This is a genomic window from Acidobacteriota bacterium (genome assembly GCA_016195325.1).
In the GTDB taxonomy this organism is placed as follows: domain Bacteria; phylum Acidobacteriota; class Polarisedimenticolia; order JACPZX01; family JACPZX01; genus JACPZX01.
In genome coordinates, this window is sequence record JACPZX010000008.1 from 1 (window position 1) to 41,442 (window position 41,442).

Here is a 41,442-nt window from a genome sequence, read left to right on the forward strand (position 1 = left end):
AACGGACAGATCGAGTGGGTCCTGAGGCGGGCTCTCCGAGACTCGGGCCGCATGAAGGAGCCGAACCACGACGCCGGCGCGGGGGGGAAGCGAAAGCCGGGATGAGGGGGCGGCTCGCCGACGCGCCGCGCATAGACTCTAGGATCGTCGGCTCGCGGCGCTTACTCTCTATGGGTTCGGGCGCCGTCCCTCCCCGACTCGCCGTCCCGCCAAGCCTCGCCACCTCAAGCGGTTCCCGAAGCGATCCCGACAGGCAAGAGCGCCATCTCCCGTGGTCCGCGGCTTGCTCCACCGGCGGCACCACCAACCACGTGGACCCGGAGGATTTCGCATGCCGTCGTTCAAGCTCGCGCACAGGGTGGCCGGAGGCGCGCTCGTCGCCCTCGCCGCGCTGATGCTCCAGGTAAGGCCCGCTTTCGCCCAGGGGTGAGTGGCCGCAAGACTCGACGCGCCCGTGCCCGGCGCGCCCGCGGAAACTGGAGGGGTCGACAAGTGGGAGGTCACCCTCTCATGGCGCAACCAGAGGTCCGATCGCCACTTCATCGGACATGAGGACCAGCTCAACCGGATCACGGAACACAGCCAGGTCATCAACCGGATCAACCAGCCCGACGTCAGCATCACCCGCGTGTACCCCAGCGGCTGGCGCTTCTCCTTCTCCATCCCCTACCTGATCGCCGAGAGATCGAGCCCGATCCGCGATCCGAACACGAACGCCGTCGTCGATCGCAGCGAGACGGCGGCCAAGGGGATCGGCGACGTCACCTTCGTCGCGCGCAAGTGGCTCTGGGATCAGACGAAGTCCCCGCGTGGGAACGTCTCCCTCGGCATCGGGATGAAGATCCCGACCGGCGCGAACAACGTCGTGGACACCCGCGCCAGCATCGCCGCCAACGGCACCACGACGCTCCTCACGCGGACCGTGGATCAGTCGATCCAGCCGGGGGACGGAGGGTTCGGGTTCATCCTCGACCTCCAGTCGTACCTGCGGTTCGACAAGAACCTGTTCGCCGCGTACGCGAGCGGGACGTACCTCCTGAACCCTCAGACCGACAGCGGAATCCGGACGTACCGGACCGCGCCGGGGGAAGAGGTCATGTCGATCGCCGACGTCTACATCGCCCGGACCGGGGTGGCGTGGTATCCAGGGAAGGGGTGGGGCGTCAGCCTCGGCGGGCGCGCCGAGGGGGTCCCCACGTACGACCTCATCGGGAAGAGCACCGGCTTCAGGCGGCCGGGGTACGCGATCTCCATCGAGCCCGGCGTGAGCTACACGCGCGGGCCGCACACCTTCGCGCTCCAGATCCCGTACGCCATCGACCGGGCTCGCCTCGTGAGCGTTCCCGATCGCGCCAACGGGACGCACGGCGACGCGGCGTTCGCGGATTACTTCTTCATCGGGGGTTACACCCGGCGGTTCTGAGCTCCCGAGAGCTCGATCCCACGGCGCCGTGCGTTCGGATAGACTCGACGCATGGCGCCGTGGGAAGAGACGCTGATCGCGCTCGCGCGCCGGATCGATCGGGCGGGAGTCCGGGTCCACCTCGTGGGCGGTGCGGTTCGCGATCTCGCGCTCGGGCGCACCCCGCGCGACCTGGATCTGGTGGTGGAATGCGCCCCCCGCGACGAGGAGGGCTGCCTGAAGGCCCTCGCCGCCCGCGCGAGCATGACGCCGGTGGTCTTCGACCGGCGTCCTCCGGCGACCTATCGGATCGTCGTCGACGACCTCGTCGTCGACACGGCCTTCTGCCTCCCCGGCGAGATCCGCGCCGCTCTCGCGCGCCGCGATTTCACGATCAACGCGATGGCGCTCCCCGCGTCGGCCGCAGCGGTTGACGCCGCATCGCCGATCCCGCCTGCGTCCATCGTCGACCCGTTCGCCGGGCTCGCGGATCTCGCCGCGCGGACGATCCGCGCCGTGAGCGACACGACTCTCGAGGACGATCCCCTTCGCATGCTCCGGGCGGTGCGCCTGGCGGCGACCCTCCCCGGCTTCGCCATCGACGGCGTCCTCGGGGAGCGCATCCGCGCGCGCGCGCCCACGATCACCCAGGTGGCCGCCGAGCGCGTCCAGGCGGAACTGGATCTCGTCCTCCGATCGCCCCGGGCGGGCGAGGCCGTGCGGCGCATGGACGCGTACGGGCTACTGACTCCTCTCCTCCCTGAGATCTCCCCGCTGCGCGGCCTGAAGCAGCCGGCGCGCCACCACGATCACGACGCGTTCGAGCACACTCTCCGCGCGGTGGAGGAGTCCGATCGGCTCGCGCGCGGTCACGAGCTGGGCCTACCGGCGCTGGGGCCCGACGACGAGTCGGCGCTCAAGTGGGCCGCGCTCCTCCACGACGTCGGCAAGGCCGCCACGGCGACGGTCGACGTGGACGGCGACGCGCACTTCTACGGGCACGAATCGGTCTCCGCCTCCCTCGCGGAGGACGCGCTGCGACGCCTCCGCGCGCCGGCGCGGACGATCGAGCCCGTCGTGAGGCTGGTCGATCTCCACCTGAGGCTCGGCGCGCTCGCGTCAGCGGGAGCCGCCGATCGGCCGATCCGGCGGCTCGTCCGCGCAGCCGGCGAGCTTCTACCCCTCCTCACCCTTCTCTCCCTCGCCGATCGTCGCGCGGCGGGGGGGCCCGACGCCGCCTCGCGCGAGGAGGCGCTCGTCGCGACGTGCCGCCGCGCGCTGGATCTTCGCGACGAAGTGGAGGCGATCTCGCGGGCGCCGGCGCTCCTCGACGGCCGCGAGATCATGGAGATCACGGGCCTCGCTCCGGGGCCTCGCGTCGGGTCCATCGCCCGCTGGATTGAGCGGCTTCGGACCGACGGACGGATTACGACCCGCGAGGAGGCCGTCGAGATTCTCCGCAAGCTTCCCGCGCCGAGGACCCCGGACTAGTTCGTTGACTCGTTCCAGATGACGCGCCATACTCCCGCCTCGTTCCATCCCGCGCGCGCCGCGCGCGCTTTCCATCGGGATTTTCCGGGCCGCGCGGCCGATCCTCCGCCGCGGCGCCGCGCCGAAAGGTACCCAGAGTGACGTACGCGCCCATCCCCAAACCCCCCCTCGCCTCCTTCAAGGTGCGCCCGCACCTCGACGACTACGAGCGGATGCGCCGCGAGTTCACGTGGGCGAACGCCGCGTCGGGGATTCAGGGCCTCCCCGACGGCGGCCTCAACATCGCGCACGAATGTCTCGACCGGCACCTCGGGACCGCGCGCCGCGGGAAACCGGCGCTTCTGTGGGAGGACGTGGACGGCCGGACCGAGCGGTACACGTTCGAGCAGCTCAAGGAGCACGTGGACCGGGCGTCGCAGGTCATGGTCAACCTCGGCGTCCAGAAAGGGGATCGGGTCTTCGTCTTCCTCGACCGGATCCCGGAGCTGTACTTCGCGGTCTTCGCGGGGCTGCAGGCCGGGGCCGTCGTGGGCCCCCTCTTCTCGGCCTTCGGCCCCGACGCGATCCGCGATCGGCTCCAGGATTCCGGGGCGAAGCTCCTCGTCACGAGCCCGTCGCTCCTGCCCCGGCTCACGTCGATCCGGCGCGAGCTCCCCGAGCTGCGGAGGATCCTCCTCGTGAACCGCGACGGGCACGACGTGCCCACGCTGAGCCACGACGTCATCTCGTGGGAGGCGGAGACGGCGCGCGTGAAGGGGGGGTTCGTGCCCGTGCCGACCGGCCCCGAGGACTTCGCGATCATGCACTACACCTCCGGGACGACCGGGAAGCCGAAGGGGGCGGCGCACGTCCACCAGGCGATCCACGGGCACTGGGCCACGGCGCGCTACGTGCTCGACCTCCACGACGACGACATCTACTGGTGCACCGCCGACCCGGGTTGGGTCACCGGCACGTCGTACGGCATGTTCGGCCCGTGGTCGAACGGGATTACGAGCGTCGTCTACCACGGCGGGTTCAACGCGGAGGCCTGGTACCGCGTCATCGAGAAGTACCGCGTCACCGTCTGGTACACCGCCCCCACCGCCGTGCGCATGCTGATGAAGGCCGGCGAGGCGCTCCCGAAGAAACACGATCTCTCCTCGCTCCGCTACATCGCTTCGGTCGGCGAGCCCCTCAACCCCGAGGCGATCGTCTGGGGGATGAAGGCCTTCGGGATGCCGATCCATGACAACTGGTGGCAGACGGAGACGGGGTGCATCCAGATCGCCAACTACGCGAGCATGGAGGTCCGCCCAGGCTCGATGGGACGCCCCTTCCCCGGCGTGACCGCCGCCTGCGTCGACGCCGGCGGACGCGAGATGCCCCCCGGCGAAGAGGGGGATCTCGTCCTCAAGCCCCGGTGGCCCTCGATGTTCCGCACCTACTGGAACAAGAGCGAGATGTACGCCTCGCGCTTCAGGGACGGCTGGTATCACACCGGGGACCGGGCCCGGAAGGACGCGGACGGCTACTTCTGGTTCGTCGGCCGCAGCGACGACGTCATCAACACGGCCGGCCACCTCGTCGGTCCCTTCGAGGTCGAGTCGGCGCTCGTCGAGCACCCCGCCGTCGCCGAGGCGGGGGTGATCGGGAAGCCGGACGAGGAGCGGATGGAGATCATCAAGGCCTTCGTCGCTCTCAAGGACGGCTACGAGGCGACCGACGCCCTCAAGCGGGAGATCCAGGAGTTCGTGAAGGTGCGCCTCGCCGCGCACGCGTACCCGCGCGAGATCGACTTCCTCGAGTCGCTCCCCAAGACGCGCAGCGGCAAGATCATGCGCCGCCTCCTGAAGGCGCGCGAGCTCGGCCTCCCCGAAGGGGACACTTCCACGCTGGAGGATTGACATGAAGCTCTTCATCCCGGGTCCCACGGACGTCCGGGAGGACGTTCTCGCCGCGATGTCGCGCCCCCCGATCAGCCACCGCGGTGAGGAGGCCATCAGCCTCTTCAAGACGATCACCGAGCGGGCGCAGAGGATATTCGGGACGTCGAACGCCGTCATCCTGTCGACCTCGTCGGCGACCGGACTGATGGAGGCGGGGGTCCGCTGCGGCTCGACGAAGAGAATCCTCAGCCTCGTGAACGGCGCCTTCGCCGACCGGTGGAACCAGATGGCCGCGCTGAACGGGCGCGCCGCCGATCGCCTCGAGGTCCCCTGGGGCGAGGCGGTGGACCCCACCGCCGTCGACCTCAAGCTGAAGACGGGCCTCTACGACGCCGTCACGGTGCCGCACAACGAGACCTCCACCGGGGTGAAGAACCCGATCGCGGAGATCGGCGAGGTCGTGAAGAAGTACCCCGATGTCGCGTACATGGTCGACACCGTCAGCTCGCTCGGCGGGATGCCGGTCAGGGTCGACGCGATGGGGATCGACCTCTGCCTCGCGAGCGTCCAGAAGTGCCTCGCCCTGCCGCCGGGGTTCGCCCTGGCCTCCGTCTCGAAGAAGCTCCTCGACAGGGCCCGGAAGATCCCGGATCGCGGGTGGTACTTCGATCTGGCGCGGATGGCCGATTCCGCCGCGAAGGGTCAGGCGACGATCACGCCGTCGCTCCCCCACCTCTTCGCGATGGAGAGGCAGTTCTCGATCATCCTCGAGGAGGGTCTCGGCGCCCGATGGGAGCGCCACCGCGCGATGGCGGCGATGACGCGCGGGTGGGCGAAGGAGCGATTCTCGCTCTACGCGCGCGAGGCGGTCGCGTCGGACACCGTGACGTGCATCCAGAACAGCCGCGGCGTCGACATCGGCGCGATGATCACCGAGGTGAAGCGTCGCGGGTACCTCCTGAGCAACGGCTACGGCGACCTCAAGGGGAAGGCGTTCCGGATCGCGCACATGGGCGAGCGGCGTCCCGCCGAGGTCGAGGAGCTCCTCGGCGTGATCGACGACGTTCTCTCAAAGATGTAGCGGAGGCGGACAGCGCCATGGCCGAAGAGACAAGGGTTCTCATCACGGACGAGGTCTCGGACCGCTGCGTCGATCGCTTCCGCGCGGAGAAGGGACTCGTCGTCGACTACCGCCCGGGGCTGTCGGCGGACGCCCTGCGCGAGATGATCGGCGGCTGCACCGCCCTCGTCGTGAGGAGCCAGACGAAAGTGACCGCGCCGATCCTCGCGGCCGGCAAGAAGCTCCGCGTCATCGGGCGCGCCGGCACAGGGGTCGACAACGTCGACGTCGAGGCGGCGACCCGCGCCGGGATCGTCGTCATGAACGTCCCGGGAGGCAACACCATCTCGGCCGCCGAGCACACGCTCTCCCTCCTCCTCGCCCTCGCCCGCCAGATCCCGCAGGCGGACGCGTCGGTGAAGGCGGGGCGGTGGGAGCGCGGCAAGTTCGTCGGCACGGAGCTGCACGGCAAGACGATCGGCATCGTCGGCGTCGGGAAAGTCGGGCGCGAGGTGGCGCGGCGCGCGCGCGCGTTCGGGATGGAGGTCCTCGGCTACGATCCGTTCCTTCCCGAGGAGCTGATGGAGAAGTCGCGCATCCGGTTCGTCCACCTCGACGAGATCTTCAAGCGCTCGGACTTCATCACCGTCCACACGCCGCTCACACCGCAGACGCGCTACCTCGTCGGCGCGAAGGAGCTGGCGACGTGCAAGCCCGGGATGCGTCTCGTGAACTGCGCCCGGGGCGGGATCGTCGACGAGAAGGCGGTCGCGGACGCTCTCCGCGAGGGGCGGATCGGCGGCGCCGCGTTCGACGTCTACGAGCAGGAGCCTCCCAAGGACCTGCCGTTCGCCGGGATGCCGAACGTGATCTGCACGCCGCACCTCGCCGCCTCCACCGAGGAGGCGCAGGAGCGCGTCGCCGTGGACATCGCCGAGCAGATCTGCGAGTACCTCAGGGACGGCGTGGCGCGGAACGCCGTGAACCTCACGACGCTCGACGCGAAGACACAGAAGCTCGCGGGGCCCTTCCTCTCGCTCGCCGCGAAGATGGGGCGGCTCCACGCGCAGCTCATGACCGGCAATCCCCGCGAGATCATCGTCGAGTACGGCGGGGAGATCCCGCAGGAGGCGACGGGGCCGCTCAGCGTCGCGATCCTCCGCGGGTTCCTCGAGTCGCATCTCTCCAACCCCGTGAACGCGGTCAACGCCTCCTTCATCGCGAAGGAGCGCGGCATCCGGCTGCGCGAGATCCGCACCCCCGAGGCCGTGGACTACACGAGCCTCGTCACGGTGACGGTGGAGTCGGCGGAGTCGAAGCTCACGATCAGCGGGACCCTCTTCGGCCGGAACCTCGCGCGGATCGTGCGGCTGGACGGCTATCACTTCGACGCCCTCCCGGAGGGGTCGCTGATCCTCGTCAGCAACGACGACCGCCCCGGCATCATCGGCCTCCTGGGCACGACGCTCGGCCGCAACAACATCAACATCGCGAACATGTCGGTCGGCCGCGATCGCACCGGCGGCCGGGCGATCGCCATCCTCAACATCGACTCCGAGGTCCCTCAGGTGGTCCTCGACGAGATCCGCGCAGCGCCGGGGATCGTCTGGGTGAAGACGGCGAACCTCTAGCGCGGCGGACGCGTGCAGAAACGCGGAGAGGCGAGGCGGCGCTGCCGTGAGGCCGTGGCCAGCGATGAATCGCCCCGGTGGACGATCATGGACGCTCGTAGCACGAAGTAACTCTCACCCAACCACTCCGAGATGATCGCCCAGACCTCCTTCGCTTCCGCGCCAGAATGAGGTACCCTAGCGAGGCCCGTTCGTGGAACAACTCCATGCGCCATTCCCTCACCGCTCGTCTCATCACCGTCTCGCTTGCATGTATTCCGATTCAAACGTGGGCCGCAATGGTTCCCGCCGGTCCCGAATTCCAAGCCAACACTTACGTCAGCTACGGGCAGACCATCCCGGTGGTGGCGATAAACACGGCCGGCGACTTCGTCGTGATATGGAACAGCCGCCACCAAGACGGATCGGGACTGGGCCTCTTCGGCAGGTGGTTCGACGATACCGGCTCGCCCCGCGGACCCGAATTCCCGGTCACTGGCCACACGTCGGGTGATCAGGCGAATGCATCAATCGCTCTGGATGCGGCGGGGTCCATGGTCGTCGCATGGGAGAGCTACGGAGAGGATGGCTCGATGGACGGGGTCTTCGGGCGCCGATTCGACGCCTCGGGAGATCCCCTGGATTCCGAGTTTCAAGTCAATGTCTTCACGACGGACCTGCAGAACAATCCGTCGATCGCGGTGAACCCGGGGGGTGACTTCGTCGTCGCCTGGCAGAGTGAAGGTCAGGACGGATCTGACTACGGTATCTTCGCCCGACGCTTCGACAGCACGGGCACACCCAGGGGCGCAGAGTTTCAAGTCAATACCTACACGACGAACCGCCAAAGGCAGCCCGCGGTCGCCCTTGATGCCGCGGGTAACTTCGTGATGGCCTGGGAGAGCGACGGCCAGGACGGCTCGGGATTCGGCGTCTTCGGACGAAGATTTGACAGCTCAGGAGTTCCGCTGGGCTCTGAGTTCCAGGTCAACTCCTACACGACGAACAATCAACGGTATCCCTCAATCGCGGCCGATTCGGCCGGTGATTTTGTCGTCGTGTGGCACAGTCTGAATCAGGACGGATCGATGTATGGCATTTTCGCGCAGAGGTTCGACAGCGATGGGAGCCCCCAGGGAGCGGAGTTCCAGTGTAATTCCTACACACCCTACTCCCAGGCCTTCGCGTCAATCAGCATGAACGAGACCGGGGATTTCATCGTCGTGTGGCATAGCCAGTACCAGGACGGATCAGACTTCGGCGTCTACGGAAGAAAGTTCGACCGAACGGGAAGTCCCGTCGGTTCGGATTTTCAAATTAACGGGTACACGACGGGATCACAATTCATTCCGTCCATCGCGGCCAATGACGCGGGCCATCGCGTCGTCGCGTGGCAGAGCTTTGGTCAGGACGGCGACGATTTTGGGGTGTTTGTCCAGCGGTTCGCTCGCAACCCCTCAGTGATCGCCCCGCGGCCGGGCGACCTGCTCGATTGCACCGACCCAAACCTTTACCGCCCCACGGTCAAGTGGGACGCCGACGGTTACGATCGATTCCGCGTCGTCCTTTCGCCCTACATGGGATTTTCCAAGCGCACAAGCATCACGAGCGGAGACACGCTTCTTCGGACGACCTCGTACACGCTACCGCCAAAGAAGTGGCGTAACGCGTGTGCGGGCGCGCGGGCGGCGAATCCGGTCGCACCGACACTTTTCATCCAGGTCCTGGGCGTTGACCAGGATCTGTCGCAGCGAGACGCTGCCCGAAGGAAGCTCAGTCCAATCGTGCAAGTGAGCGTGACTCCCGGGATCTGATCGACACCACCGGGGTCCCCGCTCGTTCGATGCAACGCGCAGCACTTTGAGCGAGACGGGCGGAAGACGGGTTGGATGAGCTCCGACGGCGCCCCCGTGGACAGCGGCTCAGCCTCTGGCCTAGGATCGGCTCCCCATCGCAACGATTCCAAGGAGAACCCTCGATGATCAGATCCACCCGACGCAGCGTGCGGTCGTTCGCGTCCTTCGTCATCTTCTTCGGCGTCCTCGGGATCTTCCTCGGCGCGGTGCTCGCCCAGAGCCAGACGCGCCCCGCCGCGAAGGCCGCCGCGATCCCGACGCCTCCCCCGGCGTTCGACGACATGCCGAACCCCGCGGACAACCCGCCGACGGCCGAGAAGATCGAGCTGGGGCGCCAGCTCTTCTTCGACAAGCGCCTCAGCGCCGACGCCACGCGCTCGTGCTACTCGTGCCACGTCTGCGAGAAGGGGCTCACCGACGGGCTGCCGACGGCCGTCGGAGCGCTCGGCAAGAAGCTGACGCGCAGCAGCCCGACCCTGTGGAACATCGGATATCACAAGGAGTACTACTGGGACGGCCGCGCCGCCTCCCTCGAGAAGCAGGGGCTCGCGGCGTGGACCGGCGGCAACATGGGGGCCGATCCGAACCAGATCGTCCCCGCCCTCAACGCGATCCCGGGTTACAAAGCGCAGTTCCAGAAGGTCTTCAGCACCGACGTGACCGCCGACGGCATGATGAAGGCGATCTCCTCGTTCGAGAGGACGCTCTTCTGCGGCACGACGCGCTTCGATCGCAGCCAGCAGGGGGACGCTAAGGCCCTGGGCGACGCCGCGAAGCGCGGCTGGGAGATCTTCCGGGGGAAGGGGGGGTGCGGCACCTGCCACGCGGGGATCCTCTTCACCGACATGCAGTACCACAACGCGGGCGTCGGCATGGACAAGCCGGAGCCGGACATCGGGCGTAAGAAGGTGACGAACGCCGACGCCGACCTGGGCGCGTTCAAGACGCCGACGCTGAGAGACATCTCGAAGTCGGCGCCGTACTTCCACGACGGGAGCGTTGCGACGCTCGCGGAGGCGGTCGACGTCATGGCCGCGGGGGGCAAGCCGAACCCGCATCTCGACACGAAGAACCTGCAGGATCGGAAGCTCACGGCCGACGAGAAGAAGGATCTGATCGCGTTCCTGGAGTCGCTCGACTGCGAGTGCACGCTGTCGGAGCCGAATCTCCCGTAGAGATCCGGAAAGCGTGTGAGGCCGGCGTCAGGCGGCGCCGGCCCACATGAACGCGATGAGGGCGAACGCCCCCACCGAGGCGACGAGGCCGAGCGCGCTGAGGACCGTCCAGAATCTCTCCCACCCCGACCCGCGGTGCACGTCGGCGTCGGGGACGACATAGGCCATTGCGGCGCCCGCGAGGAACCCTCCGATATGGGCGGCGTTGTCCGCGTGGAGCAGAAAACCCATCACGACGCCGTAGATGGCCCACGACATCAGTTGCGACCGCAGCATCTGGCCGAGCGCGTCCCCCCGGCGCAGCCCGTACACCACCCCCACTCCGATCAGCCCGAAAATCGCCCCCGAGGCGCCGACCTGCAGCAGCCTCAGCCCGTGCCACCAGAGGCTCGCGACGTTGCTCAGGACGCCTGTCGCGAGGTACAGGACGAACATCTTTCTCGGCCCGTAGAGGTTTTCGATGAGCGGCCCGATCGTCCGCAGCGCCCACGTGTTGAAGAGGATGTGCAGGATCCCCGCGTGGAGGAAGATCGCCGTGAGGAGCCGCCACGGCTCGCCCCTCGCGGAGAGAGGCCCGTAGTTCGCGCCCGTCATGATGAGAGCCCGGGAGTCGAGGTTCATCAGCGCGGCGAACGGCGTCGTCTCGGCGGTCCCCGGCTCGCTGCCGAGGCGCACCGAGACGAAGAACCCGACGAGGTAGAGCGCGAAGAACGCGGTGACGAGGAGCATGCTGACCGACGGCTCGAACGGGAGGAGGTGCGCGAGCGCGCGCCCCACCCCTCCCGATTGGATGTGGGCCGTCCTCGCGCCGCACTCGGGGCACGTCCCCGCCGACGCCGGGATGAGCGCGCGGCACTCGCGGCACATCTTGGAGGAGGCCCCGATGCTTCGCCTCACGTTCTCGGCCTCGGCCTCCACCTTCTCGGCCTGGATCCCGCGCCGGCGACGCCACCACGAGAGCCTCCACGCGACGTGCGCCCAACCCCGGCGCAGATCCCGGCCGAGGCTGGCCGTGTCTTCGAGAATCTGTCTGAAGAAGTTCAACGTTCCTCCGCGCGTGAAGGGCTGGGCTATACTACGCGCCCCGTTCGTGGGGCTCAACCGGAGATTGCCGCCAGGAGATCGCGCGCGCCATGTCGTCGATTTCGAAGAGCGCGAGGCGTTTCGTCGCCGCGATCATCCTCGCCGCCGCGTGCTCGCCGGTCGCCCTCGCCTCCCCGCTCGACCCGGCCCAGGTGAGGGTCATCTCCCTTCCCTCCTCCGAGGCGCCCACGGTCGACCTGCGGGTCGTCATCGCCTCCGGCTCGGCCGACGATCCGCCGGGGCGTGAGGGCGCCGCGTGGTTCACCGCCCATCTGATGGCTCGCGGGACCACTCCCGGGGGGCCTCTGTCCGTCTCCGTGGGAAAGGACTCGATCGCCTTCTCCGGGGAGGTCCCGCGCGCGGCCTTCGACGGCTGGTACGCGGCCGTGCGGGACGCTCTCCTGAAGCCGTCGCTCGACCCCGCGGACGCGCAGGGGGTGCGGGCCGAGCAGGTGCGGGCCCTCGAGACGCTGGGGTCGAGCGACGACGCCCTCGCCTCCGAGGCGCTCGATGCGCTCATGTACCGCAACCACCCGTACGGACATCCGATCGCCGGCTGGCTCCACTCGGCTTCGACTCTGACGAGGGAGGACTCGGCCGCCTTCCACGCGGCCCATCTCGTCAAGGGAAATGTCGTCGTGGGAATCGCGGGATCGGTGAGCGAGGCTCAGATCGACAGGCTCCGCTCCGACTTCGCGACGCTCCCGGACGGCCAGCCCACCCGCCCCGCGCGATCGTCCACCGCCCTCCCCTCCCATCGAATCCTGCTGCTTCAGAAGCCCGGCGCGGATCGCGTGACGCTCCGGATCGGCGAGCCCCTGACGCTCACCCGGTTTCACACCGACTTCCTCCCCCTCAGCATCGCGACGGCAGCCTTCGGCGCTCCCGGGATGGCGTGGGCGCGCCTCGGAGCCGACCTGCGTTTCCAGCGCGGCCTTTCGGAGGCGGCGGAGGCCTCGATCGAGGGGAGCGGCGACGCGGGGAATCCTCCCGCGTGGGAGTCGCGCCGCAGGGAGCGAGCGCTCTCGATCCGCCTCGCGCCGAAGCCGATCAACGCCAAGTTCGCGCTGAAGCTGGCGCTGGCCGACCTCGAGGATCTCGCGGCCAACGGCGTGGCGGCGGCGGATCTGGCCGAGCCGCGCGCCGCGGTGGTCCGGGCCCACGAGCAGGAGACCGCGGGGGCCGATCACGCGCTGGCGGCGGCGATCGATGAGGCCGTGGAGGGGGCGTCGGGGTTCGACGAGAGGTTCACGGCCACGGCCGAAGCGGTGACGGCGCCCCAGACCCAGTCCGCCGCCCAGCGCCAGCTCACCGCGCGGCGCGTCGCCATCGTCGCCGTGGTGCCGGACGCCGCGGCGTTCCTGGAGGGCCTGCTTTCATCGGAGACGATGATCGAGTACCCGGCGGGAATCGCGCGGGAGACCTACCGTGCGAGGGATCTCGACATCGTCGGGATGCCCGGACGGATGACCCGCGACGCGATCGAGATCGTCCGGAGCGAGGCGTTCTTCAACTGAAGGGGCTCAGGCGACGCGGATCGCGAGCTTCGCGAAGGAGAATTCCCGGACGGCCTTCGAGCCCCCCCGGCGCCTGAGGCACTCGAGGCCGGTCATCTGGAGAAGCTCCCTCATCTTGCCCGCGGCCCCCGCGACCGTCAGCGTCCTGCCCAGGGACTGCGCTCCCGCCCTCACCGCCACGAGAGACCCGAGCCCCGACGCATCGGCGTAGGGCACTCTCGAGAGATCGACGACGATGTCGCTGATTCCCTGGTGGAGGAGCGCTTTCACGGCGTGGTTCAGGTTTTCGACCGGGTTTCCGAGGGTGAGGGCCCCATTCAGCCTGATTTCCGCGGTGTTTCCTCGAGTGACCGTCTTGACCTTCATCGCCTGTCCTCCCGTGGGCTCGTCGCTCGTTGCGCCGGTTACAACGGGGGGGGTGGGAAAAGGTTTCGCGGGAGGCGGGGAAAAACGTCCGGGCCGGGTCAGTGCTGGCTGAAGAGCTTCAGAATCTCGAGGCGGTACTCCTTCTGTCCCTGGAACTCCGGCACCGTCGAGGCCAGGGCATACCCGACGTTGAGCTGGATGAGGGTCCCCCACGGACCGACGAACTGGCCGCCGATTCCCACCCCCGAGTAGTTCCTGAACTCCTCGCCGAGCTGCCGATCCCGGACGCGCGCCTGGTCGAAGCTCGCCTCGAACCGGATGATGTCCGCGAGGTTGAAGTTGTAGACGAGATGCCCGATCGTCCCGTCGGTGAAGCGGACGCCGGACCCCGAATAGCCCCGCAGGCTGCTCTCGAAGATTCCGAAGGCGTACTTGCTGAACCGATCGAGATCCCGGCCCCCCATCTCCTCCACCTGGACTCTGACCTTCTGGGACTTCGGGAGGTAGAACTCCTTGGTGATCGCCCCGCCGTAGCGGGTGTAGTTCCTCGCCCCTTCGAAGAAATCGGGGTGGGTTGCCGAGGAAGCGGGCCGAGGACAGGTCGAATCCGTGGATCGGTCGAGGCCCCAGGGCGCGAAGCTCTGCCTGTCCGACCACTGCGAGTTCAGGGCGACGGTCCAGGCGTTGCGGTGGAACTCCGGCCTGAGATACGCGGTCTGGATCGTCGTGTCCTGAGGCGTGATGAAGGCGCCGCACTTCGTGTCGGCCTGCGCGAAGGTGTCGTACGCGAGTTCCCCTTCGACCTTGACCTTGAAGAACTTCGCGAACGGGAAGCCGAATCCTCCCGTGAGGCTCTGCGTCTTCCGCGTGATCGCTTCCTTCTCCCGCTCCGAGACGTTGCCGCTCACGGAATCCTGGCGGAACATCTGGTCTTCGATCGAAATGGCCAGCGCCTCGAGATCGACGTTCCAGTCGACCTTGGACCCGAGGAACGACGGGTCGGAGAGGTTCGCGAAGAGAACGACGCCTGCGAAGAAGAGGTTGGTCTGCAGCCCCTTGCCGGCGAGGTTCGAGTCGAAGTAGTTGACGCCCGCGAGCGGGATTGGGTACTTGAGCTTCTGGTTCTCGATCGCGCCCCCGAGAAGAAACAGGTTTCGGTGCACGTTGACGTTCTTCACGGTGCGCGTCCCGTCCGCGTCGCGCTGCGTGTACCTGAGCCCGCTGTCGGTGTCGCGCAGGATCTGGTTGGACGAGGCGAGAGCTTCGCGACGCACCGCGTCGAAATCCGCGTCGTTGATCTCGAAACGGGAGAGGGTGACCCGCTTGTTGAGAACGAAGTTCTCGCCGGCGACGGAGATCAGCTGCTGCGCCTCTATCCTGGAGAGGACCCAGTACGTGAAGCCGTCGGGGCCCGTGACCGGAGCGTACGAGTCTTTCTGGTCGTTCGAGATGATCGGTGCGGCAAGGTTGGACTGGACCATCGCGATCCGGACGCGCGCCGACGTCTGCTCGTCGACCCACACGCGGCCGCTGGCGAGGTTACGCGTGGTGTCGACCGGCTTGAAGGTGACGACGTGACAGGGGCGCCCGTCCACCACCTCGCGACCCTCGTAGTCGTACGAATAATCCTTCGACAGCGTGATGCGGAGCGGAAGGCTCGTCACCTTTTCGGCGTTGACGAACGGCAGTTCCGGGATCGTCTTCAGCTTCCATCGAACACCGTTGACATAGGTCACCTTCCTCTCCCACTCGGCGCCGACATTCGGGTCGAGAAAGAACTCCTCGTCGAAGTCCACGTCGACCGAGGTCTGGGTTCCGAAGGTGAAGTGCCACGACTCGCGCGCATCCGCGCGGAGGCTCTTCTGGAGCGCGTCCTGGGCCGCCTGCACCGCCTGCATCTTCGCGATGATCTCCTCGGCCGTGGGAAGCCTCTCACCGGTCACCGCGACGTTTTCTCCTCCTGCGGCGTACTCCGGCGTCGTGAACCGCCGGTACTGGAGAACGATCGGGTAGTCGGCGAAGGGGAGCGCGACTCTCGCGACCCCTGCGTTGGGATCCTTCTGGAGGCTCACCGTCGAGCTCGACTCTCCGGAGGCCAGGTCGAACAACATCGGGTCCGCGACGTCGGCCGTGTCGAGCACGAAGACGCCGAAGCCCCCGCGGTGCGACCCCTCGCCGCCGTCGTACGGCATCAGCACGAGCTTGCGAGTCGGATCGAAGAACCGCGCGGTCGCCGCCCCCGCGAGCGGCTGGCCGTCGGGACCCAGCACGCGGACGCCCCGGCCCGATTCGACGAGCGGGCTGAAGCCCGGCGTGAAGAGGCGGCGCGCCCGATCCATCGTCGCGAGATGGTAGGGACGCCCGCGCCCGTCCGGAGGATCGTCGAAGGTCACGAGCGCCGCCTCCCGCCCGATCCCCTCGGCGTACGCGCGGAGCAGCGTGCCGAACCCCTCGTTTCCCAGGAGGAGCCGGACTCCGGTGAGCCAGAGCTTCGCGCCGGGATCGCGCGCGAGAAGCACGCCGGAGAGCGCCTTCAGGTCCTCCTTCGACTTTTCGCTCCCGTCGAACGACGCGGCGAGCGCGTCGGCGTAGGGGGCGACCCCCTCCTCGTACACGGCCGCGGCGTACTCCACCGAGCCGCTCGACATCGTTCCGAGCGCGATGAGCGCGCTGGGCGCCGCCGATTTCACCGCGACGGCGGACTTCTTGAAGATGAAGGCGTAGTCGACCGCCGTGCCGGCGCCGGGGCGATCAGGAGACCGGCCGATCTGGAAGAATCTGACCCGCGTCGCGTAGCGCGCCGCGATCTCGCGCAGGCACGCCGTCCAGGCGCCCAGCGCCTCGGTGTCCGCCGGCCCGATCCCGTTCCCTGAAGGGAGGTAGAGAGAGTTCGTCCCGTACGGGTTGAGGACGATCTCGTGCCCTCGGGACGCGGCCGCGTCGACCAGGGCGTCGAGCGCCTCCCATCGATAGGCGCCGCGCTCCGGTTCGACCGAGGACCACGGGATGCCGATGCGGACGACGAGCGGGGGGAGATTCGGATCGGGGGGCGTCGACGCCTCCGCGGGATCCGGGATCTCCGCCCCACTCCCCAGCTCGACGTCCCAGCCGATGCTGTTCGCGGGGAGCGGCCGGGGCTCGGCCGCGCGCGTCATCGCGACGGACGCAAGCGCCAGCCATGCGAGCGCGAGAGGAAGAACCGGTGAGCGACGGGCGGGGGCCGGTCCGGGTCGAATCACTCCGGGGGTGCTCCGTTCGACGTGTCGCGTGGGACGGCTCGCGCGGGAATCCGCGCCGTGCGGACGGCGAACCGTAGCAAAGCGCGGCGGGACGGTCAACGCGCCCCTTCTTGTGTTTGCCTGCGCCGGAACTAGAATGGGCCCTTCGACCTGGAGACGTCTCGCATGCCTGAATCGCGCGTTCCGGTCATCACGCTGACCACGGATTTCGGAACCACCGATCACTACGTGGCGTCGATCAAGGGCGCGCTCCTCTCCGCCATGACCCAGGTCCAGATCGTGGACGTGTCCCACGACGTGCCGCCGCACGACATCGCCGCCGCGGCGCAGATCGTGCGGGACGCGTTCCCTGCGTTCCCGCCGAGGACCGTGCACGTCGTCGTCGTCGATCCCGGCGTCGGCACGTCCCGCCGCCCCATCATCGTCTCGTCGGACAACCAGTACTTCGTGGGCCCCGACAACGGCGTCTTCACCCTCATCTACGAGTCCGAGCAGTTCACGGGCGCGGTCCACGTCACGGCGACGCACTACATGACCGCCGACCCGAGCCCCACGTTCCACGGGCGCGACGTCTTCGCCCCGGTCGCGGCGCAGCTCGCGCGCGGGCTGGGCATGGAGAACTTCGGCGAGCCGATCGAGGACGCCGTGCGGCTCGACCTCCCGAAGCCGCGCGTCACCCCGGAAGGGGTGGTGAAGGCGACCGTCGTCCAGATCGATCGCTTCGGCAACGTCATCACGAACCTCTCCCGCGCGTCGCTCGACGCCCTCATGACGAAGCTGGGGCGCACGGGCCTTCGGGGGGGCGTGGGCGGCACCGCGATCACGGAGACGCGGGGCACGTACGCCGACGGCGCGGCCGGCACCCCCTTCTTCCTCTTCAACTCCTCCAGCCGGCTGGAGATCGCGACGCACGAGGCGCGAGCCTGCGACATGCTCTCCCTGAAGACCGGCGATTCGGTGGACGTCCACATCGTCTGACGGCGGGGCGGCCGATGCATCGCGACATCGACATCGTCGTCGCCGGAGCGGTGAGGACTCCCATCGGGAAGTTCGGCGGCGCCCTCTCGGGCTGCTCGGCGGCCGAGCTGGGAGCGGCGGCCGCCTCGGCCGCGATCGCGCGCGCCGGCGTCCCCCCCGCCGATGTCGACGAGCTCATCTTCGGCAACGCCCGGCAGGCGGGCGGAGGCCCGAACGTCGCGCGGCAGATCGCGCGCCGCGCGGGGCTCCCGGTCGAGGTTCCCGCCTACACGGTCAATCGCGCGTGCGGCTCGGGGCTCCAGGCCATCGTCTCCGCGGCGCAGGCGATCCGCGCGGGGGACGCGCGGATCGTCGTGGCCGGGGGGACGGAGTCGATGAGCCGGCTCCCCCACTTCGTCGGCGCAGCCCGGTTCGGCGTTCCTGAGGGGGACATCGCGATCGAGGACGGGATGTACCGCGACGGATTCCTCTGCCCGCTCTGCGGCAAGCTCATGGGGGAGACGGCCGAGACGCTCGCCGATCGATACGGCATTCCGCGAGCCGAGCAGGACGCCTGGGCCGCCACCAGCCAGCAGCGGGCCGAGAGGGCGAAGCGGGAGGGAAGGTTCGAGGCCGAGATTGCGCCCGTGGAAGTGATCGCGCCCGGCGCGGAGGTGCGGCGCCACCGCGACGACGAGCACCCGCGGGGCGGCGTGACGGCCGAGTCCCTCGCGAAGCTCCCTCCCGTGTTCAGGAAGGACGGCACCGTGCACGCCGGCAACTCGTCGGGGATCACCGACGGCGCGGCCGCGGTGGTGGTGACGACGGCCGGGGAAGCGCGCCGGCGGGGCATCGGACCCGTCTTCCGCCTCCGGGGATACTCGGTCGCCGGCGTCGATCCCGGGATCATGGGAATCGGCCCCGTCCCCGCGCTCGCGCGCCTCGCGGAATCGACGGGGGTCCCCACGCGCGACGTGGAGCTCGTCGAGCTCAACGAGGCCTTCGCCGCCCAGGTGCTCGCCTGCCTGAAGGAGACCGGGATCGACCCGGCCCGCGTCAACGTGAACGGGGGGGCGATTGCGCTCGGCCACCCGATCGGGGCGAGCGGGGCCCGAATCGTCGTGACGCTCCTCCACGAGATGTGGCGGCGCAAGAGCCGCACCGGGATCGCGACGCTCTGCATCAGCGGCGGGATGGGGATGGCCGCGCTCTTCGATCAGGCCGCCGGCTGACGGCGGCACCGGAGGATTCATGGCAGTCTTCGCGGCACTCGACTACTACGACACCGACGCCCTCCTCACCGACGAGGAGCGCATGGTGAGGGACACCGTCCGCGCCTTCGTCACCGACGAGGTCATGCCGGTCATCGAGAGGCACAACCGGGAGGCGACCTTCCCGGCGCAGCTCGTCCCCCGCCTCGCCGCGCTCGGAATCCTCGGGGCCAACCTCTCCGAGATGGGTCTGCCCGGGCTCGGCGCGGTCGCGTACGGCGTCATCATGCGCGAGCTGGAGCGCGGCGACTCGGGGCTGAGGTCCTTCGCCTCGGTCCAGGGCTCTCTCGTGATGTACCCGATCGCCGCGTACGGCTCCGACGAGCAGAAGGAGCGCTGGCTCCTCCCGCTGCATCACGGCAAGGCGATCGGCTGCTTCGGCCTGACCGAGCCCGATCACGGATCCGACCCCGGAGGCATGACCACGCGGGCGATGCGGGACGGCCCGGGGTGGATCCTGAACGGCGCGAAAGCGTGGATCACGAACGGGACCCTCGCCGACGTCGCCGTCGTCTGGGCGAAGACCGACGACGGGGTCCGCGGCTTCCTCGTCGAGAAGGGGACCCCGGGGTACTCGGCGAGCGACATCAGGGGGAAGTTCGCGCTGCGCGCTTCCGTCACCTCGGATCTCGCGCTTCAGGACGTGCGCCTCCCCGCGAGCGCGATGCTCCCCGGCGCGCGCGGGCTGAAGGGGCCCTTGAGCTGCCTCAGCCAGGCGCGCTACGGCATCGCGTGGGGCGCCGTGGGGGCGGCGATGGCGGTCTTCGACGAGGCGCTGACGTACACGAAGAACCGCACGCAGTTCGGGAGGCCGCTCGCCTCCTTCCAGCTCGTGCAGAACAAGCTCGCGTGGATGGTGAACGAGATCACGAAGGCCCAGCTCCTGTCGCTCCGCCTCGGGCGGCTCAAGGAGGAGGGAAAGGCGCACCCCGAGCGCGTCTCCCTCGCCAAGATGAACAACGTCAACATCGCGCTCGAGATTGCGAGGCTCGGGCGCGACATGCTGGGCGCCAACGGGACTCACGACGAGTACCAGGTCGGCCGGCACATGTGCAATCTCGAGGCGGTGAAGACGTACGAGGGAACGCACGACATCCACAACCTGATCATCGGCGAGAGCGTGACGGGGATCGCGGCGTTCTCCTGAGCGCGGGCCGTCAGAGACGGCGCGTCAGAGCCAGGAGCGGGAGGCCGACGTCGGGGTCGAGCGCCCTGAGGACGCTCCCTTCGAATCGCGTGAGGGCGATCTCCACCGTCGCGGAGACGCGGGCGGAGACGAGGTGGCCTCCGAACGCCCCTTCCGTCTCGTGGAAGGCGGTCACGTGGACGTGGACGACGGGATCGCCGTCCTTCCATGCGATGTTGCCGTCGAGAGAGGTGATCTCGATGAGCCCCTCATGCCGGTAGTGCCGGTAGACACGCTCGACCGTGTCCCAGAAGGCCACCGTGACATCGTCCGCCGCGCCGATCCCTCGGACGGAGCCGCCGCCGATCGCCTCCGATTGGACGAACTGCCTCAGCGCCGAGGCAATCTCCTCCCCCTTCATCACCCGCAGGAGGTACTGGTCTCCGAACCGATCGAAGGTCATCCGTCTCCTCTTTCCGCATTATCGGCATCGTCGGCGCGAGGTCAACGCCGGGCCGCCCCGCCGCCGATTGAAACGCGCGGCTACGGACCCATATTCGGTTCACGCGTTTCGCATAGCCACACGTCCCACGCGAGGGTCCGTCACGTGAGCCTCACAGGCACGCTCGACACGATGTCCCTGACGGACCTGCTCCAGTGGATCCAGCAGTCGCGAAAGACCGGCGCGCTGGTGATCCACGGGGAGCGATACTCCAAGAAGATCCTGATCCGCGACGGGACGATCGTCTCGTCGTCGAGCGACGACCCGACCGAGCACCTCGGCCACTTCCTCCTCAGGCAGGACCGGATCACCGAGCCGGATCTCAGGAAAGCGCTCGAGACGCAGCAGAAAACGGGAGTGATGCTCGGGAAGATCCTCGTGACGGTGGGCCTCATCGAGGAGCCCGAGCTTCGCCGGCTCCTCGTGCAGAAGGCCGAGGAGACGATCTTCGGCCTCTTCCTGTGGACCGAGGCGCGGTTCGAGTTCGTCGACGCGCCGCTGCCCAGGGAGATCCTCGTCCCGCTGAACCTCCGCATCGAGGATGTCCTCCTCAAGGGGCTCGCGTGGTTCGACGAGCTTCAGCACGTCCGGCGCGAATTCGCGTCCGCGCTCTCGGTGCTGGCGCGCACGTCGAAGGAGATGCCGAAGGAGTTCCACGGTGCGCGCTCCCTCGCGCGGCGCATCCTCGACATGGTGGACGGCCGCCGGTGCATCGCGGACATCTGCATGGAGGTGCACGCCTCCGAGTTCACGGTCAGCAAGCTCCTCTACCTGATGTTCAAGCAGGGTTTCGTGAGGGTCGAGAAGAACGTGACCGTGGCCGTGGACGCGCCGCGCAAGACGCTCTCGGGGTTCCTCGAGGAGGCCCGGCAGCACGCCCGCGCCGGCCGCGCGGAAGAGGCCCTCAAGGTCCTCGACGAGGCGGCCCCCCTCTCGCCGCACGACATGTCGCTCCGGTCCCTGCGCGAGGAGTGCCGGGCGGTCGTCGTGGCCCAGATGACGAAGGACGGCGTCGAGCCGACGCGCATCCCGGTCCTCGTGAAGCCCCTCGAAGCGCTCACCGGCGAGAAGCTCTCCCCCGAGGAGGTCTTCATCCTGAGCCGCGTCAACGGCTCGTGGGACGTCCGCTCGATCGTGAACCTCTGCCCCTTCCTCGAGGCCGAGGCGCTGGTGCACATCAAGAAGCTGCGCGAGCGGGGGATCCTGAGCCTCGAAGCGCGCGGCTGAGGGCACCGCGGATCTCCAAAAGGCTGGCACGGTGCGCGATCCCGGTGTACGATTCCGGCACCTTGAGTCGGCCTTCGACTCCACCCCCTGAGGTAACGACGGGCCGGCCGGCGGAGCCGCACGATGCCTCGGAGAATCCCTCCCGCACTCTTCATCTTGATGGCCGGGTTCGTGAGCCTCCCCTCCTTCGCCGCCGCCTCCCGCGTCACCCTCGACGATGTCGTCGCACTGCTCAAGGCCCATGTCGCGGACTCCCTCATCCTCAGGGAAATCGGCAGCGATGGCCCCGCGTTCGAGCTCGGAGTCCCCGCAATCCTGAAGCTGAAGGAGGCGGGGGCGAGCGACGCTCTCCTCGATCGGCTGACGGCCGATCGCGCTCCCGCCGCTCCGGCTCCGGTCCCGGCCCCGGCCGCTTCACCGGATGCCGATCGGGCGGCCGGCTACCGGATCTTCCGCGAAAAGGGCGCGGACGGGAACGAGGTCCTGCACGTCACGAACATCGATCCCCAGGGGCACCGGATGGGGGGAGAGAGCACGGAGTCGCCCGAGACGCCGAACCGGTACGAGGCGCCGGCGCCGCAACCCCCGCGGAGCGATCAAGAGTACGTCGTGATCGGCGAGACGCAGCCGGCCCAGCCGGTCGTGGTGAACGTCTACCCTCAGGACGCCTACGGCGAGGGACCGTACCCCGCCGGATACGGATCCCCTTACATGTACCGCGATCCCTACGCCTACGCTTACCCTCGCGGCATCCTCCCGGGCTACCGGCCATACTTCGGCGGTTACCGACCCCCGGGAACGTTCGCTCCGCCCGGCTCGGTGACGCACTTCCAGCGCTACCACGCAGACGGCTTCGCGGCCCCCTGCAACCGGCCGGGGGTGACGTTCCCGCAGATCGGCCCCGCGATCGGGTACGACATGTACTACCGCAACACGCAGGCCGCCTTCCGCCGCTAGGCCGGCCACCCCTCGTCCGGAGTCAGTGGACCTCGCCGATCTCCCGGTAGGCCTCGGACTCGATCTGGATCGTGGTGTGGTGGATCTCGTACCGCTCCTTGAGCAGCGACTTGATCGTGTTCAGGATTCGATCGCAGTGCAAGAGCGTCGTCTCCTCGACCACGACGTGCCCCGAGAGCGCGTGCATCCCCGACGTGATGCTCCAGATGTGCAGATCGTGGACCTGCCGGACTCCGGGGATCTCCTGGATGTCGGCGCTCACCGACTTCAGCTCGATCCCGGCCGGCCCCGCCTCGAGGAGCACGTCGACCGCCTCCCGCACGAGGCGGAACGCCCCGATGATGATCACGGCGCCGATGAACGCGCTGAGCCCCGCGTCGATCCGCTTCCAGCCGGTCGCCATGATGAGGGCGCCGCAGATCACGACGGCGAGCGACGAGAGGGTGTCCCCCACCACGTGCATGAGCGCGCCGCGGACGTTGAGCGAGCGCCGGCTCGCGCCGCGGAGCAGGTACAGCCCTCCGAGGTTTCCCGCGAGCCCGAGCAGCGCGACGCCCATGACCGTCGATCCCGCGACCTCCGGCGGATCGGAGAAGCGGCGGTACGCCTCCCACATGATCCCGAGGGAGATGAGGACCAGGAGGACGCCGTTCGCGAGGGCGGAGAGGATCTCCACGCGGTAGTAGCCGAACGTGGCCCGGTCGGTCGCGGGGCGCGCGGCGACCGTGACGGCGAACATCGCGAGCCCGAGCGCGAGGACGTCGGTGAAGACGTGGCCGGCGTCGGCGAGGAGCGCGAGGCTGTTGGACAGCATGCCGCCGACGATCTCGACGACCATGACCGCCGCCGCCAGCCCCATGGCCCAGCCGAGGCGTCTGCGATCGGCCCCGCGCGCGTCGTGCGCGTGCCCGTGATCTCCCGGGGCATGAGGGGTCACGGGCGCCTCATACGAGAACGACGACCGCGACGGCGTGGGTCGTCGAGTGCGACATCGACAGCTGCCAGCCGGCCACGCCAAGGGAGGTCGCGCGATCGAGAGCGCGACCCGTCAGCCGGATCGACGGGGGGCCGCCGCCGCGCGTCACCTCGATGTCGCGCCACAGCCAGCCGAGCCCCGGTGGCACGCGCAGCGCCTTGATGACGGATTCCTTGGCGGCGAAGCGCGCCGCGAAGTGGCTCGCCGGCCGGCGCCGGCTTCGGGCGTACCGGATCTCGTCGTCCGAGAAGACGCGCCGCACGAACCGATCGCCTCCCCGCTCGATCGCCCGTTCGACGCGATCGATCTCGATGATGTCAATCCCGATCCCGATGACGCCTCCGGCCTCCGCGCGCATGCCCGAGAATCTTAACACCACCGGGATACCTTGACTTGCCGGGAGGGCATTGATACGGTCGCACGATGGCCGAGTTGATCAACGTCAACGGGACGATATCCAGCGCCGAGAAGGCGACCGTTCCCGTCCTGGATCACGGGTTCCTGTACGGCGACAGCATCTACGAGACGATCCGCACCTACCGCGGCAGGCCCTACCTCCTCGGGAGGCACCTCGACAGGCTGGCGCGCTCGTGCGCCGCCATCCGCCTCGCCCCTCCGTCGCGCACCGACATCGAGCGGGAGGTGCGCCGGACGGTCGCCGAGGGGGGGAACGACGAGTCGTACATCCGCATCATGGTGACGCGCGGCGTCGGAGCGATCGGCTACGAGCGCGATCTCTGCCCCCGGCCCGGCCTCTTCGTGATCGTGATGCCGCTCCGGCGCATCCCGCCCCTCTCTTACGAGGAGGGGATCGCCGTGACGGTGGGCCAGAGGCGGCGCAACCCGCGCGAATCGCTCGACCCCGCCGTGAAGTCGTGCAATCTCCTCAACAACGTCCTCGCCCACATGGAGGCGGAGGATGCCGGCGCGAAGGAGACGATCCTCCTCAACACGCGGGGGTTCGTCGCCGAGGGGACCCACACGAACGTCTTCTTCGTGAAGGGGGGCGTCCTCAGGACTCCGGCTCTCGGCTGCGGGATCCTCTCCGGCATCACCCGCGAGGTCGTGATGGAGGCCGCGCGCGACGCCGGCATTCCCTGCGAGGAGGGGGAGTACGAGTCCCCCGAGCTCTTCGGCGCGGAAGAGGTCTTCGTGACCAGCACCCTCCAGGAGGTGATGCCCGTCGCGCGCCTCAACGGGCGGCCTGTCGGCGCCGGCGCTCCCGGGCCGGTCACGCGGCGACTCCACGGGCTGTTCCGAGAGAGGGTCGAGTCTCCCGACCGCGGGAGGTAGCCTGGACCGCTCACGCCAGGCCCTCAAGGCGGAGCTGGCGCGCCTCGCCGAGGAGAACGCGCGCCTGCGCGAGAGGAGCCGCGTCCTCGCAGCCCGAGTGGAGCAGCTCGAGAGCGGCTCCGCGCGCCCCGCGCTCCCCGCCCGCCCCTCGGGCGACCCGCCGCGCGTCGGCCTCTTCGTGGACGTGCAGAACATGTACTACGCCGCGCGCCAGTTGAACTCCCGGCTGGACTTCGGCGCGCTCCTCGAGACGGTATGCCGCGATCGCCTCATGCTCCGGGCCATCGCCTACGTCGTCCAGAATCGCGACATCGATCAGACCGCCTTCCTCGCGATGCTGCAGCAGAGGAGCTACGAGGTGCGCCGCAAGGATCTCAGGGTGCGCGCGGACGGGTCGTCGAAGGGGGACTGGGACCTGGGGATGGCCCTCGACGTCCTGAGCCTCGCGGGGAGCCTCGACGTGGTCGTGCTCGCGACGGGCGACGGAGACTTCGTCCCGCTCGTCCACGAGGTCAGGTCGCGCGGGTCGCGCGTGGAGGTCTACTCCTTCGCCCGCTCCACGGCCCGGGAGCTCGTCGAGGCCGCCGACCGGCACGTCGAGATCGAGGGCGAGCTCCTCATCCATCCGGGCCCGGCGAGCTGACGCTCGCGCTTTCAGGCGCCGGGACCCTCGAACCTCGGCGGCCCGTCGCCATCCACCACCAGGCGCCTGTGGCCGAGCCGCCACGCGGGAAGGACATAGACGGCGCGCGGCGCGCCCCCCGCGTCACCGAGGTCGATCCTCCGCTCCTCGTGGAAGTGGCCCAGGACCAGCGCCTCGCTCCCCTCTCTGAAGAACCGGCCGGCGTAGGCGCGGCAATGCTCCTCCGGGAATCGGACCCTGTTCTTCAGGTTGGTGCCGGCCAGCTTCCTCTCGAGAGACTCTCCGAGAGCCATCCCCCAGGAGCCGGGGAGCATCGAGAAGACCCCGTACACCGGCGTCGACTTCGAGAAGGACTTCCACGCGCGGTACTGCCGATCCTGGACGTTGATCGCGTCGCCGTGCGCCGCGGCGATCTTCCGCCCGGCATGCTCCACCACGAGCGCGTCCTCCGCCACGTCGTCGAACGGCCTGCCGAGATGGTTCCGTCGCAGATGGAAGTCCCTGTTCCCCTCCACGTAGAGCAGGCGCACGCCGCGCCCCCGCAGATCCTCGAGCGCGCCGAGGACGCGGTCGTGGTGCGGCAGGGCGAAGCGCGGCGTGCCGAACCAGAGGTTGAAGAGGTCGCCCAGGATGCACAGCGTCGAGGCGCGGCGCGCCTCGCCCGAGAGGAACGAGACGAAGGCGTCCACCTCCGGGTCGTCCCTCGTGAGGTGCGCGTCGGCGACGAAGAGAAGCGGCCCCATCCCTCAGCGGAAGATCATCTCGACGAGCCCGTTCTCGAAGCAGAAGTTGCGGACCAGGTGGCCGCGCTTGACGTAGTCCATGAGGAGGTAGAAGAAGTCCTTCTCGGCCGCGACGCGCTCGGGTGACGGCGGCAGGAGAGGCGGCGGCGTGGTCGAGTGGAGGCCCATCTGCTCGAGGGCCGTGATCGGATCGACGGGCGGCGGCACGTAGTTCGGATCCGGCGGCGGCTCCGGCGCCAGCTTCGCCTTCCGGGCCTTGAGCGCGGCGATGCGGGCCTTCGCCTTCACCGGGTCTGCGGCCTCGGCCTGGCGATCCTTCTCCCAGGCGGCGCGCGCGTCATCCTGCGCCTTCGAGTCCCGCTCGCGCGCGGCGCGCAGCGGCTCGGCGGCCTTCAGGATCTTCTGAACCAGGGCGTCGTCGTCGAGCGTCGATCCCTTGGGCACGAGGGCCGAGGCGGTGGGCGACCCTGCGTCCACGAACTTGCGGACGATGGAGGCGAGGTACGTGAGCTCGGTGCGCATCTCGTCCTCCTTCGCCTGCCGCCACGTCGATTCGGCGTCGGCGTACTTTCCGGCGAGCAGATAGGAGAGCCCGAGCTGATGGCGATCGCGGTCCCGGGTGGGATCGAGCTTCAGGAGCCCGGCGTACGCCTCCGCGGCGCCGTCGTAGTTCTTCTCGTGGAACCGGGAGCTCGCGAGGCTCTCGAGCGCGATGCGCAGGGCGACGCGATCGACGACCGCCGCGCCGTCGGCGGCCTGGACCGAGCGGCCGTAGTAGTCGGCGGCCTGGGCGTCCTTTCCGAGAAACGTGTAGAGCCGCCCGGCCCGGAAGAGCGCCCCCTGCCCGGCCGGGGCCGGCGCCTTCGGCTTCTCGAGGAGCGCCACTCCCTTCTTCGCGGCGTCGGTCCCCTTCACGGGATCGGTGAGATCGTTGATGTAGATCGCGGAGAGGTAGTAGTAGCTGTCCACGGGGGCGCTCCCGGAGGCGATCTCCTTCTCGAGCACGGGCACGGCGCGCTTCTTCAGCTCGAGCTCCTTCTCCTTGCTCCCCATCGACTGCGCGTAGCAGCTCCCCGCCTCGTAGAGGATCGCGCCGGTCTCCTGGCCGGCCGCCAGGAGGGCGTCGAACTTCTTCAGAGCCTCGCTGTAGGCGCCGCTCGCGTACAGCGTCTCCGCCTCGAGGGTGAGGGCGCTCGCGTCGGCCTTGCCGGCGGCCGGGGGTTCCGGCGCGGCCGTGGCGGCTCCCGTCGCCAGGACGAGCAGAATGGACAGGGGCGTGAGCGCGAACAGCGGTCGATGTCTCATGGGCGGCCGTCTCCAACGGGTTCTTCGATCGGGAGGCGCATCATACCACCCGGCGGCGCGTCGCCGGGCCGCCTCCCCGACCTTTCGATCACGCGTCCGGATCCGCCGCGACGCTCTTGAGCCCCGGGAGGACGGAGGCCGCCCAGGCCGCGAAACGCCCCTCCACGATCGCCTGGCGCGCGCGCCGCATCAGCTCCTGGTAGAAGTGGACGTTGTGAATCGTGTTGAGGCGCATCGAGAGGATCTCCTTCGACTGGAAGAGGTGCCTCAGGTACGCCCTCGAGAAATTCCGGCACGCGTCGCAGCCGCACCGATCGTCGAGCGGCCGCGGATCCTCCGCGAACTCGCGCCGCTTGATGCTGACCGGCCCCGACCACGTGAAGAGGGTGCCGTTCCTCGCGTTGCGGGTCGGCATGACGCAGTCGAACATGTCGATGCCCGCCGCGATCCCCGCCAGCAGATCGCGCGGGGTCCCCACGCCCATCAGGTAGCGGGCCCTCGCCGCGGGAAGCCGGGGGGCGGTGAAGGCGACGATGCGGTCGATCTCCTCGCGCGGCTCGCCCACGCTGACCCCTCCGACGGCGAAGCCGTCGAAGGGAAGGGCCGCCGTCTCGCCCGCGGACATCTCCCTCAGATCCTCGTGGGTCCCTCCCTGGACGATGCCGAAGAGAGCCCGGGCCCCCGACCGGTGATCGAGGCAGCGCCGCGCCCACCGCAGCGTCCGCTCGACGGCCGAGGCGATCTCCTCCTTCGAGGACGGCAAGGCCGGGCAGACGTCGAGCGCCATCATCACGTCCGGGCCGAGGGCCTCCTGGATCCCGACGCTCAGCTCGGGGGTCAGGCGGTGCGTCGATCCGTCGAGGTGCGAGCGGAAGACGACCCCCTCCTCGCTCACGTCGCGGAACGAGGCGAGGCTGAAAATCTGGAACCCCCCGCTGTCGGTGAGGATCGCCCCGTCCCAGGAGGCGAAGCGGTGCAGGCCGCCGAGCGCGCGGACCGTCTCGTGGCCCGGGCGCAGGTAGAGATGGTACGTGTTCCCCAGGATCATCCGCGCGCCGCAGGCCTCGAGCTCCCGGGGGGTGAGCGCCTTCACGGCGCCGTACGTCCCGACCGGCATGAAGGCCGGCGTGTTCACGTCGCCGTGGGGGGTCCTCAACAGGCCCGCCCGCGCGAGCCCCCCGGGCTCCACGGCGTGCAGCTCGTACTCGATCACGTGGCGCTCCGTCCCATCAGAGGATCAGCATCGCGTCGCCGTACGAGTAGAACCGATACTCGCGGGCGACCGCCTCGGCGTAGGCCGCAAGGATACTCTCCCGCCCCGCGAAGGCCGCGACGAGGAGGAGGAGCGACGACTCCGGAAGATGGAAGTTCGTGATCAGCGCGTCGACGGCGCGGAAGGCGTGCCCGGGGCGGATGACGAGGTCGCACGCCCCGCTTCCCGGCGCGAGCCCCGCGGTCCCCGTCGCGCGGTGCTCGAGGGTCCGGGCGACCGTGGTGCCGACCGCGACGACGCGCCCTCCGCGCGCCCGCGTCTCGCGGAACGCCTCCGCCAGGCTCTCGCCGATCTCGAACGGCTCGGCGGCGACGCGATGGTCCTCGATCTCCTCCGCTCGAATCGGCTGAAAGGTCCCCCACCCGACGTGGAGCGTCAGGCTGGAGACGGCGACCCCCGAAGAGCGCAGCGCGTCGAGCAGCGCGGGGGTGAAGTGGAGCCCGGCCGTCGGCGCGGCGACCGCACCCGGCGCCGCCGCGAAGACCGTCTGGTATCTCTCGCGATCGCGCGCGAGCCTCGGGTCGGCGTCCGTCCGGCGGATGTAGGGGGGCGTCGGCGGGAGGCCGCACCCCTCGAGCGCGCGATCGACCCCCGCGCCGGCGCGGAGCGCGACGCGCGCGATCGCGCTCCCCTCCTCGCGCCCGGTCACGGTGACGACAAGTCCGCCCGGGTACTCGTGCCGCGACGCGGGCTCGCTCCGGCCGAATCCCCGGACGAGCGCCCGCCATTCCTGCGCGACGTCGGGGTCCCCTTCCGCTGCCGGGGCGTCGATCCGCTCGAGGAGGAGGACCTCGACCGAGCCGCCCGTGGGCTTCCTCGCGAGGAGGCGGGCGGGCCGGACCCGCGTGTCGTTGACGACGAGAAGATCTCCCCTCGCAAGGTACCCGGGGAGCTCTCGGAAGACGCGGTGCTCGAGGCGACCGCTCCTCCGGTCGAGGACCATGAGGCGCGAGAGGTCGCGCTCGCGGGCGGGCTCCTGCGCGATGAGCCGTTCGGGGAGATCGAATCGGAACTCGCGGAGCTTCATGCGTACGGGATCGGGTCGCGCGCCAAGGCCCCCGCGAACCCCCGGAGCCTGAGGGCGCACGAGTCGCACGCGCCGCACGCGCGCTCCTCGGATCCGTAGCACGACCAAGTCAGCTCGAAGGGGGCCCCGAGCTCGAGCCCGAGGCGCACGATCCCGGCCTTCGACATCCCGATCAGCGGCGTGACGACGCGGAGCGGGCTCCCGGGCCGCGTGCCGACCTCGATGAGCCGGTTGAACGCGTCGTAGTACACGCGGCGGCAGTCGGGATACCCCGACGAGTCCTCCTCCACCGCGCCGATGTAGATCGCGGTGGCGCCGATCACCTCGGCCCACGACACCGCCGCCGCCAGGAAGTGCGTGTTCCGGAAGGGGACGTAGGAGACCGGGATGTCGGCGCGGGTCAGATCCGCCGCCGGGATCGCGATCGACGGGTCGGTGAGGCACGACCCGCCGATGGCGTGCAGCAGATCGAGCCTCGCGGCAAGGCGGCGCCGGACCCGGTAGTGATCCGCGATCGCCTCGAACGATCGGCGCTCGCGCCCTTCCGTGCGCTGCCCGTACGACACGTGGAGGAAGGCCGGCTCGTGCTCGCGGGCCGCGATCGCCGCCGCGACGCACGAGTCCATGCCGCCGCTGACGAGGACGATGGCGATCGGGCGCTCCCCGCCGCCGTCAGACGCCCCGGGCATCGCTCCCCCAGATGTACTTGTGGATCTGGAGCTGGAGCCGGACCTGGAGATGGTCCTCGATCATCCAGCGCGCGAGATCCTTCGGATCGAGGGTGCCGTGGGCGGGGGACAGGAGGATGGGGGCCCCCGCGGGGATCCTCCCCTCGCGGATCACGCCTCGTGCGAACTCGTAATCGCGCCGGTCGACGAGGACGAACTTCACCTGATCGCCGCTGCGGACGCGCGCCACCGTCTCCCAGTCCGTCGACCCGGCCATCCCGCTGCCGGGGGTCTTGATGTCGAGGATGACGCGGGCGCGGGGGTCGACGTCGCGCGTGGAGAGGCTCCCGCCGGTCTCGATCTGGACCTCGTTCCCATCGTCGAGGAGGCGCCGGATGAGCGCGTGCACGCCGCTCTGCGCGAGAGGCTCGCCGCCCGTCACGGTCACGAAGCGGACGCCCCGGCGGGCGACCTCCTCGGCGACGTCTTCGACCGCCCGTTCTTCCCCTCCGTGGAAGGCGTAGGCGGTGTCGCAGTAGACGCAGCGGAGGTTGCACCCGGTCAGCCGCACGAAGGTGCACGGCCGCCCCGCCTCGGTGGTCTCTCCCTGCAGGCTCGTGAAGATCTCGTGGATCAGGAGCCGCGCGCTCATCGGCGCGGCTTCTTCTTCACCGCCGCCTTCTTCGGCGGCGCCTTCGTCTGGGCCGCGACGGCGATCCTCGTGGCCGGCTCGACGGGCTTCGGGCTCCCGATCTGGGCGCGCAGGAGCGTCAGGTTGGCCACGTCCTCGGCGAGATCGTCCCCCTTCGGCGTCTCGAGGACCATCGGGGCCCCGTCGAACCTCGGGTCGTTGAGGAGGCACCAGAAGGCGGTGACGCCCAGCGCCCCCTGGCCGATGTGCTCGTGCCGATCGAGCCGGCACCCCAGGCCCTTCTTCGAATCGTTGAGATGGAAGGCCCGGATCCACTGCACGCCGATCAGCCGATTGAACTCCTCCATCACGGCGTGATACCCCCGCTCGGTGCTGATGTCGTAGCCCGCCGCGAAGACGTGGCACGTGTCGAGGCAGACGCCGAGCCGCTGCGGCGGCTCGACGCGATCGAGGATCGCGCGCAGGTGCTCGAACCGGCTCCCGACGGCCGAGCCCATGCCGGCCGTCGTCTCGAGGAGCACCCGCACACGCGAGGCGGGGCGCGCCGCGAAGAGCCCCGAGAGCGCCCGGGCGATGCGGTCGATACCGGCCTCCTCCCCCGCCCCCATGTGCGCCCCCGGGTGCGCGATGAGGTACGGGAGGCCGAGGAGATCGCAGCGATCGATCTCCTCGCCGAACGCCGCCGCGGATCGCGCGTGGAGCGCCGGGTCGGGGGAGGCGAGGTTGATCAGGTACGAGTCGTGCGCGAAGGCGGGAGCGACCCCGAGCTCGAGCTGCTTCTCCCGGAAGATCGCCGCCTCCGGCTCCTCGAGGGGCTTCACCTTCCACTGGTTGCTCGAGCGGGTGAAGATCTGGAGGGCATCGCACTTCGCCGCCGCCGCGCGCTCGACCGCGAGGTGAAGCCCCCCCGCGATCGACATGTGAGCCCCGAGAAGCTTCACAACGCTCCCACGCTTCCCGCCGTCCGCAGGCCGAGGTTGAACAGAGCGAAATCGTAGCGGACCGGATCGTCCGGGTCGAGAGCCCGCAGCCCCTCCGTCACCTCGATCGCCATCCGCCAGTCGGCGCTCCTGCGGGCGCTGAGGCGGAGCTCGCGGCAGATCCTCGCCGTGTGGGTGTCGAGCGGCATGACCAGCTTCGAGGGGGGGACGCCGCTCCAGAGACCGAGGTCGACGTGGTCGCGGCGGACCATCCACCTCAGGAACATGTTCATCCGCTTGCACGCCGAGCCGTCCCCGGGCGACGAGAAGAAGAATCGCACGCCGGCCCTCGATCCGCTCCGCCTTCGGCCGGAGGTCTCCTCGCGATGGATCGCGAGCGCCCGCGCGCTGAATGCGGCGATCGCGTGCCCGACGTCGGGCTGCGCCGCGTCGAACCCCTGGAGGAACGCGGCCTCGAGGGATCCGTGGCGCTCGAGAAGGCGCTTCAGGATCACGAGCATGTCGGCCACGTCGCGCCCCGTGTTGAACCGGTGCGTGAACCCCCTGAAGGCGTTCGCCGTCGAGTCGGCGCGGAGCGCGAGGACCGCCGCGGCGGGGTGCGGGCCGAGCCGATCGAGGACCGTCGCGACGCTCTTCCGGATGTGGGCGACGCGGCCGTACGCGAGAGCGGCGGCGATGAAACCGGCAATCTCCCTGTCGGCGGCCCCGTCGTACGCGCGCGGGTACCGGATGGGATCGATCTCCAGCCGATCGGCGCCGCACGCGTCGTAAAGCCCGTCCAGTCTGGCTTTGAGCGCTCCACGCGGGGGCATGGAGGCGAACGTACCAGAGGGCTCCGGGGCCGTCAACGCGGCCCGCCGCGTTGACGGGGCGGAGGGCGGGATGTATACATCTCCCCCTTCCTCGAGCCTTCCCGATCTCAAACCACGACAGGGTGACCTTGAACGATTTCGACGTAGCCATCATCGGCGGCGGCCCCGCCGGACTGACCGCCGCCTTCGAGGCGGTAAAGGCCGGCCTCCGCCCCCTCGTCCTCGAGCGCAGCTCGTACATGGGGGGGATCGCGCGGACCGTGAACTACAAGGGGTACCGGTTCGACATCGGGGGCCACCGCTTCTTCACGAAGGTGAAGCGCGTCGACGACCTCTGGACGGAGATCCTCGGCGACCGCTTCCTCAGGCGGCCGAGGATGTCGCGGATCTACTACAACGAGAAGTTCTTCGCCTACCCGCTCAAGCCCCTCGACGCCTTCATGAAGCTCGGGCCCTTCGAGTCCCTCGCCTGCGTCGGCAGCCTCGCCCTGAGCAAGCTCCGCCCCAAGCCCGACGAGAGCCATTTCGACGCATGGGTCATCAACCGCTTCGGGCAGCGCCTCTTCGACACCTTCTTCCGCTCGTACACCGAGAAGGTGTGGGGGGTCCCCTGCGGCGAGATCAAGGCGGAGTGGGCGGCGCAGAGGATCAAGTCGCTCTCCCTGACCGGGGCGATCATGAACGCCTTCTTCAAGTCGGGGGATCACACGTCGCTGATCGAGGAGTTCAAGTACCCCGAGCTGGGACCCGGGCAGATGTGGGAGGCGTGCCGCGATCTGGTCATCGAGCGCGGCGGCGTCGTGATGAGCGGGATGGACGTGCGGCGCGTCACCCACGCCGGCGGCCGCGTCGAGACGGTCGTCGCCGCCGATTCCGAAGGGAAGGAGCAGGCCTTCCGCGCGAAGCACTTCGTCTCGTCGATGGCCCTCCGGGATCTCTTCGGCTGCCTCGCGCCGGCCGCGCCCCGCGGCGTCGCGGACGCCGCATCGCGCCTCCGGTACCGCGACTTCATCCTCGTCGCCCTCGTCATCGACAAGGCCGAGACCTTCCCGGACAACTGGATCTACATCCACTCGCCGAAGGTCAACGTCGGCCGCATCCAGAATTTCAAGAACTGGAGCCCCTCGCTGGTCCCCGACAGGACGAAGACGTGCCTCGGCCTCGAGTACTTCTGCTTCGAGAACGACGCGCTCTGGCGCACGCCCGACCGCGAGCTCATCGAGGCCGCCGGCCGGGAGCTGAAGGTGGTGGGGCTCCTCGCGAAGGGAGACGCCGTTCTCGACGGATGCGTCGTCCGCATGGAGAAGACCTACCCGATGTACGTCGGCGACACCTTCCGCGACGACCTCCACGCGATGAAGGGGTACCTCACCGGCCTGACGAACCTCCACTGCTGCGGCCGCAACGGTCAGCACCGGTACAACAACCAGGATCACTCGATGTACACCGCCTGCCTCGCCGTGGAGAACATGCTCGGCGCCCGCCACGACGTCTGGAACGTGAACGTCGAGCGCGTCTATCATGAGGAGGTGCAGCCCCTCGAGGACGAAAGCGGAAAGGAGATAGAAGCCTGACGCGTCCTTGGCCCGCCGCGGCCCTCCTGTCCGTCGCCGTGAGCCTCGCGGCCTCCGGCGCCGCCGAGAAACCCCGCATCGTCCCGATGCCCGCCCCCCCGCAGGGTCCGAAGATCCGCCGGGTCTCCCATGACGCCGTGAAGCCGGTCCTGCCCGGCGCCTCCGTCGTCGTCACCGTCAGCGCGGAGCCGGGAATGAACGCCACCGTCGCGATCGGCGCCCTCGTCACCGCGATCGCGTGCTCACCCCGGAGCGACGATCCTTCGACTTACCTCTGCCCCGCAACCGTCCCCTCCGGAGGAGACGGGCCGCAGCGCGTGCGGGCCACCGTGACGAACGCCCGCGGGGAATCGTCGGCGCTCTCCGCCAATCTCCCCCTCGTGGTGGAGCCCTTCGATCCGTGGAAGGAGCCGAACGCCCTCAATGTCCGCCTCGCCCCCGCGTATTTCGCGAGCGGCTCGGCCGATCTCGATCCCGCCGCGCGGGCCGCGCTCTCGAAGGACGCGGACGCCCTGAAAGCGCATGCCGCCCTCGCGATCGCCGTCGAAGGGCACGCCGACCCGGACGAGGGAGGGGATCTCGACGTTCTCTCGAGACGTCGCGCCGAAGCGGCGCGCGACCTCCTCGCCTCGCTCGGCGTCCCCGCCGCGCGCATGGCGGTGCGGCCCCTGGGTGCGACTCAGCCTCTGAGCGCCGCGTCCGTGGCCGAGACGCGGCCGCTGAACCGCCGCGTGATGGTCGTCTTCGAGCCCGCCCCCGCGAAGACCCCCTGATCCGCCGCGCGCTGAAGCCGCGTCGGCGCGTGCTATACTCCGCGTCCATCTTCAAGGTTCTATGAGACTTCCATCGTGTGGGCGCGCCGCCTCAGACCGCGGGGCGCTCATGCTGACGCCGTGCGCCCGCCGAGGTCCAGGGTCCATGTCCGCGACGGGAATGGGAACGGCCCGCCGGACCCCCACCGGACAAGGAGGCTGAATGAAAGTCTATGAGACTTCGGAGATCCGCAACGTCGCTGTCGTCGGGCACGGTGCATCCGGGAAGACCTCCCTCGTCTCGGCCCTTCTCTTCTCGTCAGGGGCCGTGAACCGGTTCGGCAAGGTGGACCAGGGGACGACGATCACCGACTACGACGAGGAGGCGATCGAGCGGAAGAAGACGGTCACGGCGTCGGTCTGCCACCTCGAGTGGAACAAGAACAAGCTCAATCTCATCGACACCCCCGGATACGGCGCGTTCATGCACGAGGCGCGCTCTTCCCTGCGCGTCGTCGAGGGGGCCCTCGTCGTGATCGACTCGAGCCACGGCGCCGAGGTGAACACCGAGAAGGTGTGGGGATACGCCGAGGAGTTCGGGGTGGCCCGCATCCTCGTCGTCAGCCGGATGGATCGCGAGCGGGCCTCCTTCACCCGCGCCCTCGAGTCGGTGAAGAAGTCGCTCTCGCGCTCCTGCGTCGCCGTCCAGATCCCGATCGGCGAGGAGAAGGAGTTCAAGGGGGTCGTGGACCTGGTCCACATGAAGGCGTATTTCTTCCAGGCGGACGAGAGCGGGAAGTTCACCGAGGGGCCGATCCCCGCGAACCTCGCCGACGCGGCGAAGTCGGCGCGCGAGAGCCTGATGGAGGCGGTGGCCGAGGGTGACGACACGCTGATGGAGCACTACTTCGAGAAGGGGGAGCTCCCCGAGGGAGAGCTCGAGTCGGGCCTCAAGAAGGGGGTCGCCGACGGGCGCCTCTTCCCCGTCCTCGCCGCCTCGGGGGTCCACAACATCGGCGCCCAGCCGATCCTCGACGCGATTTTCTCGTGGATCCCCTCCCCGGCCGCGACGGCCGAGGTGAAGGGGACGAACCCCGCAGACCATTCCGAGATCTCCCGCCAGCCCGCATCGTCGGGATCGCCGTCGGCCTTCGTCTTCAAGACGCTCATCGACCCGTTCGCCGGAAAGATCTCGTACTTCCGCGTCTATTCGGGGACGATCAAGGGCGAGTCCCACCTCCTGAACGTGGCGCGCGGCGAGATGGAGAAGCTCACCACGGTCGATACGGCGCAGGGGAAGACCCTCGCCCCCATCCCGGAGATCCGCGCCGGCGACATCGGCGCTGTGACGAAGCTCAAGGTCACGGCGACCGGCGACACGCTCGCCGACAAGGCGCACCCGATCCGCTACGAGCCGGTCCATTTCCCCGAGCCCGCGATCTCGTGGGCCATCGAGCCGAAGACGCGCGCCGACGAGGACAAGATCTCGGCGGCGCTCCACAAGCTCCTCGACGCGGACCCGATGCTCCGGACGAGCCGCGACGCGCAGACCCACGAGATGCTGATCTCGGGGGCCGGCCAGGAGCACGTCGAGGTGATGCTCTCGAGGCTGAGGAGGCAGGGGGTCGAGGCGAAGCTGAAGATCCCGAAGATCCCCTACCGCGAGACGATCACGCGCTCCGTGAAGTACGTCGAGTACACGCACAAGAAGCAGACCGGCGGCGCCGGACAGTTCGCGAAGGTGGCGATCGACGTCGAGCCACTTCCCCGCGGCGGCGGGTACGAGTTCGTCGACCGGATCGTCGGCGGCGTCATCGATCAGTCCTTCCGGCCGAGCGTGGACAAGGGGGTCCAGTCGAAGATGGTCGGCGGGGTCGTCGCCGGGTACCCGGTCGTGGACGTCCGGGTCAGCCTCGTCGACGGGAAGACGCACCCGGTGGACAGCAAGGACATCGCCTTCCAGGTCGCCGGGCGCGAGGCCTTCAAGAAGGCCGTGCACGACGCGAGGCCCACGCTCCTCGAGCCGACCATGAGCGTCGAGATCAGCGTTCCCGAGGAGACGATGGGCGACATCGTCGGCGATCTGAACTCGCGGCGCGGCCGCGTCATCGGCATGGACCAGAAGGGGCACACGCAGGTCATCCGCGCCACCTGCCCGCTCGCCGAAATGCTGAGCTACTCGGCCACGCTCAACTCGATCACGTCGGGGCGCGGCTCGTTCCACATGGAGATCGCCTCGTACGACGAGGTCCCGGCCCACCTCCAGGAAAAAATCATCGCCGAGGCGAAGGCGGCCCGCGGCGTCGAGAAGGAAGAAGAGGCCTGAGACCTTGCTCCAGACGCACACGCTGATAAAGGATCTCGACAAGCACGAGGGGAAGGACGTCGTCCTCCGCGGCTGGGTCTACCACAAGCGCGACATCGGGAAGATCCGGTTCCTGGTCATCCGGGACGGCACGGGATACGCGCAGGGGGTGGTCGTCAAGAAGGAGGTCGATGAGGCGGTCTTCGATCTCGCCGACCAGCTCACGCAGGAATCCTCGTTCGAGATGCGCGGGACCGTGCGCCGCGAGGCGCGCGCCCCGGGCGGCTTCGAGATCGGCGTGAAGCAGCTCGTCCCCTTCCACATCGCGCCGGAGTACCCGATCTCGCCGAAGGAGCACGGCGTCGAGTTCCTCATGGACAACCGCCACCTGTGGCTCAGGTCCTCGCTCCAGCACGCCGTCCTGAGGATCAGGAGCGAGGTCGCGCACGCGTGCCGCGAGTTCTTCGACTCGCGCGGCTACGTGCTGATCGACTCGCCCATCCTCACCCCCGCGGCGTGCGAGGGGACCTCCACCCTCTTCGAGACCGACTACTTCGGGGAGAAGGCGTACCTGTCGCAGTCCGGGCAGCTCTACCTCGAGCCGGCGTGCATGGCCTTCGGCCGCGTCTACTGCTTCGGCCCGACCTTTCGCGCGGAGAAATCGAAGACGCGCCGGCACCTCACCGAGTTCTGGATGATCGAGCCCGAGCTCGCCTTCGCCGATCTCGACGACGTGATGCAGCTCGCCGAGGACTTCATCATGTACCTCGTCGAGCGCGTCCTGTCGCGGCGCCGCGAGGAGCTCAAGACGCTGGAGCGGGACGTGTCGAAACTGGAGGCGGTGACGAGGCCCTTCCCCCGGATGACCTACGACGACGCGGCGGCGAAGCTGAAGGAGGCGGGCGCGGAGTTCGAGTTCGGGAGCGACTTCGGCGCCCCGGACGAGACGATCCTCTCGAACCTTCACCCGAGCCCGCTCATGGTCACGCGCTACCCGGCGAGCGTGAAGGCCTTCTACATGCAGCCCGACCCCGAGCGCCCGGACCGGGCGCTGTGCGTCGACGTGCTCGCCCCCGAGGGGTACGGCGAGATCATCGGCGGGAGCCAGCGCATCCACGATCACGACCTGCTGCTGTCGCGCATCCGGGAGCACGGCCTTCCCGAATCCGCGTTCAAGTGGTACCTCGACATCCGCAAGTACGGGACGGTCCCGCACGGCGGGTTCGGCATGGGTATCGAGCGCGCCGTGACCTGGCTCTGCGGCATCCACCACCTGCGCGAGGCGATCCCCTACCCGCGCACCCTGGGACGGCTCTACCCGTGACGACCGTCGGCCTCGTGAGCCTCGGGTGCGCCAAGAACCAGGTCGACTCCGAGGTGATGCTGGGGATCCTCAGGCGCCGCGGGTTCGAGATCACGCACCATCCTTCGCGCGCGGACGTCCTCGTGGTGAACACCTGCGGCTTCCTCGAGGCGTCGAAGGAGGAGAGCTACGCCACGATCCGCGAGATGGGGGAGCTCAAGCGCAAGGGGCGGCTCCGGAGGCTCGTCGTCGCGGGCTGCCTCGTCCAGAGGAGCGCCGACGCGATGCGGGCCGATCTGCCGGAGGTCGATCGCTTCATCGCGCTCAACGACGTCGAGCGGATCGCCGAGGCGTGCGATCCGGACGCCGGGGCGTTCCAGATGGACGCGGGCGAGGCGACGTGGCTTCCGACCGTCGATTCCCCGCGCCTCCTCACGTCGCCGGGGCCGAGCGCCTACGTGAAGATCTCCGAGGGGTGCGACAACCCGTGCGCCTTCTGCGTCATCCCGCAGATCCGGGGGCGCTTCCGCTCCCGGCCCGCCGCCTCGCTCGTCGCCGAGGCGCGCGCGCTGTCCGAGGCGGGAGTTCGCGAGCTCAACCTCATCGCGCAGGACAGCACGTCGTACGGCGACGACCTCGGCGAGGCCGGCTCGCTCCCCGCGCTGCTGCGCGCCCTCGGCGCCGTCGACGGCATCCGTTGGGTGCGGCTCCTCTACGCCTACCCGAACAAGATGACGACCGAGCTGATGGACACCCTCGGCTCGGCCTGCGGCGTCCTCCCCTACCTCGACGTCCCTCTCCAGCACGCGTCGAAGGCGGCCCTCGCGCGCATGAGGCGCGGAGGGAGCCGGGCGTCGTTCACGCGGATGATCGAAGAGCTCCGGCGCCGCGTCCCGGCCCTCTCGCTGCGGACGACCTTCATCGTCGGGTTTCCCGGCGAGACGGAGGACGAGTTCGAGGAGCTCCGCTCCTTCGTCGAGGAGATCGAGTTCGACCACATCGGCGTCTTCACCTACTCGCACGAGCCGGGAGCCCCGTCCTTCACGATGGCCGACGACGTCCCGGCCTCGCTCAAGAGCGATCGCCGGCAGGTCCTCCTCGACCTCCAGGAGGGGATCGCGGAGAAGCTCTACCGCGCGCGCATCGGATCCACCGTCGAGGTCCTCGTGGAGGGGCCGGGGCCCGAACCCGGGACGCGGACGGGGCGGGCCGCCTTCCAGGCGCCGGAAGTGGACGGCGACGTCGTCGTCCACGGCGCGGGATCGCGCGAGGGGTTCGTGACGGTGAGGATCGACGACGCCGCGGCGTACCGGCTCGTCGGGATCACGAGCGGGGGGGCCGCGAGCGGCGCCGTCCCGGCCGCCCCTCCCTCCCGGCGAACGCTCCGAGTGGTGTCGTAGTTGAACGGCTCGCGGCCGCCCTCCTCCGCCGCTTCGCTCGCCGGCACGATATTCGCGACATGGTTCGGCACGGGCTTCGCCCCCGTCGCCTCGGGCACCGTCGCTACCGCCGCCGCCATTCCGCTCCAGCTCGCCGTTGCGCTTCTGCCCCCTCCGGGGATGCGCGTCTGGGCTGAAGCCGCGGCCATCGCCGTCACGTCGATTTTCGGCGCGATCGCCGCGGGGGCGCTCGAGAAGCGCCTCGGCCGCGAGGACCCGTCGGAGGCGGTCATCGACGAGGTGGCCGGGTATCTCGTCACGATGTTTCTCGTCCCGGTCGGCGTCGTCACGGTGATCGCCGGGTTCCTGCTATTCCGGATCTTCGACATCGTGAAGCCATGGCCCGCGGGGCCGGCCGAGCGCCTCGGCGGAGGGATCGGGATCATGGCCGACGATCTCGTCTGCGGCGTCTACGCGTGCCTGATCCTGCACGGCGGAGTGTGGCTCTTCGGCGCGTTCGCCCCGTTCGGGTCCGCGGGATGACCGCGCGATGAAGGTCTTCCGGAGCCTCTCGGCCGCCGGCTCGCTGCCCGCGCCCCACGTCGGCATCGGCAACTTCGATGGCGTCCACCTCGGCCACCAGCGGATCCTCGAGGCGGCGATCCGCGGGGCGCGCGGCGCAGGGGGCACCGCCGTCGCGATGACCTTCGACCCCCATCCGCTGTCGATCCTGAGCCCCACCGGGCGCCCGCCACTCATCACCCCCTTCGAGGAGAAGGTCCGGGTGCTCGAGGCGCGCGGCCTCGACGTCCTGCTGGTCGTCCCGTTCACGCGCGAGCTCGCGGCGATCTCCGCGGAGGCGTTCGTCTCGGACGTCCTCTCCCGCCAAGTCGGAGCGAAGCGCGTCTACGTCGGCGCCAACTTCCACTTCGGCCGCGGCGGCCAGGGGGACTTCGAGCTTCTGCGCCGCGAGGGAGGGCGGCTCGGCATCGACGTCGAGAAGGTGGAGGTGGTCCTCCTCGACAGCCGCCCGGTCTCCTCCACGCGCATCCGCGACAACATCGCGCGCGGCGCCGTCGATCGCGCCGC

General features: G+C 69.3%; 36 protein-coding genes. 22 read left to right on the top strand and 14 right to left on the bottom strand.

From position 1 onward, the window contains the following. Positions 1–430: 430 nt before the first annotated feature. The 7 genes from HY049_01435 to HY049_01465 all read left to right on the top strand — a co-directional run bounded on the left by HY049_01435 (position 431) and on the right by HY049_01465 (position 10,462). Positions 431–1,423 carry a hypothetical protein gene (locus HY049_01435; GenBank protein MBI3447572.1) on the top strand — a complete coding sequence of 331 codons (993 nt, stop codon included), beginning with the start codon at positions 431–433 and terminating at the stop codon, positions 1,421–1,423. Between the two features lie 51 nt (positions 1,424–1,474). Next, positions 1,475–2,893, top strand: a complete 1,419-nt coding sequence (locus HY049_01440; GenBank protein MBI3447573.1) for an HD domain-containing protein — start codon at positions 1,475–1,477, stop codon at positions 2,891–2,893. A 137-nt stretch (positions 2,894–3,030) separates the two neighbouring features. Next, complete coding sequence (gene acsA, locus HY049_01445) at positions 3,031–4,779, top strand: acetate--CoA ligase (protein MBI3447574.1); 1,749 nt, start codon at positions 3,031–3,033, stop codon at positions 4,777–4,779. Further along, a complete protein-coding gene (locus HY049_01450) occupies positions 4,775–5,842 on the top strand; it encodes an alanine--glyoxylate aminotransferase family protein (protein MBI3447575.1) in 1,068 nt (355 codons plus the stop codon). The genes acsA and HY049_01450 overlap by 5 nt, the downstream gene beginning before the upstream one ends. A 17-nt stretch (positions 5,843–5,859) precedes the next feature. Further along, entirely contained in the window at positions 5,860–7,452 is a 1,593-nt protein-coding gene (locus HY049_01455) for a phosphoglycerate dehydrogenase (GenBank protein ID MBI3447576.1), read from the top strand. 206 nt (positions 7,453–7,658) lie between these two features. Next, a complete protein-coding gene (locus tag HY049_01460; protein ID MBI3447577.1) occupies positions 7,659–9,245 on the top strand; it encodes a hypothetical protein in 1,587 nt (528 codons plus the stop codon). 164 nt (positions 9,246–9,409) lie between these two features. After that, entirely contained in the window at positions 9,410–10,462 is a 1,053-nt protein-coding gene (locus HY049_01465) for a c-type cytochrome (GenBank protein MBI3447578.1), read from the top strand. A 27-nt stretch (positions 10,463–10,489) separates the two neighbouring features. Here the strand turns inward: HY049_01465 and HY049_01470 are convergent, their stop codons facing one another. Beyond that, complete coding sequence (locus tag HY049_01470; GenBank protein MBI3447579.1) at positions 10,490–11,506, bottom strand: rhomboid family intramembrane serine protease; 1,017 nt, start codon at positions 11,504–11,506, stop codon at positions 10,490–10,492. 89 nt (positions 11,507–11,595) lie between these two features. Here HY049_01470 and HY049_01475 point away from each other — a divergent pair, with 89 nt between their 5' ends. Further along, the gene (locus HY049_01475; protein MBI3447580.1) at positions 11,596–13,062 is read left to right on the top strand and encodes an insulinase family protein; all 1,467 of its coding nucleotides are present in this window, start codon (positions 11,596–11,598) and stop codon (positions 13,060–13,062) included. Between the two features lie 6 nt (positions 13,063–13,068). Here HY049_01475 and HY049_01480 read toward each other — a convergent pair whose 3' ends face one another. Both HY049_01480 and HY049_01485 read right to left on the bottom strand, forming a co-directional pair. Continuing rightward, entirely contained in the window at positions 13,069–13,428 is a 360-nt protein-coding gene (locus HY049_01480; GenBank protein ID MBI3447581.1) for an STAS domain-containing protein, read from the bottom strand. A gap of 98 nt (positions 13,429–13,526) precedes the next feature. Then, a complete protein-coding gene (locus tag HY049_01485; GenBank protein MBI3447582.1) occupies positions 13,527–16,583 on the bottom strand; it encodes a beta-galactosidase in 3,057 nt (1,018 codons plus the stop codon). A 249-nt stretch (positions 16,584–16,832) separates the two neighbouring features. Between HY049_01485 and HY049_01490 the strand changes: the two genes are divergently transcribed. The 3 genes from HY049_01490 to HY049_01500 are packed head-to-tail and all read left to right on the top strand — an operon-like array spanning position 16,833 to position 20,042. Next, entirely contained in the window at positions 16,833–17,645 is an 813-nt protein-coding gene (locus tag HY049_01490; GenBank protein MBI3447583.1) for an SAM-dependent chlorinase/fluorinase, read from the top strand. 14 nt (positions 17,646–17,659) lie between these two features. Next, positions 17,660–18,856, top strand: a complete 1,197-nt coding sequence (locus tag HY049_01495) for an acetyl-CoA C-acyltransferase (GenBank protein ID MBI3447584.1) — start codon at positions 17,660–17,662, stop codon at positions 18,854–18,856. A 19-nt stretch (positions 18,857–18,875) separates the two neighbouring features. After that, a complete protein-coding gene (locus tag HY049_01500; GenBank protein ID MBI3447585.1) occupies positions 18,876–20,042 on the top strand; it encodes an acyl-CoA dehydrogenase family protein in 1,167 nt (388 codons plus the stop codon). Between the two features lie 10 nt (positions 20,043–20,052). Here the strand turns inward: HY049_01500 and HY049_01505 are convergent, their stop codons facing one another. Then, complete coding sequence (locus tag HY049_01505; protein ID MBI3447586.1) at positions 20,053–20,484, bottom strand: DNA-binding protein; 432 nt, start codon at positions 20,482–20,484, stop codon at positions 20,053–20,055. Between the two features lie 144 nt (positions 20,485–20,628). Between HY049_01505 and HY049_01510 the strand changes: the two genes are divergently transcribed. Further along, positions 20,629–21,750, top strand: coding sequence for a DUF4388 domain-containing protein (locus tag HY049_01510; GenBank protein ID MBI3447587.1), 1,122 nt, complete (start codon positions 20,629–20,631; stop codon positions 21,748–21,750). A gap of 123 nt (positions 21,751–21,873) precedes the next feature. Continuing rightward, positions 21,874–22,707 carry a sulfur globule family protein gene (locus HY049_01515; protein ID MBI3447588.1) on the top strand — a complete coding sequence of 278 codons (834 nt, stop codon included), beginning with the start codon at positions 21,874–21,876 and terminating at the stop codon, positions 22,705–22,707. A gap of 22 nt (positions 22,708–22,729) precedes the next feature. Here HY049_01515 and HY049_01520 read toward each other — a convergent pair whose 3' ends face one another. Then, positions 22,730–23,566 (bottom strand): cation transporter, encoded by an 837-nt coding sequence (locus tag HY049_01520; GenBank protein ID MBI3447589.1) that lies wholly within the window; start codon positions 23,564–23,566, stop codon positions 22,730–22,732. An 85-nt stretch (positions 23,567–23,651) separates the two neighbouring features. Next, entirely contained in the window at positions 23,652–24,041 is a 390-nt protein-coding gene (acpS, locus tag HY049_01525; GenBank protein MBI3447590.1) for a holo-ACP synthase, read from the bottom strand. A 65-nt stretch (positions 24,042–24,106) separates the two neighbouring features. Between acpS and HY049_01530 the strand changes: the two genes are divergently transcribed. Further along, the gene (locus HY049_01530) at positions 24,107–24,976 is read left to right on the top strand and encodes an aminotransferase class IV (protein MBI3447591.1); all 870 of its coding nucleotides are present in this window, start codon (positions 24,107–24,109) and stop codon (positions 24,974–24,976) included. 193 nt (positions 24,977–25,169) lie between these two features. Continuing rightward, the gene (locus tag HY049_01535) at positions 25,170–25,619 is read left to right on the top strand and encodes an NYN domain-containing protein (GenBank protein MBI3447592.1); all 450 of its coding nucleotides are present in this window, start codon (positions 25,170–25,172) and stop codon (positions 25,617–25,619) included. An 11-nt stretch (positions 25,620–25,630) separates the two neighbouring features. Here the strand turns inward: HY049_01535 and HY049_01540 are convergent, their stop codons facing one another. The 8 genes from HY049_01540 to HY049_01575 form a co-directional block, all read right to left on the bottom strand. Then, positions 25,631–26,362, bottom strand: coding sequence for a hypothetical protein (locus HY049_01540; protein MBI3447593.1), 732 nt, complete (start codon positions 26,360–26,362; stop codon positions 25,631–25,633). Positions 26,363–26,365: 3 nt separating this feature from the next. Beyond that, complete coding sequence (locus tag HY049_01545; GenBank protein MBI3447594.1) at positions 26,366–27,667, bottom strand: hypothetical protein; 1,302 nt, start codon at positions 27,665–27,667, stop codon at positions 26,366–26,368. An 88-nt stretch (positions 27,668–27,755) separates the two neighbouring features. Further along, positions 27,756–28,880, bottom strand: coding sequence for a tRNA guanosine(34) transglycosylase Tgt (gene tgt / locus HY049_01550; protein ID MBI3447595.1), 1,125 nt, complete (start codon positions 28,878–28,880; stop codon positions 27,756–27,758). A 16-nt stretch (positions 28,881–28,896) separates the two neighbouring features. After that, positions 28,897–29,967, bottom strand: coding sequence for a tRNA preQ1(34) S-adenosylmethionine ribosyltransferase-isomerase QueA (gene queA, locus HY049_01555; GenBank protein ID MBI3447596.1), 1,071 nt, complete (start codon positions 29,965–29,967; stop codon positions 28,897–28,899). Continuing rightward, positions 29,964–30,656: a 7-cyano-7-deazaguanine synthase QueC gene (gene queC, locus HY049_01560; GenBank protein ID MBI3447597.1), complete on the bottom strand. Its 693-nt coding sequence runs from the start codon at positions 30,654–30,656 to the stop codon at positions 29,964–29,966. Before queC ends, queA begins: the two co-directional genes overlap by 4 nt. Further along, complete coding sequence (locus HY049_01565) at positions 30,640–31,287, bottom strand: radical SAM protein (GenBank protein MBI3447598.1); 648 nt, start codon at positions 31,285–31,287, stop codon at positions 30,640–30,642. The genes queC and HY049_01565 overlap by 17 nt, the downstream gene beginning before the upstream one ends. Next, positions 31,284–32,228: a deoxyribonuclease IV gene (locus HY049_01570; GenBank protein MBI3447599.1), complete on the bottom strand. Its 945-nt coding sequence runs from the start codon at positions 32,226–32,228 to the stop codon at positions 31,284–31,286. Before HY049_01570 ends, HY049_01565 begins: the two co-directional genes overlap by 4 nt. Then, complete coding sequence (locus tag HY049_01575; protein ID MBI3447600.1) at positions 32,225–33,040, bottom strand: TIGR02757 family protein; 816 nt, start codon at positions 33,038–33,040, stop codon at positions 32,225–32,227. The genes HY049_01570 and HY049_01575 overlap by 4 nt, the downstream gene beginning before the upstream one ends. A 128-nt stretch (positions 33,041–33,168) precedes the next feature. Here HY049_01575 and HY049_01580 point away from each other — a divergent pair, with 128 nt between their 5' ends. From HY049_01580 to HY049_01610, 7 genes are all read left to right on the top strand, one after another. Continuing rightward, positions 33,169–34,614 (top strand): NAD(P)/FAD-dependent oxidoreductase, encoded by a 1,446-nt coding sequence (locus HY049_01580; protein ID MBI3447601.1) that lies wholly within the window; start codon positions 33,169–33,171, stop codon positions 34,612–34,614. 38 nt (positions 34,615–34,652) lie between these two features. Then, the gene (locus HY049_01585) at positions 34,653–35,387 is read left to right on the top strand and encodes an OmpA family protein (GenBank protein MBI3447602.1); all 735 of its coding nucleotides are present in this window, start codon (positions 34,653–34,655) and stop codon (positions 35,385–35,387) included. 202 nt (positions 35,388–35,589) lie between these two features. Further along, positions 35,590–37,692, top strand: a complete 2,103-nt coding sequence (gene fusA, locus HY049_01590; protein ID MBI3447603.1) for an elongation factor G — start codon at positions 35,590–35,592, stop codon at positions 37,690–37,692. A gap of 4 nt (positions 37,693–37,696) precedes the next feature. After that, positions 37,697–38,995 carry an asparagine--tRNA ligase gene (gene asnS, locus HY049_01595; GenBank protein ID MBI3447604.1) on the top strand — a complete coding sequence of 433 codons (1,299 nt, stop codon included), beginning with the start codon at positions 37,697–37,699 and terminating at the stop codon, positions 38,993–38,995. Further along, the gene (gene rimO / locus HY049_01600) at positions 38,992–40,374 is read left to right on the top strand and encodes a 30S ribosomal protein S12 methylthiotransferase RimO (GenBank protein ID MBI3447605.1); all 1,383 of its coding nucleotides are present in this window, start codon (positions 38,992–38,994) and stop codon (positions 40,372–40,374) included. The genes asnS and rimO overlap by 4 nt, the downstream gene beginning before the upstream one ends. Further along, positions 40,375–40,896: a phosphatidylglycerophosphatase A gene (locus HY049_01605; GenBank protein ID MBI3447606.1), complete on the top strand. Its 522-nt coding sequence runs from the start codon at positions 40,375–40,377 to the stop codon at positions 40,894–40,896. Between the two features lie 7 nt (positions 40,897–40,903). Further along, a partial coding sequence (locus tag HY049_01610; GenBank protein ID MBI3447607.1) for an FAD synthetase family protein occupies positions 40,904–41,442 on the top strand: 539 nt, incomplete at its 3' end.

Coding starts and splice junctions, on each gene's coding strand:
- HY049_01530 (MBI3447591.1), top strand. CDS start 24,107: ATGGCCGAGTTGATCAACGTCAACGGGACGATATCCAGCGCCGAGAAG.
- HY049_01535 (MBI3447592.1), top strand. CDS start 25,170: ATGTACTACGCCGCGCGCCAGTTGAACTCCCGGCTGGACTTCGGCGCG.
- HY049_01465 (MBI3447578.1), top strand. CDS start 9,410: ATGATCAGATCCACCCGACGCAGCGTGCGGTCGTTCGCGTCCTTCGTC.
- HY049_01520 (MBI3447589.1), bottom strand. CDS start 23,566: ATGGGGCTGGCGGCGGCGGTCATGGTCGTCGAGATCGTCGGCGGCATG.
- HY049_01460 (MBI3447577.1), top strand. CDS start 7,659: ATGCGCCATTCCCTCACCGCTCGTCTCATCACCGTCTCGCTTGCATGT.
- fusA (MBI3447603.1), top strand. CDS start 35,590: ATGAAAGTCTATGAGACTTCGGAGATCCGCAACGTCGCTGTCGTCGGG.
- acpS (MBI3447590.1), bottom strand. CDS start 24,041: ATGCGCGCGGAGGCCGGAGGCGTCATCGGGATCGGGATTGACATCATC.
- HY049_01500 (MBI3447585.1), top strand. CDS start 18,876: ATGGCAGTCTTCGCGGCACTCGACTACTACGACACCGACGCCCTCCTC.
- HY049_01575 (MBI3447600.1), bottom strand. CDS start 33,040: ATGCCCCCGCGTGGAGCGCTCAAAGCCAGACTGGACGGGCTTTACGAC.
- HY049_01495 (MBI3447584.1), top strand. CDS start 17,660: ATGCATCGCGACATCGACATCGTCGTCGCCGGAGCGGTGAGGACTCCC.
- HY049_01455 (MBI3447576.1), top strand. CDS start 5,860: ATGGCCGAAGAGACAAGGGTTCTCATCACGGACGAGGTCTCGGACCGC.
- HY049_01540 (MBI3447593.1), bottom strand. CDS start 26,362: ATGGGGCCGCTTCTCTTCGTCGCCGACGCGCACCTCACGAGGGACGAC.
- queA (MBI3447596.1), bottom strand. CDS start 29,967: ATGAAGCTCCGCGAGTTCCGATTCGATCTCCCCGAACGGCTCATCGCG.
- HY049_01490 (MBI3447583.1), top strand. CDS start 16,833: ATGCCTGAATCGCGCGTTCCGGTCATCACGCTGACCACGGATTTCGGA.
- HY049_01485 (MBI3447582.1), bottom strand. CDS start 16,583: ATGACGCGCGCGGCCGAGCCCCGGCCGCTCCCCGCGAACAGCATCGGC.
- HY049_01505 (MBI3447586.1), bottom strand. CDS start 20,484: ATGACCTTCGATCGGTTCGGAGACCAGTACCTCCTGCGGGTGATGAAG.
- HY049_01515 (MBI3447588.1), top strand. CDS start 21,874: ATGCCTCGGAGAATCCCTCCCGCACTCTTCATCTTGATGGCCGGGTTC.
- HY049_01475 (MBI3447580.1), top strand. CDS start 11,596: ATGTCGTCGATTTCGAAGAGCGCGAGGCGTTTCGTCGCCGCGATCATC.
- HY049_01480 (MBI3447581.1), bottom strand. CDS start 13,428: ATGAAGGTCAAGACGGTCACTCGAGGAAACACCGCGGAAATCAGGCTG.
- queC (MBI3447597.1), bottom strand. CDS start 30,656: ATGCCCGGGGCGTCTGACGGCGGCGGGGAGCGCCCGATCGCCATCGTC.
- HY049_01545 (MBI3447594.1), bottom strand. CDS start 27,667: ATGAGACATCGACCGCTGTTCGCGCTCACGCCCCTGTCCATTCTGCTC.
- HY049_01565 (MBI3447598.1), bottom strand. CDS start 31,287: ATGAGCGCGCGGCTCCTGATCCACGAGATCTTCACGAGCCTGCAGGGA.
- HY049_01440 (MBI3447573.1), top strand. CDS start 1,475: ATGGCGCCGTGGGAAGAGACGCTGATCGCGCTCGCGCGCCGGATCGAT.